Source organism: Amycolatopsis sp. NPDC104863 (assembly GCF_055582965.1).
The window spans coordinates 601462-656518 of sequence record NZ_JBVJOW010000002.1; the positions used below are offsets into that span (position 1 = coordinate 601462).

At 70.2% G+C, this 55057-nt stretch carries 59 protein-coding genes and 4 tRNA genes (2 of these 63 running past the window's edge); 24 read left to right on the forward strand and 39 right to left on the reverse strand.

What is annotated here, in order from left to right; translation table 11 throughout:
• From ACZ63J_RS12295 to rplJ, 6 genes are all read right to left on the reverse strand, one after another.
• Positions 1-308 carry the start of an MlaE family ABC transporter permease gene (locus tag ACZ63J_RS12295; RefSeq protein ID WP_003060266.1) on the reverse strand. The gene continues 529 nt to the left of window position 1, outside the view, so only the first 308 of its 837 coding nucleotides appear in the window; the start codon lies at positions 306-308; the stop codon falls past the left edge of the window.
• Positions 309-312: 4 nt separating this feature from the next.
• Complete coding sequence (locus ACZ63J_RS12300; protein ID WP_465309407.1) at positions 313-1065, reverse strand: MlaE family ABC transporter permease; 753 nt, start codon at positions 1063-1065, stop codon at positions 313-315.
• A 38-nt stretch (positions 1066-1103) separates the two neighbouring features.
• Positions 1104-2315: an ABC transporter ATP-binding protein gene (locus tag ACZ63J_RS12305; RefSeq protein ID WP_465308609.1), complete on the reverse strand. Its 1212-nt coding sequence runs from the start codon at positions 2313-2315 to the stop codon at positions 1104-1106.
• A gap of 288 nt (positions 2316-2603) precedes the next feature.
• Positions 2604-2741 carry a hypothetical protein gene (locus tag ACZ63J_RS12310; protein ID WP_465403633.1) on the reverse strand — a complete coding sequence of 46 codons (138 nt, stop codon included), beginning with the start codon at positions 2739-2741 and terminating at the stop codon, positions 2604-2606.
• Between the two features lie 108 nt (positions 2742-2849).
• A complete protein-coding gene (rplL, locus tag ACZ63J_RS12315) occupies positions 2850-3236 on the reverse strand; it encodes a 50S ribosomal protein L7/L12 (protein ID WP_465308605.1) in 387 nt (128 codons plus the stop codon).
• A gap of 48 nt (positions 3237-3284) precedes the next feature.
• Positions 3285-3839, reverse strand: a complete 555-nt coding sequence (gene rplJ, locus ACZ63J_RS12320) for a 50S ribosomal protein L10 (RefSeq protein ID WP_465308603.1) — start codon at positions 3837-3839, stop codon at positions 3285-3287.
• Between the two features lie 318 nt (positions 3840-4157).
• Here rplJ and ACZ63J_RS12325 point away from each other — a divergent pair, with 318 nt between their 5' ends.
• Positions 4158-5054 carry a hypothetical protein gene (locus ACZ63J_RS12325; protein ID WP_465403631.1) on the forward strand — a complete coding sequence of 299 codons (897 nt, stop codon included), beginning with the start codon at positions 4158-4160 and terminating at the stop codon, positions 5052-5054.
• A gap of 34 nt (positions 5055-5088) precedes the next feature.
• Here the strand turns inward: ACZ63J_RS12325 and ACZ63J_RS12330 are convergent, their stop codons facing one another.
• The 6 genes from ACZ63J_RS12330 to ACZ63J_RS12355 all read right to left on the reverse strand — a co-directional run bounded on the left by ACZ63J_RS12330 (position 5089) and on the right by ACZ63J_RS12355 (position 8679).
• A complete protein-coding gene (locus ACZ63J_RS12330) occupies positions 5089-5862 on the reverse strand; it encodes an alpha/beta fold hydrolase (RefSeq protein ID WP_465335983.1) in 774 nt (257 codons plus the stop codon).
• 70 nt (positions 5863-5932) lie between these two features.
• A complete protein-coding gene (rplA, locus tag ACZ63J_RS12335; RefSeq protein WP_284747830.1) occupies positions 5933-6652 on the reverse strand; it encodes a 50S ribosomal protein L1 in 720 nt (239 codons plus the stop codon).
• Positions 6653-6729: 77 nt separating this feature from the next.
• On the reverse strand, positions 6730-7167 hold the full coding sequence (gene rplK / locus ACZ63J_RS12340) for a 50S ribosomal protein L11 (RefSeq protein WP_043781763.1): 438 nt from the start codon (positions 7165-7167) through the stop codon (positions 6730-6732).
• Positions 7168-7241: 74 nt separating this feature from the next.
• Positions 7242-8066 (reverse strand): transcription termination/antitermination protein NusG, encoded by an 825-nt coding sequence (gene nusG, locus ACZ63J_RS12345; RefSeq protein ID WP_465403629.1) that lies wholly within the window; start codon positions 8064-8066, stop codon positions 7242-7244.
• Between the two features lie 73 nt (positions 8067-8139).
• Positions 8140-8580 carry a preprotein translocase subunit SecE gene (gene secE / locus ACZ63J_RS12350; protein ID WP_465403628.1) on the reverse strand — a complete coding sequence of 147 codons (441 nt, stop codon included), beginning with the start codon at positions 8578-8580 and terminating at the stop codon, positions 8140-8142.
• A 26-nt stretch (positions 8581-8606) separates the two neighbouring features.
• A tRNA-Trp gene (locus ACZ63J_RS12355) sits at positions 8607-8679 on the reverse strand.
• Positions 8680-8884: 205 nt separating this feature from the next.
• Here ACZ63J_RS12355 and ACZ63J_RS12360 point away from each other — a divergent pair.
• On the forward strand, positions 8885-9808 hold the full coding sequence (locus ACZ63J_RS12360) for a TIGR03619 family F420-dependent LLM class oxidoreductase (protein WP_465403626.1): 924 nt from the start codon (positions 8885-8887) through the stop codon (positions 9806-9808).
• Between the two features lie 4 nt (positions 9809-9812).
• On the opposite strand, the gene ACZ63J_RS12365 is transcribed toward ACZ63J_RS12360, so the two are convergent.
• The gene (locus ACZ63J_RS12365; protein ID WP_465308590.1) at positions 9813-10028 is read right to left on the reverse strand and encodes a hypothetical protein; all 216 of its coding nucleotides are present in this window, start codon (positions 10026-10028) and stop codon (positions 9813-9815) included.
• Between the two features lie 136 nt (positions 10029-10164).
• Here ACZ63J_RS12365 and ACZ63J_RS12370 point away from each other — a divergent pair, with 136 nt between their 5' ends.
• From ACZ63J_RS12370 to ACZ63J_RS12380, 3 genes are read left to right on the forward strand one after another with little or no spacing between them, the layout of a single operon-like run.
• Entirely contained in the window at positions 10165-10515 is a 351-nt protein-coding gene (locus ACZ63J_RS12370; protein WP_465308588.1) for a GntR family transcriptional regulator, read from the forward strand.
• Positions 10512-11468 carry a hypothetical protein gene (locus ACZ63J_RS12375; RefSeq protein ID WP_465403624.1) on the forward strand — a complete coding sequence of 319 codons (957 nt, stop codon included), beginning with the start codon at positions 10512-10514 and terminating at the stop codon, positions 11466-11468. Before ACZ63J_RS12370 ends, ACZ63J_RS12375 begins: the two co-directional genes overlap by 4 nt.
• Before the next feature lie 34 nt (positions 11469-11502).
• Positions 11503-12408 (forward strand): SGNH/GDSL hydrolase family protein, encoded by a 906-nt coding sequence (locus ACZ63J_RS12380; RefSeq protein ID WP_465403623.1) that lies wholly within the window; start codon positions 11503-11505, stop codon positions 12406-12408.
• Here ACZ63J_RS12380 and ACZ63J_RS12385 read toward each other — a convergent pair.
• The 6 genes from ACZ63J_RS12385 to ACZ63J_RS12410 all read right to left on the reverse strand — a co-directional run bounded on the left by ACZ63J_RS12385 (position 12405) and on the right by ACZ63J_RS12410 (position 16477).
• Positions 12405-12803 carry a MaoC family dehydratase gene (locus ACZ63J_RS12385; protein ID WP_465403621.1) on the reverse strand — a complete coding sequence of 133 codons (399 nt, stop codon included), beginning with the start codon at positions 12801-12803 and terminating at the stop codon, positions 12405-12407. The two genes, ACZ63J_RS12380 and ACZ63J_RS12385, sit on opposite strands and share 4 nt — an antisense overlap.
• Positions 12800-13249, reverse strand: a complete 450-nt coding sequence (locus ACZ63J_RS12390; protein ID WP_465308580.1) for a MaoC family dehydratase N-terminal domain-containing protein — start codon at positions 13247-13249, stop codon at positions 12800-12802. Before ACZ63J_RS12390 ends, ACZ63J_RS12385 begins: the two co-directional genes overlap by 4 nt.
• A gap of 81 nt (positions 13250-13330) precedes the next feature.
• On the reverse strand, positions 13331-13495 hold the full coding sequence (rpmG, locus tag ACZ63J_RS12395) for a 50S ribosomal protein L33 (RefSeq protein ID WP_005152047.1): 165 nt from the start codon (positions 13493-13495) through the stop codon (positions 13331-13333).
• 51 nt (positions 13496-13546) lie between these two features.
• A tRNA-Met gene (locus ACZ63J_RS12400) sits at positions 13547-13619 on the reverse strand.
• A gap of 50 nt (positions 13620-13669) precedes the next feature.
• Positions 13670-13742: transfer RNA gene (locus ACZ63J_RS12405), tRNA-Thr, on the reverse strand.
• An 80-nt stretch (positions 13743-13822) separates the two neighbouring features.
• Positions 13823-16477 carry a putative bifunctional diguanylate cyclase/phosphodiesterase gene (locus ACZ63J_RS12410; RefSeq protein WP_465403619.1) on the reverse strand — a complete coding sequence of 885 codons (2655 nt, stop codon included), beginning with the start codon at positions 16475-16477 and terminating at the stop codon, positions 13823-13825.
• A gap of 237 nt (positions 16478-16714) precedes the next feature.
• Between ACZ63J_RS12410 and ACZ63J_RS12415 the strand changes: the two genes are divergently transcribed.
• The 4 genes from ACZ63J_RS12415 (at position 16715) to lon (ending at position 21928) form a co-directional block, all read left to right on the forward strand.
• Positions 16715-17653, forward strand: a complete 939-nt coding sequence (locus ACZ63J_RS12415; protein ID WP_465335989.1) for a GNAT family N-acetyltransferase — start codon at positions 16715-16717, stop codon at positions 17651-17653.
• Positions 17654-17725: 72 nt separating this feature from the next.
• The gene (locus tag ACZ63J_RS12420) at positions 17726-18580 is read left to right on the forward strand and encodes an SAM-dependent methyltransferase (protein ID WP_465403617.1); all 855 of its coding nucleotides are present in this window, start codon (positions 17726-17728) and stop codon (positions 18578-18580) included.
• Complete coding sequence (locus tag ACZ63J_RS12425) at positions 18577-19425, forward strand: SAM-dependent methyltransferase (RefSeq protein ID WP_465403615.1); 849 nt, start codon at positions 18577-18579, stop codon at positions 19423-19425. Before ACZ63J_RS12420 ends, ACZ63J_RS12425 begins: the two co-directional genes overlap by 4 nt.
• Before the next feature lie 100 nt (positions 19426-19525).
• The gene (lon, locus tag ACZ63J_RS12430) at positions 19526-21928 is read left to right on the forward strand and encodes an endopeptidase La (RefSeq protein WP_465403613.1); all 2403 of its coding nucleotides are present in this window, start codon (positions 19526-19528) and stop codon (positions 21926-21928) included.
• A gap of 73 nt (positions 21929-22001) precedes the next feature.
• On the opposite strand, the gene ACZ63J_RS12435 is transcribed toward lon, so the two are convergent.
• Together ACZ63J_RS12435 and ACZ63J_RS12440 are read right to left on the reverse strand one after the other, a co-directional pair.
• Positions 22002-22793 (reverse strand): class I SAM-dependent methyltransferase, encoded by a 792-nt coding sequence (locus ACZ63J_RS12435; protein WP_465403611.1) that lies wholly within the window; start codon positions 22791-22793, stop codon positions 22002-22004.
• A gap of 322 nt (positions 22794-23115) precedes the next feature.
• A tRNA-Tyr gene (locus ACZ63J_RS12440) sits at positions 23116-23198 on the reverse strand.
• Positions 23199-23326: 128 nt separating this feature from the next.
• On the opposite strand from ACZ63J_RS12440, the gene ACZ63J_RS12445 reads away from it, so the two are divergent.
• The gene (locus ACZ63J_RS12445) at positions 23327-23818 is read left to right on the forward strand and encodes a YajQ family cyclic di-GMP-binding protein (protein ID WP_247015184.1); all 492 of its coding nucleotides are present in this window, start codon (positions 23327-23329) and stop codon (positions 23816-23818) included.
• A gap of 49 nt (positions 23819-23867) precedes the next feature.
• Here ACZ63J_RS12445 and ACZ63J_RS12450 read toward each other — a convergent pair whose 3' ends face one another.
• The 3 genes from ACZ63J_RS12450 to ACZ63J_RS12460 form a co-directional block, all read right to left on the reverse strand.
• Positions 23868-24224: a toll/interleukin-1 receptor domain-containing protein gene (locus ACZ63J_RS12450; RefSeq protein WP_465335994.1), complete on the reverse strand. Its 357-nt coding sequence runs from the start codon at positions 24222-24224 to the stop codon at positions 23868-23870.
• Positions 24221-24814, reverse strand: coding sequence for a hypothetical protein (locus tag ACZ63J_RS12455; RefSeq protein ID WP_465403609.1), 594 nt, complete (start codon positions 24812-24814; stop codon positions 24221-24223). Before ACZ63J_RS12455 ends, ACZ63J_RS12450 begins: the two co-directional genes overlap by 4 nt.
• A gap of 65 nt (positions 24815-24879) precedes the next feature.
• Entirely contained in the window at positions 24880-25545 is a 666-nt protein-coding gene (locus ACZ63J_RS12460; protein ID WP_465403607.1) for a hypothetical protein, read from the reverse strand.
• Between the two features lie 189 nt (positions 25546-25734).
• On the opposite strand from ACZ63J_RS12460, the gene ACZ63J_RS12465 reads away from it, so the two are divergent.
• Together ACZ63J_RS12465 and rfbA are read left to right on the forward strand one after the other, a co-directional pair.
• Positions 25735-26871: a sialidase family protein gene (locus ACZ63J_RS12465; protein WP_465403605.1), complete on the forward strand. Its 1137-nt coding sequence runs from the start codon at positions 25735-25737 to the stop codon at positions 26869-26871.
• A gap of 74 nt (positions 26872-26945) precedes the next feature.
• Complete coding sequence (gene rfbA, locus ACZ63J_RS12470) at positions 26946-27827, forward strand: glucose-1-phosphate thymidylyltransferase RfbA (protein ID WP_465403603.1); 882 nt, start codon at positions 26946-26948, stop codon at positions 27825-27827.
• Positions 27828-28109: 282 nt separating this feature from the next.
• On the opposite strand, the gene htpX is transcribed toward rfbA, so the two are convergent.
• Entirely contained in the window at positions 28110-28970 is an 861-nt protein-coding gene (gene htpX / locus ACZ63J_RS12475) for a zinc metalloprotease HtpX (protein ID WP_465335999.1), read from the reverse strand.
• A 136-nt stretch (positions 28971-29106) separates the two neighbouring features.
• Between htpX and ACZ63J_RS12480 the strand changes: the two genes are divergently transcribed.
• The gene (locus tag ACZ63J_RS12480; RefSeq protein WP_465403601.1) at positions 29107-30075 is read left to right on the forward strand and encodes a YncE family protein; all 969 of its coding nucleotides are present in this window, start codon (positions 29107-29109) and stop codon (positions 30073-30075) included.
• A 40-nt stretch (positions 30076-30115) separates the two neighbouring features.
• Positions 30116-30988, forward strand: coding sequence for an LLM class F420-dependent oxidoreductase (locus tag ACZ63J_RS12485; RefSeq protein ID WP_465403599.1), 873 nt, complete (start codon positions 30116-30118; stop codon positions 30986-30988).
• A gap of 52 nt (positions 30989-31040) precedes the next feature.
• On the opposite strand, the gene ACZ63J_RS12490 is transcribed toward ACZ63J_RS12485, so the two are convergent.
• From ACZ63J_RS12490 to ACZ63J_RS12505, 4 genes are all read right to left on the reverse strand, one after another.
• Positions 31041-31313 carry a hypothetical protein gene (locus ACZ63J_RS12490; RefSeq protein ID WP_465403597.1) on the reverse strand — a complete coding sequence of 91 codons (273 nt, stop codon included), beginning with the start codon at positions 31311-31313 and terminating at the stop codon, positions 31041-31043.
• 85 nt (positions 31314-31398) lie between these two features.
• Entirely contained in the window at positions 31399-31731 is a 333-nt protein-coding gene (locus ACZ63J_RS12495) for a hypothetical protein (RefSeq protein ID WP_465403595.1), read from the reverse strand.
• A gap of 32 nt (positions 31732-31763) precedes the next feature.
• Positions 31764-32132 carry a YrdB family protein gene (locus ACZ63J_RS12500; protein WP_465403593.1) on the reverse strand — a complete coding sequence of 123 codons (369 nt, stop codon included), beginning with the start codon at positions 32130-32132 and terminating at the stop codon, positions 31764-31766.
• 73 nt (positions 32133-32205) lie between these two features.
• Positions 32206-32526, reverse strand: a complete 321-nt coding sequence (locus ACZ63J_RS12505; protein ID WP_465403591.1) for a hypothetical protein — start codon at positions 32524-32526, stop codon at positions 32206-32208.
• A 236-nt stretch (positions 32527-32762) separates the two neighbouring features.
• On the opposite strand from ACZ63J_RS12505, the gene ACZ63J_RS12510 reads away from it, so the two are divergent.
• The 10 genes from ACZ63J_RS12510 to ACZ63J_RS12555 are packed head-to-tail and all read left to right on the forward strand — an operon-like array spanning position 32763 to position 42951.
• On the forward strand, positions 32763-33995 hold the full coding sequence (locus tag ACZ63J_RS12510) for a class I SAM-dependent methyltransferase (protein ID WP_465403589.1): 1233 nt from the start codon (positions 32763-32765) through the stop codon (positions 33993-33995).
• 1 nt (position 33996) lies between these two features.
• Positions 33997-34788 (forward strand): sugar phosphate nucleotidyltransferase, encoded by a 792-nt coding sequence (locus ACZ63J_RS12515; protein ID WP_465336003.1) that lies wholly within the window; start codon positions 33997-33999, stop codon positions 34786-34788.
• A complete protein-coding gene (locus tag ACZ63J_RS12520) occupies positions 34785-35432 on the forward strand; it encodes a PIG-L deacetylase family protein (protein WP_465336004.1) in 648 nt (215 codons plus the stop codon). The genes ACZ63J_RS12515 and ACZ63J_RS12520 overlap by 4 nt, the downstream gene beginning before the upstream one ends.
• A gap of 4 nt (positions 35433-35436) precedes the next feature.
• Positions 35437-36456 carry an NAD-dependent epimerase/dehydratase family protein gene (locus ACZ63J_RS12525; RefSeq protein ID WP_465439418.1) on the forward strand — a complete coding sequence of 340 codons (1020 nt, stop codon included), beginning with the start codon at positions 35437-35439 and terminating at the stop codon, positions 36454-36456.
• Complete coding sequence (locus ACZ63J_RS12530; RefSeq protein ID WP_465439420.1) at positions 36456-37736, forward strand: DUF4910 domain-containing protein; 1281 nt, start codon at positions 36456-36458, stop codon at positions 37734-37736. Before ACZ63J_RS12525 ends, ACZ63J_RS12530 begins: the two co-directional genes overlap by 1 nt.
• Positions 37737-37741: 5 nt before the next feature.
• Positions 37742-39040: a hypothetical protein gene (locus ACZ63J_RS12535; protein WP_465439422.1), complete on the forward strand. Its 1299-nt coding sequence runs from the start codon at positions 37742-37744 to the stop codon at positions 39038-39040.
• On the forward strand, positions 39037-39894 hold the full coding sequence (locus ACZ63J_RS12540; RefSeq protein ID WP_465336009.1) for a glycosyltransferase family 2 protein: 858 nt from the start codon (positions 39037-39039) through the stop codon (positions 39892-39894). The genes ACZ63J_RS12535 and ACZ63J_RS12540 overlap by 4 nt, the downstream gene beginning before the upstream one ends.
• On the forward strand, positions 39891-41081 hold the full coding sequence (locus tag ACZ63J_RS12545; RefSeq protein ID WP_465439424.1) for a polysaccharide pyruvyl transferase family protein: 1191 nt from the start codon (positions 39891-39893) through the stop codon (positions 41079-41081). Before ACZ63J_RS12540 ends, ACZ63J_RS12545 begins: the two co-directional genes overlap by 4 nt.
• The gene (gene rfbC / locus ACZ63J_RS12550; protein ID WP_465439426.1) at positions 41078-41626 is read left to right on the forward strand and encodes a dTDP-4-dehydrorhamnose 3,5-epimerase; all 549 of its coding nucleotides are present in this window, start codon (positions 41078-41080) and stop codon (positions 41624-41626) included. The genes ACZ63J_RS12545 and rfbC overlap by 4 nt, the downstream gene beginning before the upstream one ends.
• A 5-nt stretch (positions 41627-41631) precedes the next feature.
• A complete protein-coding gene (locus ACZ63J_RS12555; RefSeq protein WP_465439428.1) occupies positions 41632-42951 on the forward strand; it encodes a glutamate-1-semialdehyde 2,1-aminomutase in 1320 nt (439 codons plus the stop codon).
• Positions 42952-42963: 12 nt separating this feature from the next.
• Here the strand turns inward: ACZ63J_RS12555 and ACZ63J_RS12560 are convergent, their stop codons facing one another.
• From ACZ63J_RS12560 to ACZ63J_RS12605, 10 genes are all read right to left on the reverse strand, one after another.
• Positions 42964-44412 (reverse strand): right-handed parallel beta-helix repeat-containing protein, encoded by a 1449-nt coding sequence (locus ACZ63J_RS12560; protein WP_465403575.1) that lies wholly within the window; start codon positions 44410-44412, stop codon positions 42964-42966.
• A gap of 28 nt (positions 44413-44440) precedes the next feature.
• Positions 44441-45109: a phosphatase PAP2 family protein gene (locus ACZ63J_RS12565; protein ID WP_465403573.1), complete on the reverse strand. Its 669-nt coding sequence runs from the start codon at positions 45107-45109 to the stop codon at positions 44441-44443.
• Positions 45110-45158: 49 nt separating this feature from the next.
• Positions 45159-46148, reverse strand: a complete 990-nt coding sequence (locus tag ACZ63J_RS12570) for a GHMP family kinase ATP-binding protein (protein WP_465439430.1) — start codon at positions 46146-46148, stop codon at positions 45159-45161.
• Positions 46145-46843, reverse strand: a complete 699-nt coding sequence (locus tag ACZ63J_RS12575; RefSeq protein ID WP_465439432.1) for a nucleotidyltransferase family protein — start codon at positions 46841-46843, stop codon at positions 46145-46147. Before ACZ63J_RS12575 ends, ACZ63J_RS12570 begins: the two co-directional genes overlap by 4 nt.
• Positions 46840-47952, reverse strand: coding sequence for an NAD-dependent epimerase/dehydratase family protein (locus ACZ63J_RS12580; protein ID WP_465439433.1), 1113 nt, complete (start codon positions 47950-47952; stop codon positions 46840-46842). Before ACZ63J_RS12580 ends, ACZ63J_RS12575 begins: the two co-directional genes overlap by 4 nt.
• Complete coding sequence (locus tag ACZ63J_RS12585; RefSeq protein WP_465439435.1) at positions 47949-49094, reverse strand: glycosyltransferase family 4 protein; 1146 nt, start codon at positions 49092-49094, stop codon at positions 47949-47951. Before ACZ63J_RS12585 ends, ACZ63J_RS12580 begins: the two co-directional genes overlap by 4 nt.
• Positions 49095-49098: 4 nt before the next feature.
• A complete protein-coding gene (locus ACZ63J_RS12590) occupies positions 49099-50298 on the reverse strand; it encodes an HAD-IIIA family hydrolase (RefSeq protein WP_465336018.1) in 1200 nt (399 codons plus the stop codon).
• A gap of 100 nt (positions 50299-50398) precedes the next feature.
• Complete coding sequence (locus ACZ63J_RS12595; RefSeq protein WP_465336019.1) at positions 50399-51679, reverse strand: O-antigen ligase family protein; 1281 nt, start codon at positions 51677-51679, stop codon at positions 50399-50401.
• A complete protein-coding gene (locus ACZ63J_RS12600) occupies positions 51679-53232 on the reverse strand; it encodes a right-handed parallel beta-helix repeat-containing protein (RefSeq protein ID WP_465439437.1) in 1554 nt (517 codons plus the stop codon). Before ACZ63J_RS12600 ends, ACZ63J_RS12595 begins: the two co-directional genes overlap by 1 nt.
• Positions 53229-55057, reverse strand: partial view of a heparinase II/III family protein gene (locus ACZ63J_RS12605; RefSeq protein WP_465439439.1) — the 3' portion only. The gene runs 115 nt beyond the window's last position; 1829 of the gene's 1944 nt are visible here — the last part of the coding sequence; its start codon lies off the right edge, out of view; the stop codon is at positions 53229-53231. Before ACZ63J_RS12605 ends, ACZ63J_RS12600 begins: the two co-directional genes overlap by 4 nt.

The window sequence follows — 55057 nt, forward strand, 5'->3', positions numbered from 1 at the left end:
GCCGTCAGGAAGCCGGTGAAGGCCGACGTCCCGATCGAGTTCAGCGCGGAGTAGCCCTGGAGGCCGACGAGGACACCGGTGAACAGCGTCAGGCCGACCATCACGCCGACCGTGCCGCCGATGACCGCGAGCGAACCGGACCCGAAGCTCACCTCGGCCAGCAGCCGGAGGACTTCCTTCGTGTAGCGGCGCAGCGTCCGCGGTGTCCACAGCAACGCCCGGCCGTAGAACGACATCTGGTCGCCGAGCGTGTCCAGCGTCTGGAGCGGTCGGTTGGCGACGCGTTTCGCGCCCTGGAGGAACGTCATGGCGCTAGTCCAGCTTTCCGGGCACGATCTGCAGGTAGATCAGGGTGATCACGAAGTTCACCACGAAGAGCATGAGGAACGTGATGACCACCGACTGGTTCACCGCGTCCCCGACACCCTTCGGGCCGCCGGAGGGGTTGAGCCCCCGGTAGGACGCGACGACGGCGGCGATGAACCCGAAGATCAGCGCCTTGAGCTCGCCGACCCAGAGGTCGGGCAGCTGCGCGAGGGCGGAGAAGCTCGCCAGGTACGCGCCCGGCGTCCCGCCCTGCAGCACGACGTTGAAGAAGTAGCCGCCCAGCACGCCGATGACGCTGACCATGCCGTTGAGCAGCAGCGCGACCAGCATCATCGCGAGCGTGCGCGGCACGATCAGCCGCTGCACCGCGGAGACGCCGAGCACCTCCATCGCGGCGATCTCTTCGCGGATGGTCCGGGCGCCGATATCGGCGCAGACGGCAGAGCCGCCCGCGCCCGCCACCAGCAGCGCGGTGACCAGCGGGCTGGCCTGCTGCACGGTGGCGAGCACGGAGCCCGCGCCGGTGTAGGACTGCGCGCCCAGCTGGCGGGCGAGCGACCCGAACTGCAGGGAGATGACCGCGCCGAAGGGGATGGCCACCAGTGCCGTCGGCAGGATCGTCACGCTCGCGATGAACCAGGCCTGCTGGATGAACTCCCGCAGCTGGAACGGGCGCTGGAAGATGCCACGAACGATGTCGAGGCCGAGGGCGAACAGGTTCCCGGTTTCGCGCAGCATGCCGATTCCGGGGATCTTCGCCTGTGAAGCGGGAGAACTCACCTGCCACCTGGCCCGTTGTTCGGCGGCGGTGGCATCCGGTGCGAGCCACCGGGTCTCGGCGGCTGGCCGCCGCCCGGGATGCGGGCCACCTGGTCGGCGGGCAGCTGACCGTGGTGCTGGTTCGGGACGCCGTCACCGGGCCGGGCGCCGGCCGGGACCTGCTGCTGTTGCTGCAGCTGCTGCTGGGCCTGGGCGACCTGCCGCGGGCTGACGCCGTAGTGACGCTGCTCCTCGGGGCTCAGCGAAGCGATGATGCCCTGCTGGGCGGCGTCCGGCAGCCGGTGCATGATCTCCATGACGCGGTCCTTGCGGCGCACGGCGCCCATCCGCTGCGGCACCCCCGGCGTCGTCTGCATCTGCGGCGGCACACCGGAGACGTCCTCGACGCCACCGGCGTGGTGCCCGGCGTCGAACATCGCCTGCTCGGCGGCCATCTGGGCGCTGTCCTTCTCCTCGGACATGCCGATCGGGCCCTGCATCTTGCCGTTGAGGAACTGCTTGACGACCGGCTCCTCGCTGGTCAGCAGCACCTCGCGCGGGCCGAACATGACCAGTTCCTTGCGGAAGAGCATGCCCAGGTTGTCCGGCACGGTCCGGGCCAGGTTGATGTTGTGCGTGACGATCAGGAACGTCGCGTCGATCTGCGCGTTGACGTCCAGGAACAGCTGCGAGATGTAGGTGGTGCGGACCGGGTCGAGGCCGGAGTCCGGCTCGTCGACGAGGATGATCTCGGGGTCCAGCACCAGGGCGCGGGCGAGGCCGGCGCGCTTGCGCATACCGCCGGAGATCTCGCCCGGAAGCTTCTTGTCGGCGCCGGCGAGGCCGGTCATCTCGAGCTTCTCCTGGACGATCCGGCGGATCTCCGTCTCGGACTTCTTCGTGTGCTCCCGCAGCGGGAACGCGACGTTGTCGTAGAGGTTCATCGAGCCGAACAGCGCGCCGTCCTGGAAGAGGACGCCGAAGAGCTTCCGGATCTCGTAGAGCTTGTGCTCGGAGCAGGTGACGATGTCGACACCGTTGATCACGCAGCGGCCGCGGTCGGGCTTGAGCAGCCCGATCATCGACTTGAGGAAGACCGACTTGCCGGTTCCGGACGGACCGAGCATCGCTGACACCTCGCCCGGGGGCAGCGTCAACGTGACGTCCCGCCAGATGGCCTGCTTACCGAAGGACTTGGTCAGGCCTTCGATGACCACCTCGGCACCCATCGCACCTCCAGGAGCTGTTCCGCGTCATTGCGCCCGCTGCCACACCCACGCCACCCACGTCGATGACGGGTGTGGGCCGCCGGGCCCCGTGAACCCGCGTCAACCAGGTGCAACGAGCTGAGTGCGAACAGGTTACTCACCAGTTTTCTTTTCTGGCCAGCCTCGCGCCCATCGTCACCCCGCCGTGATCGGCAACTGGCAGCAACCTAGTCCACGAAAAGCGCCGTCGCAGACCGGCGGAGCCCCGAACCCACGATTTAGGGACCCGGGGCTATTCGGACACCGCTCCTAGGGGATCACCGCGAAGGCCGCGAAGACCAGCAAGAACACCACGGGTGCGAGGACGGCGGCCGCGGAGAGCGTGAGGAGGGGCTGGCGCGCGGACAGCTGCTGCGCGAGGAGGTCGAGGTGCTCGGGGTCGGTCATGGTCGTCAAGTCGCTCCGGGGAGCTTCCGCGCAACACGGAAGGGGCGGGCATCCGAGTGGATGCCCGCCCCTTCGCGAGGTGGTGCGTAGGCGCTTGCGCGCCCGGGATCACTTGATGGTGACCTTGGCGCCCGCAGCCTCGAGCTTCTCCTTGGCGGCCTCGGCGGCCTCCTTGTCGACCTTCTCCAGGAGGGCCTTGGGAGCGGCCTCGACCAGCTCCTTGGCCTCCTTCAGGCCCAGGCCCGAGACGACCTCGCGGACGACCTTGATGACCTGGATCTTCTTGTCGCCGGCGCCCTCGAGGACGACGTCGAACTCGTCCTGCTCCTCGGCGGCGGCCGGGGCAGCGGCACCCGGGGCGGCGGCCACGACGGCGGCCGGGGCGGCGGCGGTGACGTCGAAGGTGTCCTCGAACTCCTTCACGAACTCGGACAGCTCGAGGAGGGTGAGCTCCTTGAAGGCGTCGATCAGCTCGGCGGTGCTCAGCTTCGCCATGATGGCTTCCTCTCAGAAATACGAACTAGACGTTCGGGGTGGGGTGGTTCAGCTCTCGGCGGGTGCTTCGGCTGCTTCGGTACCGGTGGCGTTGCGCTGCTTCTCCTCCAGCGCGGCAGCCAGGCGGGCGACCTGGGACGCCGGCGCCTGGAACAGCGCGGCGGCCTGGGACAGCTTCGCCTTGAACGCGCCCGCCGCCTTGGCGAGCAGGACCTCACGGCTGTCGAGATCGGCGATCTTGTTGATCTCGTCCACGGACAGCGTCTTGCCGTCCATGTAGCCGCCCTTGATCACAAGCGCGTTGTTGTCCTTCGCGAAGTCGCGAAGCGCCTTGGCGGCGTCGACCGCTTCACCCTCGACGAAGGCGATGGCGGTGGCGCCGACGAACAGGTCCTCGAGCCCCGTGACGCCCGCGTCTTCGGCGGCACGCTTGACGAGGGTGTTCTTCGCGACCCGGTACTTGGCACTGGTGCCGAGAGCGCGGCGCAGCTGGGACAGCTGGGACACGGAGAGGCCGGTGTACTGGGTAACGACGGTGGCCGAGCTGGTGCGGAAGCTCTCCGCGATCTCGGCGACGGCCGCCACCTTGTCGGGCTTCGCCATGGTCGCCTCCTCTCTTGGCTAGTGTTTCCACTGGCCCGAAGAGCCCCCCGAAACGACAAAACGCCCTCGCGCAAGCAGGCGCGGGGCGTAGTACGGCACACATCGGTGCCGAGCCTCGTTCCTCCTGCGCGGGCCGCCCGACGGATGCGGGACCTTCGTTCCTCGTGCTCAGGGGAGCGCTCGGAAAACCAGCGGTCTTCGGTAGAACCGTCCTTAACTATACAAGGGTTGTTTGCGGAGTCTTCCGCAGGGGTGCCCTGACCTGCGTTTAGGGCGGCTGGGGGTTCCTTCCCGCGCGACGGCGGGCATCATGGTCACGTGGCGGAGCAGCGTGATGACGGAAAGCCGGGCTCGGACATCGAACCGGCGGGCTCCGGCACGCCCGCGTCTACGCCGCCGGTGGATCCAGCGGAGCTGGCGCAGTTCAGGCAGTTCCAGCAGTTCCAGGACTACCTGAAGTTCACCCAGGCCCAGCAGGGCAACCAGCCGGCGCCGCCGCCGGACGCCGGGCTCGTCCAGACCCAGCACCCCGTGCCGCAGCAAGGAGCGGGCCAGCCGCCGGCGATTCCGCCGGGTTACGAGCTGGTCCCGGCGGGTCGACGCGGTCGCAGCGGGCCGCCTCGGTGGGTGAAGTGGCTGGGTAAGAAGGTCATCGCCTGGGCGTTGGCGATCATCATCCTGGGTGTGGCGGGAACCTGGCTGTACAACCACTTCTTCCCCAACGACGCCGGGAAGACGTCGGCCCAGCTGGCCCAGGAAGGCGGCGGCAAGTACCACACGAACCACGTGTTCTCGTCGAACCCGTACGAGGCGGTGCGGTTCGTGTACCACAACGTCGCCCAAGGCCGGGTCGACGACGCGTGCGGCCGCTTCCTGAACGAGGGGCAGCGCGACATCCAGACCCAGTTCGCCCAGGACATCGCGCAGACCTTCCGGCAGAACACCGCCCAGACCGACTGCAAGAAGGCGATCGAGTTCCTCGCCACCCAGGTGACGAACAAGAACGACTACGCCGAATCCCTGCCGTCGAGCGTCTCGGAGCCCTTGCCGGGTGACACGGTGACGATCGATTCCTGCAACTTCCCCGTGAGCGGCGGCCCGGCACTGGGTGTCTTCACGGTGTCGAAGGTCGAGAAGGGCCAATGGCTCATCACCGGCCACGCCATCGGCCCGGCGAAGTGCAGCGGGATCCCCACCGCGACGCCGACCAGCTGACCCAGTCGCGGACCAGCGGGCGGCCTCAGACCGCTCAGCGGGGGTGCGGCGCCGACAGGAACGCGACCAGTGACTCCGAGAACGCCGGCGACATCACCGCCGTCATGTGGTCGCCCGGGATTCTCACCAGCCTGGCTCCCGCGATCGCCGCCGCCAGTCTCTCCGGTTCGGCGGCCAGCAAGTCCTGATCTCCCGCCAACACCAGCGTCGGAACTCCGATCGACGACAGATCCAGGTGCCCCTCCCGCGAAGCCAACGCCACCGCCGCCAGCGCCTGACGATCGCCGCCGGTGGCGTCCGCCAGCAGGCGGAACGGAACACCCGACGGTGGGACCGTCGACGGGTCCTCGGCCAGCAGCGCCGAAGCGATGTCCGCCGGCTTCACGACCCTCAGGTCCACGCCGCCGAAGTCGACGATGCCCGAGCCCACTCCTCCCGTTGCCAGGCAGCGGATGCGCTTGTCCGCCGCCGTTGCGGCCAGGGCGATGATCGCTCCCATCGAGTAGCCGACCAGGGAGACCTCGTCCAGGGCCAGCTCGTCCAGCAGGGCCGAGATGTCGCGGGCCATGCTGTCTTCGGTGTAGCGGGACTCGTCGTGGGGCTTCTCCGAACGGCCGTGGCCGCGCGCGTCCAGGGAGATCACCGTCAGGCCCGCTGCACGGAGGGCCGCCACGACGCCCGTCGAGATCCAGTTCGCGTTCGTGTCGGCCGCGAAGCCGTGTTGCAGCAGCACCGGGCGGTGGGCGCCGTCGCCCTCCCACACGGTGTAGTTCAACCGGAGGCCGTCGAACGACGCGAAAGTCGGCATGCCGTCCATCAGACACGAAAAAAGGGCGCCCCCGCAGCAAGCGGGGGCGCCCTTTCCGGTGATGTCCGACTCAGACGTTCGCGTCCTCGGAAAGGAGGTTGCGGGTCCGCAGCGGGTCGACCGGGATGCCCGGGCCCATCGTCGTGGTGAAGGTGACCTTCTTCAGGTACCGGCCCTTCGCCGACGACGGCTTGGCGCGGAGGATCTCGTCCAGCGCGGCCGCGTAGTTCTCGACCAGCTTCTCCGTGTCGAAGGAAGCCTTGCCGATCACCAGGTGCAGGTTGGCCTGCTTGTCGACGCGGAAGTTGATCTTACCGCCCTTGATGTCCTTCACGGCCTTCTCGACCGCGGGGGTCACCGTGCCGGTCTTCGGGTTCGGCATCAGGCCACGCGGGCCGAGGATGCGGGCGATGCGGCCCACCTTGGCCATCTGGTCCGGCGTCGCGATCGCGGCGTCGAAGTCGAGCCAGCCACCCTGGATGCGCTCGATCAGCTCGTCGGTGCCGACCGCGTCCGCGCCGGCGGCCTCGGCCTCGGCGGCCTTGTCGCCGACGGCGAAGACGATGACGCGGGCGGTCTTACCGGTGCCGTGCGGCAGGTTCACGGTGCCGCGGACCATCTGGTCGGCCTTGCGCGGGTCCACACCGAGACGCATCGCGACCTCGACGGTCGCGTCCATCTTGGTCTTGGAGGTCTCCTTCGCCAGCTTCGCGGCATCGAGGGGCGCGTACAGCCGCGCCTTGTCGATGAGCTCCGCAGCCTGGCGGTATGCCTTGCTGTGCTTGGTCATGCTTCTGTCCTTAACTTCTCAAAAACGGATCAGTGTGGTGACGAGCCGCACCCGGCTCTCCCACGTACTGCGGTGGATCAGGCGTCGACGACCGTGATGCCCATCGAACGAGCAGTGCCGGCGATGATCTTCGCCGCCTGGTCGATGTCGTGCGCGTTGAGGTCGGTCTCCTTGGTCTTGGCGATCTCGCGGACCTGGTCCCAGGTGACCTTGGCGACCTTGGTCTTGTGCGGCTCGCCGGAGCCCTTCTCGACGCCCGCGGCCTTGAGGAGCAGCTTGGCGGCCGGCGGCGTCTTCAGCTTGAAGTCGAACGACCGGTCTTCGTACACGGAGATCTCGACCGGGACGACGTCCCCGCGCTGCGACTCGGTCGCGGCGTTGTAGGCCTTGCAGAACTCCATGATGTTGACGCCGTGCTGACCCAGGGCCGGGCCGACCGGCGGAGCGGGGTTGGCCGCGCCCGCCTTGATCTGCAGCTTGATGATCGCCGCAAGCTTCTTCTTCTTGGGTGGCATTTCTTTTCCTGTCCTGTACTACGTTCCCCGCGTACCTGCCGTGGACGTGGGGACTGCGGCCGACCGAGCGGCCGTCAGATCTTGGAGACCTGGGTGAACGACAGCTCGACCGGGGTCTCCCGGCCGAAGATCGACACCAGGACCTTCAGCTTCTGCCCGTCGACGTTGACCTCGGAGATCGTCGCCGGCAGCGTGGCGAACGGGCCGTCCATGACCGTGACCGACTCGCCGATCTCGAAGTCGACCTCGACGGCCGGGCCGCCGAGCGGCGCCGCGGTCGTCGTGGACTCGCCCTTGCCGGCCTTCGCCGGGGCTTCCTTCTCGACCTGCGGGGCGAGGAACTTCAGCACCTCGTCCACGGTCAGCGGCGACGGCCGCGAGGTGGCGCCGACGAACCCGGTGACACCCGGCGTGTTGCGCACCGCGCTCCACGAGGCGTCGTTCAGGTCCATCCGGACCAGGATGTAGCCGGGCAGCACCTTGCGCTGCACCTGCTTGCGCTGGCCGTTCTTGATCTCGGTGACCTCTTCGGTCGGGACCTCGATCTGGAAGATGTAGTCCTCGACGTCCAGGGTCGTGGTCCGGGTCTCGAGGTTGGTCTTCACCTTGTTCTCGTACCCGGCGTAGGAGTGCACGACGTACCACTCGCCGGGCGCGGCCATCAGCTCGGCGCGCAGGGTGGCGACCGGGTCGTCGTCCGCCGCGGCGGGCTCGGCCTCTTCGGCCGCGGCCTCTTCCGGAGCGGCCTCGGCGTCGGCAGGGGCGGTTTCGTCGACCTCGTCGGACACCTCGACGGGCTCGAGGTGCGCGGATTCCTCGTCACCGAGTGCCGCGTGCACCTGCTCGTCGGAAAGCTCGGTCAGGTCGTGACCGGCTGATGTGCCGTTGTCGGAGGTCACGTTCCGTCCTCTCAGTTGATCATTGCCGGGGTCAGGCCGGGACCTGAGCCCCATCGGCGCGCGCCGAGGCGCGTCAGCCGAAAACGTGGCCGATGCCCCACTTGAACAGGAGATCCAGACCACTCACCAGGGCCACCATGAACACCACGAAGACCAGCACGACCGCGGTGTAGGTGACCATCTGCTTGCGGTTCGGCCAGATGACCTTGCGCAGCTCGGCCCACACTTCGCGGACGAAGCGCACCAGCCGTGCGAACACGGAGGCCTTCTTCGGCTTCTGGTCCCGCTTGGGAGTCGGAGCGCCCTTCGCGTCGGGGGCGGCCTTCTCCCCCGACTTCCCGGCCGGTCGGGACTTGTCGTCCGCACGTGCCGCGGACTTGCCCGCCGGACGAGCGGTCGCACGGCGTTCACGCCGGGCGGCGGCTGTGACGGGACGGGACGGGCTCTCGGGCTTCTGCCCGTTGCCGTCCTGCTCCTGCTCGCCGCCGCTGGCGTCGCTGTCGCTCACGACCACTCCTCCGCTCCACCAGTTCCGTTACGCAGGGGTGACAGGACTTGAACCTGCAACCTGCGGTTTTGGAGACCGCTGCTCTGCCAATTGAGCTACACCCCTGTGGAGTCCCGATCACTCGAGGCCCCGTGGACGCCTTCCAGCATCCCCACCATCCAGGCGGGGATGACCGTAGTGCGTTCCAAGTCCCGAAGTCTACGGCAAGCCTCACGAGAGCCCGCAACCGCGCCCCCCGATCGACCGCCGAAGCCCGGTCGGCCTGCGGAAAACCTCCCGCCGACCCCTTGATCATGCCAGGATGTCCGCCATGACGAGCACCCCGGAGTCCCGCTCACCGGTGAGCGGGACGCGGCTCGGCCTGGCGCTCCCCCAGTACGGCGCCCTCGCCGACCCCGCCGCCGTCGCGCGCTTCGCGACCGCCGCGGAGGACCTCGGCTTCGGCTCGCTGTGGGTCGGCGACCGGATCCTGACGCCCCGGGAGCCGTCCGACCTGTACCCGGGCGGCGGGACGCCGGCGGAGCCGTACCCGAAGGAGTTCGAAACCTTCGCGGACCCGTTCACGACGCTGGCCACCGCCGCCGCCGTGACGCGGACCGCGCGCCTCGGGATGAGCGCGCTGACCGGGCCCGTCTATTCCCCGGTCCTGCTGGCCAGGGCCCTGACCTCGCTCGACCTCGCCAGCGGCGGCCGGCTGGACGTCGGGTTCGGGCTCGGCTGGCTGCGCGAGGAGTACTTCGCGACCGGGGTGCCGTGGGCGGGCCGCGGCAAGCGGCTCGAAGACGTGCTCGACGCGCTGGAAGCGCTCTGGACCGGCGACCCGGCGGCGCACGACGGCCCGCAGTGGCGGATCGCGCCGTCGACGGTCGGCCTGCGCCCGGCGCAGCGGCCGCGGCCACCGGTGCTGCTCGGCGGGTTCTCGCCGCCGGCGCTGGCGCGGGTCGGGCGCCGCGCGGACGGCTGGCTCGCCGGCTGGATGCCGAAGCAGTACCTCGACGGCCTCTGGTCGGTCGCGCTCGAAGCGGCCGAGAAGGCCGGACGCGACCCCGGCGCGCTGCGGCGGGTACTGCGGATCAACCCGCGCGCGGGCACCGGGGTCGCTTCGGTCGCGGACGTCCCGGCGTGCCTGGACGTCGCCCGCGAAGCGGGCATCACGGAGGTGCTGGTCGACCTGCACTACGTCGCGAAGGACGTCGACCACGCACTGGAGCTGGCGGCCGAACTGGCCGCCTGAGCGGTCAGGACTCGCTGTCGGCGAGGGTGGCCAGCGCCTGCGCCTTGGCCGCGTACTTCCAGTTCGCGAGGTCGCGGACCGTCTTGATCTTCAGCTCCGCGAGCAGTTCGTCGTGCTTCGGCGTGAGCCCCTCGAGCGCGGACGGCGGGGCGTCCAGCAGCTCCTTGATCGACTTGTCTTCGTAAGCCTTGTCGACGAGCTTGTTCAGGTTCAGGCCCACAGCTTTTTCCTGCCTTTCTCGGTTCGACTTCTTCCGGCGGGCCCCACCCTCGCCGTGATCCCCGCCGCACGCAACCATCGATCCCTCGTTCAGGTTCACCCAGCCAAAGCCGGTTAGTTCTAGTACAGTTAGAATTATGTTGGTCCGGATCGACCCGAGCTCGACCGTCCCGCTCTTCGAACAGGTGGCGGCGTCGCTGCGCCGCGCCCTGGCGGACGGCAGCCCGGCCCCGGGCGAGCAGCTGCCACCCGCCCGCGAGCTGGCGACGGCGCTGGAGATCAACGTCCACACCGTGCTGCGCGCGTATGCCGTGCTCCGCGACGAAGGCCTCATCGACCTGCGGCGACGCCGGGGCGCCGTCGTGATCGGCGGGGCGTCGGCGCGGGCCCGGCTGGCCGAGCTGGCCGCCGAACTGGCCGGCGAGGCCAAGCGCGCGGGTGTCGGGTTCGAGGAGCTCACCGGGATCCTGAAGGAGAAGTACTCATGACCAAGCTGATCCGGGTCCTGACCGCGACGGCCGTGCTGCCGGGCGCGGTGCTGGTCACCACCGGGCTCCTCGCGGGCGCCTGGGCCGGCCGGCTGCCCGACCCCGTCGCGACGCACTGGAACGACGGGCCGGACGGCTCGACCCCGGCCGGGGTGTTCGTCACCGTGTGCCTGGCCCTCGGCGCGGTCGCGACGGTGGTCCTCGCGACGACGGCCGTGGCCGCCCTGCGCCGTGGCCGGCCGGTGCCGCGAGTCACCGTCGGGGTCGGCGCCGGGTTCGCCGTGCTGGCGCCGGCCACCCTGCTTTCGGTGCTCGTGCCCAACCTCGACGTGCCGGACTGGCACGCGGCGCGCAGTGGCGCCGTAGTCGTGCTGTTCCTGGCCGGCGCGGCCGTGCTCGGGGTCGTGGCGGCGTTCGTCGGCGGCCTGCCCGCCCCGCCCGTCGAAGCCAGCCCGGACCGCCCGAGCGTCGGGCTCCGGCCGGGCCAGCGCGCCTACTGGTCGAGCCGGGCGGTCAACCCGGCGATGCTCTGGACGCTGCTGCTGGTCCCCGTCGCGATCGGCCTGCTGCCCGCCGGGCTCTCCTGGCCGATGGCCGTCTGGATCGCGCTGGTCGGCACTCTCGTGACGGCGACGACCTACCGGCTGAAGGCGACTGTGGACGCCAAGGGCGTGACGATCCGCTTCGGCCTCCTCGGCGTCCCGTGGCGGCACATCGGGCTCGGCAGCATCCGCGAAGCCACGACGCGCGACCTGTCGACGTTCGGCGACACCGGGCTCGGCCTGCGCTTCAACCCGGTGACCGGCACGACGGCCTACAAGGTGCGTGGCGGCCCGGCCATGGCGCTGGCGCTGGAAAGCGGCCGGACGGTGCTGGTCAGCGTGGACGACCCGGAGGGCGGCGCGGGCCTGGTGAACGACCTGCTCGCCCAGCGCGTCACCCGGATTGACTAGGTCGGCGCGGGTGCGGGCCCGGTAGAACGAAGGAGTGGCGAAGAAGAGCGCGGGCGGCGGCTGTCTCGTCCTGGTGCTCGTGCTCGGCCTGCTGGCCTTCGGGTACTACAAGTGGCAGCACGGCTCTTCGTCGGCGCCGCCCGACGGCGCGGACACCGGAGGCGGCTCCGGGCGCTACGTGGCGCTCGGGGACTCCTACACGTCGGCGCCGCGCACCGGGCGCCAGGCCGGGACACCCGCCGGCTGCGACCGCTCGGACGACAACTACCCGCACCTCGTCTCCGCGAAGCTGAAGCCCGCCGAGTTCGCCGACGTCAGCTGCAGCGGCGCGACGACGGCGAACCTGACCGCCGCGCAGAAGACCGGCAACGGCACGAACCCGCCCCAGCTCGACGCCGTCACCGCCAAGACCACGCTGGTGACGCTCGGCATCGGCGGCAACGACGTCGGCTTCCTGCAGCTGGCGTCGTCGTGCGCGACGACCCAGCCGGCGTCGTCGCCGTGCAAGGACCGGCTGACCGCCGGCGGGCACGACCAGCTGGCCGAGCGGATCGACGCCGCCGCGCCGAAGGTCGGCGCCGTGCTGGACCGGATCCACACGAAGGCGCCGAAGGCCAAGGTGGTCGTCGTCGGCTACCCGACCGTGCTGCCCGACGGCGACGGCTGCTGGCCGTCGCTGCCCGTCGGCGCCGGCGACGTCGCGTACTTCCGCGAGGCGCTCGGCAAGCTGAACAAGATGCTCGAGGACCAGGCCGACGGCCACCGCGCGGGGTACGCCGACACGGCGACGCCCGGCAAGGGCCACGACGTCTGCTCGGCGTCCGGCACGCGCTGGGTGGAGGGCCTGCTGCCCGCCTCGCCCGCCGCGCCGTTGCACCCCAACGCGCGCGGCGAGCAGGGCATGGCGGACGCCGTCCTGGCCCTCCTGAAGCTGCCTTAGGCGCGGACGAGGGCCTGCGGCTTGCCCAGCACCGTCTTGCCGTCGTGCTTCACGACGAGGTCGAGGCGGACGATGCCGTCGTCCTGGATCGCGCCGACCTTGCCGGTGATCTCGACCAGCGCGCCCTCGGGCGTGTTCGGCACGACGACCGGGCGGGTGAAGCGGGCGCTGAAGTCGACCAGCCGGCCGGGGTCGCCGAGCCAGTCGGTGACGACGCGGCCGGCCACGGCCATCGTGAGCATGCCGTGCGCGATGACGTCGGGCAGGCCGACACCCTTCGCGAACGCCTCGTTCCAGTGGATCGGGTTGAAGTCCAGCGCCGCGCCGGCGTAGCGCACCAGCTGGTCGCGGGTGATCCGGACCTCGAGGGTGCCCAGCTCGTCTCCGACGTTCACGCGTCCTCCCCCCGCACCACGAGCTGCGCGCGCGTGGTGGCGATGTGCGCGCCGTCGGCGTCGGTGATCTCGGCGCGCAGGTTGATGAAGTCGTTGCCGGCCCGGGCCATGATCCGGTCGATGTGCGTGGTCAGCAGCAGCCGGTCGCCGGCGTGCGCCGGGCGCGTGTAGCTGAACTGCTGGTCGCCGTGCACCATCCGCGAGTAGTCGAGGCCGAGCTCGGGGTCGGTGACGATCGCGTTGATCGCGGCGAGGTTGATGATCGTGATGAACGTCGGGGGCGCGATGACGTCCGGGTGGCCGGCCGCCTTGGCCGCCTCCGGGTCGCGGAAGACGGGGTTCCCGTCGCCGATGGCGTCGGCGAACTCCCGGATCTTCTCCCGGCTCACTTCGTAACTGGTCTGCGGCGGGTACACCCGCCCGGTGAACGACTCGTCCAAGGGCACGTCGAGGAGGCTACCAACAGCAAAGAGCCGCCCCGGTGGTCCAGGGCGGCTCTTCGAAGCTGGTGCGAACGCGCTACGCGGTCAGCGAGTTTCCTTGTGCGTCCGGTGCGTACCGCAGTTCGGGCAGAACTTCTTCATCTCCAGGCGATCCGGGTTGTTGCGCCGGTTCTTCTTGGTGATGTAGTTGCGGTGCTTGCACTCTTCGCACGCCAGCGTGATCTTGGGTCGCACGTCGGTGGCAGCCACAGCGTTTCCTTCTCTCTCAGGTCCCGGGGGCCAGCCCCAGTCGTTACCGCGTAGCGGTGGCCGGACTTGAACCGGCGACACAGCGATTATGAGCCGCTTGCTCTGCCAACTGAGCTACACCGCCCTTACATGACCCAAGCCGCGACACGCGAACGTGGCGCGGCTGAGGTCGCGAGCCCCTTTACGGAATCGAACCGTAGACCTTCTCCTTACCATGGAGACGCTCTGCCGACTGAGCTAAAGGGGCCTGGCCTCTCGCGAGGACTTGGAAAGATTACCAAGCCCCGTCACCCGGCCGTGCAACCGGGGTCGACAAACGGCAAAACCTCAGGTCAGCAAGGTAAGCACGGTCTCGGAGTGGCGACCCGGCGAGCGCGCGGTCCGAGCCTGCAGCCACGCCTCGAGGCGGTCCTCCGGCAGCGGGCGCGAGATGAGGTAGCCCTGGGCGACGTCACAGCCCATCGCCTCGAGCTGGTCGCGCGCGACGTCCTCCTCGACGCCTTCCGCGACCACCGTCAGGCCGAGCGAGTGGCCCAGCTCGACGATCGACCGGACCACCGCGAGGTCGCCGAGGTCGGTGCCCATGCCGAGGACGAAGCTCTTGTCGATCTTGACCTGGTCGACCGGCAGCTGCCGCAGGTAGGCCAGCGACGAGTAGCCGGTGCCGAAGTCGTCGACGGCGAGCGTGATGCCCAGCGAGTGCAGCTCGCGCAGGATCGGCAGCGCCTTCTGCGGGTCGGACATCACGCCGGACTCGGTGAGCTCGAACGTCAGCAGCTCGGGCGGGATGCCGACGCGGTCCAGCTCGCGCGCGACCTTGTTCGGGAAGTCCTCGTCGGCGAGGTTGCGCACCGAGAGGTTGACCGCCACCGAGATCCGCAGGCCCTCGTCGAGCCACTTGCGGCAGCGCTTCAGCGCCTCGCCGAGCACGAACGACGTCAGCACGCCGATCAGGCCGGCCGCCTCGATGGCCGGGACGAACTCGTCCGGGCCGAGCCGGCCGAACTCCGGGTGCACCCAGCGGACCAGCGCCTCGACGCCCTGGACCTGACGGTTCGGCAGGGTGATCTTCGGCTGGTAGTGGACGCTGACCTGGCCGTCTTCGAGGGACTGCCGGAACTGCGTGACCATCTGGAAGCGCCGCAGGAAGATCTGGCCCATGCTCGGCACGTACCCGCGGACCTCTTCGCCGCCCTTCGTGGCGCGGACCGCGACGTCGGCGCGCTGCAGCAGGCCTTCGATGTCGACGACGTCGCCGGGTTCGTCCGCGGACGTCGTCGCGTAGCCGATCATCGCGTTGGCCTCGACCGAAAGCCGGTCGACCGGGTACGGCGCCGAAAGCTCTTCGCGCAGCCGTTCCGCCGCGCGGTGGGCGTCCTCGGGCGGGCAGCCGACCAGCAGCGCCGCGAAGGACGCGCCTTCGAGGCGGGCGAGCGGGACGTCGGGGCCGAGCGCGTCGCGGATGCGGCGGCCGGCGGCGATCACCATCCGGTCGGCCCAGGCGTAGCCCAGCGCGTCGGACACCGTCGAGAAGACGTCGAGGTCGATCCGCAGCACCACGGCGTTGGCGAAGTCCCGCAACGGCTCCTTCGCCACCTGCCGGAACCCCAGCCGGTTGAGGTGCCCGGTGAGCGGGTCGTGGTAGGCGTCGTGGCGCAGGGTCGCGAGCAGCCGCCGGTTGTCGAGCGACGTCGCGAGGTGGCTGGCCATCGTGCCGAGCAGCTGGACGTCGTACTTGCCGAAACCGCGCCAGCGGGACAGCCGGTCGTGCGCCTCGACGACGCCGAGGAGCTGGTTCCCGCTGCGCAGCGGGACGACGAGCGCCTCCTGCGCGCCGCGGTCGAGGAGCGCCGTGCGGACGTCGGGGTTGGCTTCGGTGATCCGGAAGTGCCGGACGTGCGCGCCGGGCAGCCGCAGCAGCGGGTCGTCGGCGGCGGGGTCGGCCGGCGGCAGGTCGTCGCCCGCGACGACGACCCGCATCGGGTCCTTGGCTTCGAGCCGCAGCCGGAGCACGACCCGGCCCGCGGCGAGCTGGTCCTTGATGCGCTCGGCGATCGTCGCCCACTCCCGGACGTCGACGCCGCCGACGAGCTCCTCCGCGCGGCTGGCCGGGCGCGCCGCGGCCTGCTGCCCGGAGCGGGCCACCATCAGGCTGACGTCGGAGAGCGCCTCCATGTCCCGCTGCTCGCGCAGCAGGTCGGAGTAGGCCCAGTAGAGCGCGGTGAGGCCGAGGAACACGGCGAGCACCAGCGGCCACGCCTTGGGCGTGTTGGAGATGACGAGGTAGCCGGAGAGGCCGACCGAGGCGTTGACGAACCCGACGACCAGGATCCGCGCGGTGAGCCGGACGGCGGTGCTGACCCGCATCCGGCGGCGCAGCACGCGGACCGCGGCCAGCGCGAGCAACGTGCTCACCAGCGGCGCGGTCAGGGTGCCGACGAGCGCGGCGACCCACGGGATCTCGGCGCCCGCCCCGGCGCCGACGGCGACCTTCACCAGCCCGGCGACCGCGAAGGCGCCGGTGATCTCGAGCAGGAACGCGCCCGCGTTGTAGAGGACGCGGCCGGAGACCTTCCGCGCGAGCAGCGTCCCGATGCCGGCGACCAGGTGCGCGGCCAGCACGACTTCGAACGGCGCGACGAAGAACCCGATGACGAGCGGGATCTCGGTGAAGGAGATGGTCCACGAGATGCCGCTGCGGACGTCGACGTTGATGCCGAGCTGTTCGGCGAGCAGGAAGGCGACCGCGAGGACCGGGCCGATCCACAGCAGCTTGCTGTCCCAGTGGAACGGCAGCCACGAGCCGACCGCGAACGCGGCGACGAGCCCCAGGCTCAGGACGGCGAAGGTGTAGACGCGGAACCGGCGCTCGTCGGTGCGCGCCTCGGCGGACGCGGCGGGCTGGGGAGGTGCCTCGGAAGCGGCTCCCGGCCCGGGCTGCGCCTGTGCGACGGCGTCGCCGTGGGCGTTGGTGTCCGGCATCCGACCTTCCCTCCCGGCTTGTCCACCGGTGCTGATCCGTGACTTCGGGTGTGGACAAGGGCCATACCGTACCCCGTAGGGCGTACCCGTGTCCCTTTCGAGACAGTAGGAGATCACCCCAGGGTTAACAATGCCTCGAAGGCGCTGACCTGCGTGGACCAAGGGGTGAAACATCGGGTGTCCGACCTTGACGGCGTTCTGTGCGCACGACAGTCCCGGTAGCGATTGAATGTGCCCATGCACAGCGACGTGATTGCCACCGAACACGCGGCCCGGCTCGCGGCGGTGGATCCCTTGCTCCCCGGTTCTTCTCCCTTCGAGGCGGCCGAAAACGCCGTGGTGCTGGAAGTCGCCACCGGTGATTCGGCCGCGTCCGGCCTCGCCTCGCGCATCCAGGTCGACCAGGGCGCGCCCAACGCCCCCTGGCGCGCGCTGACCGAGCACCGGCTCGACCTCCAGCTCGCCGGCTCCCAGCCGGCGGCCGTGCTCGACGCCCTGCTCACCCGATGGGATGAACATCTGCGCGCGGTCGCCGAGCACGGCGACACCGAGACCGCGGCGGTCGTGCCGCGCGCCAGCCGCGACGCCGCCGGCGCGCGCGAAATGCTGCACCACGGCTTCGCGCCGCTGCGCGTGATCGCCGTCCGCCCGGCCGAGCGGCTGGTCCCGGCGGGCGAGCGCGGCACGCCCGGCGTCAAGATCCGCCGGGCCGGGCCGGACGACCTCGAAACCGCCGTCGCGCTCGGCATGGAGCTGCACTCCTACGACGCCCAGTACGGCACGGTGAACTGGCGTGAGGGGGTCGAGGACATCCTGGCCAAGGACCTCGCCGAGCAGCTGAACCGGCCGGAGCCCGCGGTCTGGATCGCGGAGCTGTACGGCCGCCCGCTCGGCATGGTGAACGTCCAGCACCCCGGCGAGACCGGCTGGATCAGCGACCGCGTGGCCGCGACCCGCGTCGGTTACCTGTCCTCGCTGGCCGTCGCGGAGGCCGCGCGGTCCTCCGGCGTCGGCACCGCGCTGGCCGCCCACGCCCACCAGGTGCTGGACGAGGAGGGCGCCGACGTCGTCCTCCTGCACCACGCGGCGGCGAACCCGCTTTCGACGCCGTTCTGGTACGCGCAGGGCTACCGCCCGCTCTGGACGTACTGGCAGCGTCGACCAGCCGTTCGGTGAACGACTGGCGGATCCCCGCGGACGCCGGCTCTTTGTAGGCTGGCCACCAGGATGAGGGAGTGGGGAGCCGAAGTGACCGATCAGCGGGATTCCGCGCCCAGAGCGCCCGAAGGCGTCGACACGGAGAAGCCGTCGGCGGCCCGGATCTACGACTGGTACCTCGGCGGTACCCAGAACTGGGCCGTGGACCGCGAGTTCGGCCGGCGCATGGAGCAGCAGTGGCCGCTCGTGCGCCCCGGGTCGAAGCAGAACCGCGAGTTCATGAACCGCGCGGTGCGGGCGGCGCTGCGGGCCAGGATCCGGCAGTTCGTCGACCTCGGCTCCGGGGTCCCGACGGCCGGCAACGTGCACGAGGTCGTCGAGGCGGAGCTGCCCGACGAGCACGACGCGACGGTCGTCTACGTCGACTACGAGCCGGTCGCCGTCGCGCACGCGACGCTGATCCTCGAAGAGGAGGCGGCGACCGACTGGGCCGGCATCGTCCAGGCGGACATGCGGGACGCGAAAGCCGTGCTGCGCGCCGCGGAGACGAAGCGGCTGATCGACTTCTCGAAGCCGGTCTGCCTGATCATGGCGGCGGTGCTGCACTTCGTCGGGCCGGACGACGACCCGCACGGCCTGCTGGCGGACTACCGCGACGCGCTCGCGCCGGGCAGCTGGCTGGCGCTTTCGCAGATGAGCGAGGGTGACGGGAGCGGCGAGTACCTGACGGGGCTGCGCTGGTTCGTCGAGCAGTACCGGAAGACGAGCAACCCGGTGTGGCTGCGCGACCGCGAGGAGATCGAGCCGCTGTTCGGCGACTGGCCGCTGCTCGAGCCGGGCATCGTGCACCTGCCGGACTGGCGGCCCGACCGGAAGCTGAACGCGCTCGAGGCGGAAGCGCGGCCGTACGCGTGGTGCGGCATCGCGGAGAAGCCCGGCGGATGAGCGAAACCGCGCCGATCGCCCCCGCCGGGGTGGACACCGACAAGCCGTCCGCGGCCCGGGTCTACGACTGGTACCTGGGCGGGAACCACCACTGGGCGGTGGACCGCGAGTTCGGCCGCCGCGTCGAGAAGGTGTGGCCGCTGATCCGGCCGATCTCCCGGCAGAACCGGGCGTTCATGAACCGCGTCGTCGCGGCCGCGATGGACGCCGGGGTCCGCCAGTTCGTCGACCTCGGCTCCGGGGTGCCGACGGCGGGGAACGTGCACGAGATCGTCCGCGACCTGCTGCCGCCCGGCGAGCAGGCTTCGGTCGTCTACGTCGACTACGAGCCGGTGGCGGCCGCGCATTCGCGGCTGATCCTGGAGCGCGAGGGCGCGTCGGACTGGGCGGGGCTCGTCGAGCGGGACATCCGGCGGCCGAAGGAGATCTTCGCCGACCCGACAACGTCGTCATTGATCGACTGGTCACGGCCGGTGTGCCTGCTGATGATCACGGTGATGCACTTCGTCGGCCCGTCCGACGACCCCGCGGGGCTGATGGCGGAGTACCGCGCGAAGCTCGCGCCGGGCAGCTGGCTGGCGCTGACGCACGGCACCTGCCGCGACGACGCGCCGCCGGACCGCGCGGCCGAGGTGCACCGGTTCATCGACGCCTACCGCGACACGTCGAACCCGGCGTGGCTGCGCTCGGCCGACGAGCTGCTGCCCTGGTTCGGCGGCTGGCCGCTGCTGCCGCCGGGGATGACATCGTTGCCGGACTGGCGTCCCGACGAGCCTCCGACGGTCCTGGATTTCGAAACCCGGCCGTTCGCGTGGTGTGCCGTCGCACGCCGCCCGGCCCGCTGACCTGCGCTTTCCCTGATCGCTGTGGGCGAACGCACCATCGGAAACAAACACGCCCATCGGAGAGTTGAGCTAGGCAGACTCAACTACCCGAGGAGTGCACATGACCGACACCCGCCTCCTGCCCGTGCTCCCGCTCGATGACGACGTCGTGCTGCCGGGCATGGTCGTCCCGCTCGACCTCACCGACACCGAGACGCGGGCCGCGGTGGAGTCCGCCCAGGCCAACACCCCGAGCCAGGCCAGCTTCCCCGGCATCCGGTCGACCGGCGCCACCAAGGCCGAGGTCCTGATCGTGCCGCGCGTCCACGGTGAGTACGCCGAGTACGGCACCGTCGCCACGGTCGAGCGCATCGGGCGCGTGCCCGGTGGCAAGGCCGCCGTGCTGCTGCGCGGCACGACCCGCGCGCTCGTCGGCCGGATGGCCGACGGACCCGGCGCCGCCCGCTGGGTGCACGCCGAGGACGCCCCCGAAACCACCGACGACCGCACCGCGCCGCTCGCGGCCGAGTACAAGGCCGTCGTCATCTCGATCCTGCAGCAGCGCGGCGGCTGGCAGCTGATGGACGCCGTCCAGCAGGTCGAAGACCCGTCCGCGGTCGCCGACCTGTCCGGCAACGCGCCGTACCTCGACACCGACCAGAAGGTCGAGCTGCTCACCACGCTGGACGTCACCGCGCGCCTGGAGAAGGCGCTCGAGTGGAGCAAGGAACACCTGGCCGAGCTGGAAGTCACCGAGACGATCCGCAAGGACGTCTCCGAGGGCATGGAGAAGCAGCAGAAGGAGTTCCTGCTGCGCCGCCAGCTCGAGGCGATCCGCAAGGAGCTGGGCGAGCTCGACGGCTCCACCGACGACACGGACTACCGCGCCCGCGTCGAAGGCGCCGAGCTGCCCGACGCCGTGAAGAAGGCCGCGCTGGCCGAGGTGGACAAGCTGGACCGGACGTCCGAGCAGTCCCCCGAGGGCGGCTGGATCCGCACCTGGCTGGACACCGTCCTGGAGCTGCCCTGGAACGAGCGCACCGAGGACGTCTACGACATCGCCGCGGCGCGGGCGGTGCTCGACGCCGACCACGCGGGCCTCGACGACGTCAAGGAACGCATCATCGAGTACTTGGCCGTGCGCAAGCGCCGTGCCGAATCGGGTCTCGGCCCAGTCGGTGGCCGGCGTTCGGGCGCGGTGCTCGCCCTCGCGGGCCCTCCCGGGGTCGGCAAGACGTCGCTGGGTGAGTCCGTCGCGAAGGCCATGGGCCGCAAGTTCGTCCGGGTCGCCCTGGGCGGCATCCGCGACGAGGCGGAGATCCGCGGCCACCGCCGCACCTACGTCGGCGCGCTGCCCGGCCGGATCGTCCGCGCCATCAAGGAAGCCGGCTCGATGAACCCGGTCGTGCTGCTCGACGAGATCGACAAGGTCGGCGCCGACTACCGCGGCGACCCGACGGCGGCGCTGCTCGAAGTGCTGGACCCGGAGCAGAACCACACGTTCCGCGACCACTACCTCGAGGTCGAGCTGGACCTGTCCGACGTCGTGTTCCTGGCGACGGCCAACGCGCTCGAGACCATCCCCGGCCCGCTGCTGGACCGCATGGAGCTCGTCACGCTGGACGGCTACACCGAGCACGAGAAGGTCACCATCGCCCGCGACCACCTGCTCCCCCGGGAGCTGGAGCGCGCCGGGCTGGGCACGGCCGACGTCTCGTTGACGGACGCCGCGTTCAGCCGGATCGCCGCCGAGTACACCCGCGAGGCGGGCGTGCGCGACGCGAACCGCACGATCGCGAAGGTGCTGCGGAAGATCGCGACCAAGGTGGCGCTGGACGAGGTGGCCCTGCCGCTCACGGTGGATTCCCCGGACCTGGAGAGGTACCTGGGCCGCCCGCGGCACCTGCCGGAGTCGTCGCTGCCCGCGTCGACCCAGCGGACCGCGACCCCGGGTGTGGCGACGGGCCTGGCGGTGACCGGCGCCGGCGGTGACGTCCTCTACATCGAGGCGTCGCTGGCGGACAAGGAGTCCGGCGCGTCCGGGCTGCAGCTGACCGGTCAGCTCGGTGACGTCATGAAGGAGTCCGTCCAGATCGCGCTGTCCTACCTGCGCTCGCACGGCGCGGAGCTGGAGCTGCCGGTGGGCGACCTGCGCGAGCGGGGCATCCACGTGCACGTCCCGGCGGGCGCGGTCCCGAAGGACGGGCCGTCGGCGGGCGTCACGATGACGACGGCGCTGGCGTCGCTGCTCTCGGGCCGTGTGGTCCGGGCGGACGTCGCGATGACCGGTGAGGTGTCCCTGACCGGACGCGTCCTGCCGATCGGCGGTGTCAAGCAGAAGCTGCTGGCGGCCCACCGGGCCGGGATGAAGACGGTGATCATCCCGCAGCGCAACGAGCCGGACCTCGACGACGTCCCGGCCGAGGTGCTGTCCCAGCTGGACGTCCACGCGGTGGCCAACGTCCGCGAGGTCCTCGACCTCGCCCTGACCCCGGCTTCGACGCCGGTTTCCCAGGCGGCGTAACCCCGAACGCCGCCGCCCCCGGACGGCCGGTTTCCCCACCCCCAGGGAAACCGGCCGTTCTTCCGTTCCGGGGTCAGAGCCGCCGCGCGGCGACGAGGTACCCGGTGCCGAGGCGGCCCGCGGCGCCGCGGGCCACGGTGGACTCCGGCCGCGCGCGCCACCGGCGGTCCCAGCGCCGGACGACGCGGTCGAGCGGCGGCACCAGCGCGGTGACGTCGTAGAACAGCGTGTCCTCCGGTTGCAGGCCCGCCTGCCACAGTTCGTGGTGCAGCCGCCGGGTCGGCAGCGCCTGGATTCCGGTGCGGCGCGCGCCGTGTTTTTGCGGGACTCTCAGCGCGTGCTCGAGGCCGCCGAGAACGCGGCGCGCGGGCCAGTACAGGCCCCATTCGAACAGGCGGTAGGGGCTGCGCGGGTTGAGCATCGTGACGACCACGAGCCCACCGGGCCGCACCACCCGCGCGATTTCCGTCAACGCCGCGCCGATGTCGACGTACTCGAGCACGCCCATCGCGAGCGCGATGTCGAAAACGCCGTCGGGGAACGGCATTTCTTCGATGTCCCCGACGGCAAAACCGGCCGCTTCCCGCACGCGCCGTCGTCCGGCGTCGACCATCGCGGCGGACCGGTCGCACCCCGTGACGGCGAAGTCCCCGGGCCGGTCGTCGACCAGGTGCCGCACCATCATCCCCGGCCCGCAGCCGACGTCGAGGAGCTTCCCGCCGGCGCACCGCCGAAGCACCTGGTCGACGGCGTGCATGCGGGAGTGGTGATATCGGGCGGTGGGCCCCCATCCGGAGTAGGAATCGGCGTAGTCGGCGACGAGCTGGGCGTCGGCGTACTGGACCTGCACGAGCTGTTCACGCATCGGACGTTCGAGTGTGCCGGGAACGGGCATGTTCGCCTCCATCGATCGGACCTCTGCCACCCAGCTGGGTCGAGCGGGCCGAGAAGGCTGTTACGGATTCCCGGTCGATTTCGAAATTAGGGCCGTACCTACGAATGAATCTTCCGCCGTTTCGCCGCAAAATTGCCGCCGAATCGCGGCTTTAATCGACACGAGGCATTTATTGGACAATTCGAACATCTGGTTGTACAGCGGGGAAACCACCGGCAAACATTCGTGTCCTGTATACAAGGAAACGGCCCCGCGACCGGAGTAACGGTCGCGGGGCCGTGCCCACTGTGGGTGGCGGGTGAGGGATTCGAACCCCCGTAGGCGTAAGCCAACTGGTTTACAGCCAGTCCCCTTTGGCCACTCGGGTAACCCGCCCAGGCCGGTCGTACCGGCCGGAGAGAAGCTTACCCAACGCCTCTCGGCGGGGGTCAACCGGGATGCCCGTCCCGTGGTGGGGGCTAGGCTGGGTGCCCCTGACAAGCGAGTACGAGGTGTGAGGACACGTGGCGGATCCCTCTTTCGACGTCGTGAGCAAGGTCGACCGCCAGGAGGTGGACAACGCGCTGAACCAGGCGAGCAAGGAGCTGGGCACGCGGTTCGACTTCCGCGGCACGGGCACGACGATCAACTGGTCGGGCGAGGAGGCGATCGCGATCGAGTCCGAGACCGAGGAGCGCGCCCTGGCCGCGGTCGAGGTTTTCAAGGAGAAGCTGATCAAGCGCAGCATCTCCCTGAAGGCGTTCGAAGCGGACGAGCCGGCCCTCTCGGGCAAGATCTACAAGATCGGCGGCAAGATCCTGCAGGGCATCGCCTCGGACAAGGCGAAGCAGATCGCCAAGTTCATCCGCGACGAGGGGCCGAAGGGTGTGCAGGCCCAGATCCAGGGTGACCAGCTGCGGGTGTCGGGCAAGAAGAAAGACCAGCTGCAGGACGTGATCGCCTTGCTGAAGGGCAAGGACTTCGAGATCGCCCTGCAGTTCACCAACTACCGGTGACACCCTGCGGGCACCCGGCCCCGGGTGCCCGCAGGCGTGACGCGCGTCATCACCACGGGCGCCGGGCGGCGCCTCCCTCCAGGGCGAACGCCTCGAACGGCCACGAGGCCGTCCCCTCGGCCACGAGCGCGCCGGTGGGCAGGAGTGCGAACTTCGGGACCTCACGCACGGTCGCCACGTGGAACTCCCACGCCGTCCAGGCCGTCTTGCGGTAGTTCTCGCTCACCACCGCGACGAAGGCCGAGGCGGTCAGCAACCGGCTGCGGACCGACTCGAGCCTGGTGAGTCCCGACTTCGCCCAGTCGAGATCGTCGACGTAGACGTCGGCAAACCCGAGCCGGTCACGCAGCCGGCCCAGCGCTTCCAGCGTGTTGTCCGCCCGCGAGTAGCTGACGAAGACACTCATCCGGTACCGGCATTCGCGACGTCGAGCAGGTTGAGCGAGTAGGCCGCCAGTGCCACGCCCACCAGGACGATCAGCAGCAGGTAATAGATCATCGACGGGTTGAACGCCGCCGTCCGCCAGTTCACCGCCGCCACCTCTTGTGTGTGCTGGTAGCCACCGGCGCAGCGTGAGCCGCGCCGGAGCCAGATCTCTTTCATCAACAGCCGGAGCCGGCGCTGATAGTAGAAGCTGAACGCGTCCGCGATCCAGAAAGCGACGATGATCAGGAACGCGGCCACGAAGACGGCCGGGTTCAGCTTCTTGTCACTGAACGTCGCCACCAGCACACCCGCCGGTACCAGAACCGTGGCGCACAGCTTCTTCAGCTCGAAACACGAGTCCGCAGCCTTCAACGTCGCGGCGTGAAGCTGGTCCAGCTGCTCCTTGTCCAGGGAATCCGCTGACGGTTCGCCGGAAACGGATCGCTCCGCCGGCGGGGTTTCGCCGAGGCTCGGGCTCCCTGGTGATGTTTTCCGGAACTCCCGCGCGACCCAGGCCGACAAACCCAGCACCGCGATCACGGTCGTCGCCCGTCCGGCCCGGTTTGCCACCCCGACAGTTTGCCGCAAGCCACCGGCGCGGAAATGGACAATTCCGGTCCAAAAAACCCCACGGATCAGGACGGTGTCAGCGTCCAGCTCGCTTCATAACCATCCACCCGCACAAAAGCCGGCCCCCGGAGATCGCGCTCCACCTGCACGTCTCCGATCTGGTTCAACAGCAGATCCCGCTTCTCCGGCGACATCATCCACAGCGCGATGTTCCCCCGCGTCTTCGCCGTCAGCTGCACGCGGCTCACCCCCATCGGCAGACGAAGCACCGCATCACCCTTGCCCGTCGACGCAGCTCCAGCGGCCGCAGTAGGCAAGCTCCGCTGGTCCGCGATCGTCGCCGTCCAAGGGGCGTTCGCGTGGATCGTCACCCTCTTCACCGGCTGGTCCGGGTACGTGTTCAGCCACGTCGTCCCCTTGTACGCGCCGATCGCGTTGACCAGGCCGTGCTCGCCGCCGTCGGTGTCGATGATCACGTTGCTCGTGCACTTCGGGCAGTCGAACGTGAAGAACCCCAGCTGGTCCGCCGGCCACGTCGTCGCGAACTCGCCGCTCCCCTTGCCCGTGTGCGTCTCCGTCGGCACTTCGCGCGGCGCCGGGGGCGCGGTCGACGACGGCGTCGGGACCGCCGCGCCGGAAGCGGCGACGATCTCGCCGTAGCCGCCGATGCCGGACGCGCACCCGGACGTCAGCACCACAGCCGCCAGGACGCAGGACAACCGAACTCTCATCGTTCCCCCTCAAGACCCTCAGGTGATCTTTCGACGCACTTTGCCCGAGCGTTACCGTCGCCGAGGGTGATGGATCACCCATTCGCGGTCGGCAAACCCCTCGAACGCGCGAATGCGCCGTGTGACTGTCCACGGTGGACCCCGCACGCGTGTTGTAATCGCGCGGTCACCGCGTGGAGAGGGTCAAGGATGCGCCGCTTGCTCGTCTTCGTGCTGCCAGTCATCCTCGCCGCGACGCTCCTGACACCCGCGAGCGCCGCCGAGCGCCAGCAGCTCGTGCCGGGCTACGGCTCCTACGCGCGTTTGATCCGGCTCGAGCACTCCATCATCGGGCGCGGCCGCATCATCGCGACGCTGACCAGCGAAGACGCCGGCGGCAAGTTCACGCCGGTGATGGAGAGCACCGACGAGGGCGAGTCGTTCCACAAGATCGGCGAGATCCACGACCCCGACGGCCGGTACGGCATGTGCTGCGGCACCGTCTACGAGCTGCCGCAGCGGGTCGGGAAGCTCCGGGCCGGCACGCTGCTGTGGGCCGCGTCCTACCGGCAGGACGCCGGGGCGCAGCGGCGCGTCGGGATCCGGGTCTGGGCCAGCAAGGACGGCGGCCGCTCGTGGATGTTCCTGTCCGAGGCCGCGCGGTCGCACAACATCGACGGCATCTGGGAGCCCGAGTTCACCGTCGACGCCGGCGGCACGCTCTGGCTGCACTACGCCGACGAGACGCAGGCGCCGAAGTACGCGCAGGTGCTCAACCGCGTCGCCTCGACCGATGGCGTGACCTGGGGCACCAAGCAGCTCACCCTGGCCATCCCGCCGGACCGCGTCCGGCCGGGGATGCCGATCATCCGGCGGCTGCCCGACGGCCGGTACTACTTCGCCTACGAGATCTGCAACTTCCGCGACCGCTACTGCGACCCGTACTTCAAGATCTCGCCCGACGGCGCCAACTGGGGCAGCCCGACCGACCCCGGCACCCGCGTCAACACCGCGAACGGCAACTACTTCCAGCACGCCCAGACGATCACGCTGTTCCCGGGCGGCCCGAACGGCGTCCGGATCGTCATGGTCGGGCAGATCTACACCGACGCCAAGGGCGCCCCGCAGCCCGGCAACGGCCAGGTGCTGCTGGCCAACGACAACTTCGGCAGCGGCAACTGGTACGAGCTGCCCGCCCCCGTGCACATCACCGGCATCTACAACAACTTCTGCCCCAACTACTCCTCGACGCTCCTGCCGGTCGACGACGGCAAGAACGTCCTGGAGGTCGCCACCGAGTACAACCTCGGCTGCAAGGCCTACTTCGGCAAGGGGCCGGCCTTCTAGCGCTTCCCGATCGAGCCTTCCAGACTCCCCCGTAGGGTGGGTCCCGGCCGAGAACCGACCAAGGGAGGCAGCTCATGAAGGGCATCGTGCTGGCCGGAGGCAGCGGGACGCGCCTGCACCCGATCACCCAGGCGGTGTCGAAGCAGCTGCTGCCGGTGTACGACAAGCCGATGGTCTACTACCCGATCTCGGTGCTGATGCTGGCCGGGATCCGGGAGATCCTGATCATCTCCACCCCTGCCGACCTGCCGAACTTCCGCAAGCTGCTGGGCAACGGCGACCAGTTCGGCCTCTCGTTCACCTACGCCGAGCAGCCGAGCCCGAACGGCCTGGCCGAGGCCTTCGTGATCGGCGCGGACTTCATCGGCGACGACGACGTCGCGCTGGTGCTCGGCGACAACATCTTCTACGGCCAGGGCTTCTCGACCCGTCTCCAGGACGCGGTGCGCGATCTCGACGGCTGTGTCCTGTTCGGCTACCCGGTGAAGGACCCCGAGCGCTACGGCGTCGGCGAGGTCGGCGCCGACGGCAAGCTGATCTCGATCGAGGAGAAGCCCGAGAAGCCGCGCTCGAACAAGGCGATCACCGGGCTGTACTTCTACGACAACGAGGTGGTCGAGATCGCGCGCTCGCTGAAGCCCTCGGCACGCGGCGAGCTGGAGATCACCGACGTCAACCTCGCGTACGTGCACAAGGACCGCGCGACGCTGGTGGAGCTCAGCCGCGGCTTCGCCTGGCTGGACACCGGCACGCACGACTCGCTGCTGGAGGCCGGGCAGTTCGTGCAGGTGCTGGAGCACCGGACGGGTGTCCGCATCGCGTGCCTCGAGGAGATCGCGCTGCGGATGGGCTTCATCGACGCCGACGAGTGCTACGCGCTGGGCGTGAAGCTGGCGAAGTCCGGTTACGGCGATTACGTGAAGGCTGTCGCTGTGGCGGCGGGGGCTTCGGCGTAGCGGCGGAGCTGCCGAACACCCGCGGGAATGCTCGGCTCGAGCGGGCAACAGCGCCAAGGGGCGCCGCCGGAACTGCTCGGTCACCATCGGAACCCGCGCGCAAGCCCGCGCCGCTGCGGCCGCCAGCGGTCTGCTGCGCGGCCGACGCCACCCTGGGCAGGCCACAGAGCCGACTGTCCGCCGCCGGAGCCAATGACCCGCGGGAGCCGCGGCGCGGCCAAGCTGAGCGGCAGCCGCATTCCGGCAGGTCCAAGCCACTTTCCGGCGAACCCGCGCCCCGGCTTACAGGCCGCCTGGGGCGCGGCGAGCCATCTCCTCGAGGCGCGCGATGCGATCGGCGATCGGCGGGTGGGTCGAGAACAGCTTGCTCAGCCCCTCCCCCGGCCGGAACGGGTTGGCGATCATCAAATGGGACTGTGACACCAGCTGTGGCTCGGCCACCAACGGTCGCGCCCGCGTGCCGGCCTCCAGCTTTCGCAGCGCCGACGCCAGGCCCAGCGGATCTCCGGTCAGCTCCGCGCCGGACGCGTCCGCCTGGTACTCGCGGGACCGGCTCACGCCCATCCGGATGACCGCCGCCGCGATCGGGCCGATGAAGATCAACAGCAGGCTGACCAGGGGGTTTCCGTCGCGGTTGTTGCCGCCGAAGAACAGGGCGATGTTCGCCAGCACGCTGATCACGCTGGCGAGCGCGCCCGCGACGCACGAGATCAGGATGTCGCGGTTGTACACGTGGGACAGCTCGTGGCCGAGCACCGCGCGCAGCTCGCGCTCGTCCAGCAGGTCGAGGATGCCGGTCGTGCAGCAGACCGCCGCGTGGCGGGGGCTGCGGCCGGTCGCGAACGCGTTCGGTGCGCTCGTCGGGCTCAGGTACAGCTGGGGCATCGGCTGGCGCGCGACGTGGGCGAGCTCGCGCACGATCCGGTACATCGTGGGCTGCTCGACCTCGGACACCGGCCGGGCGTGCATCGCGCGCAGCGCCAGCTTCTCCGAGTTGAAGTAGGCGAACGCGTTCATCCCGAGGGCGACGAGCAGGCCGATGACCAGGGCGCCACGGCCGAACAGCCCGCTGATCGCGACGATGATCGCCGACAGCAGGCCGAGCAGCAACGCCGTCTTCAACCCGTTCTGGTGCCCGTGCACGCGCGCTCGCCTCCGTCCGCTCTGTTCCCCGGGGTTACCCAAGGGAAACAACGCGATCGGGGGACGCGAAGTTCCTTCACGTGATCGTCCGGCGGGTTACGCTCGGACGGCGAGTTGATCACGAGCGGAGGCGCCGATGCGAGGTCGCCAGATACGCCGGCGGACCCTGTTCGCCCTGGTCACGGCGGGTGCCGGCGCCCTGGCCCTGCCCGGGTCCGCGTGGGCGGAGGACGTCCGCTCGGTCGAGGTCGGCGGGGCCCCCACCGGGGTCGCGGTGAATCCGGTCACCGGGCTCGCGTACGTCGCGGATCCCGACTCCGGGACGGTCTCGGTGGTCGACCCGCAGAGCGCGTCGGTCGTCGCCGAGGTGCACGTCGGCGGGGCGCCGGCCGACGTCGCCGTCGACCCGAAGGCCGGCCGGATCTACGTCGCGAACCCGCCGGCGGGCACCGTCGTGGTGCTGGACGGGCGGACCCACGACCTGGTGAGCGTCATCGGCGCGGGCGCCGGCGCGTCCGCGCTGGCCGTGGACGAGCAGGCCAACCGCGTCTACGCGGCCAGCGGCGGCACCGGCACGCTCGCCGTGCTCGACGGCGTGAGCTGCACGCTCGCGGCGCTCGTCCCGGGCCCGAAGCCGAGCCTCGGGGGGATCGCGGTCGACCCCGGCCGCAAGCTCGCCTACTGCGCCAGCACCGGCACGGACTCGGTCGAGGTGTTCTCGATCGACAGCGGGAAGTTCGTCGGGAGCGTGAAGGTCGGCGCGCGGCCGACCGCCGTCGCGGTGCACGCCGCGAGCGGCACGGTGTACGTGGCCAACTCCGGCATCCACCACATGTCCATTGTGGACGCCGCGACGCGCACCGAGCGCAAGACCGTGTTGCTGCGCAGCGAATCCTCCGCGCTGGCCGTGCACCAGGGCACGAACACGGTGTACACCAACGGCGGGCAGAACGGCCTGAGCCGGATCGACGGAACGGGCGGCACGCTCACCGGCGAGCTGTCGCTGGGCGTCAACCCCGGCGACGTCGCGGTCGACCAGCGGACGCGCACGGTGTTCGTCACCGATCCCTTGCACGGCAGGGTTTCCGTGATCCGCGATTTTTGACCCGGCAGCTGGCGTAACTCCAGGTATACGGTCGGAGACTATGAAACTCGGACTGCAGATCCCCGACTTCACCTGGCCGAACGGGGCGTCCGCGCTGGGCGCCGACCTCGCCTCCGTCGTCCGCACCGCCGACCAGGCGGGCTTCGACTCCATCGCCGTCATGGACCACTTCTTCCAGATCGCCGGGGTCGGTCCCGTCGAGAACGACATGCTCGAGGCGTACACCGCCCTGGGCTTCATCGCGGCGCACACCGAACGCGCCAAGCTGCTGACCGTCGTCACCGGTGTGCTCTACCGGCACCCGGGCGTGCTGGCCAAGGCGATCACGACGCTGGACGTGCTCTCCGGCGGCCGCGCGATCCTCGGCATCGGCGCGGGCTGGAACGAGGAGGAGTCCCGCGGGCTCGGCTTCCCGTTCCCGCCGGTCGCCGAGCGGTTCGAGCTGCTGGAGGAGAACCTCCAGTACGTGCTGCAGATGTGGGCCGACGGCGACGGGCCGTTCAAGAGCAAGCACTTCGACGCATCCCGCCTGCTCAACGTGCCGCAGGCGCTGTCGAAGCCCCGCCCGCCGATCATGATCGGCGGCGGCGGCGAGAAGAAGACGCTGCGGCTGGTCGCGAAGTACGCCGACCAGTGCAACCTCTTCAACAGCCCGGAGCTGGAGCACAAGCTCGACGTCCTGAAGCGGCACTGCGACACCGAGGGCCGCGACTACGACACGATCACGAAGACGGTCTACCACGTCCTCGACATCGGCGAAGACGGCTCGAAGACGGGCCCGCTGCTCGCGGAACTGGAGCGTCTGAACGGGCTCGGCATCGACGTAGCCCTGGGCGCGGTCCCGCACGTGCACAAGACCGCGGTGCTGGAGAAGTTCGGCACTGATGTGATTCCGGCGGCCGAAAAGATCTAGGCGAAGGCTGCCTCGCGGAACCACGTCCGCGAGGCAGCCCTCAGCCGGCTGATCACTCGAGATCGAGCCGGTATTGCAGGTCATACGTGGCGAACAGCGAATAGTGACCGGCTTTCGCCAAGGCGGCATAAACCTTTTTCAAGACGACCTGAGCAGCATCGGCATCTCTGCTGAGACTCCGGAAGCGAAGCATGAACGGATGACTGCCGAACGGCATGTCGTCATCGTCTTCGTAACCGTGGCCGACGAACAATTCCACCGCGATGTCGTCACGCACACCGGCGTATGCCTCGTCCTCGTAACCCGGCTCCCGCGGCAACGGCACCCCGGTCAGGGTGGAGACTCGTCCACGACGGACTGCGTGGACCGGGCTCCCCAAGGCCGCAGGAAGATCTGGACGTGGGTGGCCATCAGCTGGACATCTCCTGATCACTCCGGTCATGGGCCGACAGCGGTCCAGCCGTCGATGACGATTTCCGCGCCCTGCCCGCCGGCGCACGCCTGGCACGTTCGAAGGCTTGACCGCCTTCACGTCGTGCCCCTCGGCGGCCGGCGATCTTCTGCTCCGCCTGGTTGATGGTGTCCGCCTGCTCGATGCCCGGCTCCGGGGTGTTGTCGATCGCCATGGCGGTGGCACCACCCGCGACCGCACCGAGGACTTCGGCTCCTTCCGGCGTCACCACCGCGCCGGCCGAGATCTCGGCGACCGGTCCGGCCAGCAGGCCGATGACATCGATGCCCATTTGAGCAAGTCGCGATCGGCAAGATGCCGGCGTCAGCCGTCCTTGGCGACGCGGCGGGTGAGCGCCGCGACGCCGATGCCGACCACGGCCAGCACGACTCCTGTCACCACCCAGCCCACCAGGGCCAGGACCACCCCGGTCACCGCGAACAGGGCGAACTCCACCAGGAAGCGGGCCGGCTCCCCCAGCCGCCGGCGGGCCCTCGGCGCGATGAACAGGCCCCAGATCGCCGCCGCCGCGACCGGTAGCAGGACCGCGTCGACGATCGCCAGTGCCACGCCGGCGCCGAGCTGGGTGCCGGCCAGGGTGAGGCCGCCCAGGAGGGCCAGCTCCGTCAGGAAGCGGATCGTCAGCACCACACCCGCGACCCCGCTCAGCCGGGGACCCGTCTCCGAACTCATCCGGCCAGCCTAGGACCCGTCAGGCCGTGACCACGGGCCGACTCCGCGCTCGGCGAACACCGGACCTGGCGGGTCAGGCGGAAACAGCGATGGCCTTGTCGCGGAGTTCGGCCAGCACCGCCAGCGCGCCGGCTCGGTCCGGCATTTCCGGCGGCAGCCGCTTCTCCGCATCCGGGAGGACTTCCTCACGCAGGAGGAGCAACATCTCCGCTCGCGCGGCTGTCCCGAAGTCGTCGAGGTTGATCATCTTGATGTTGTTTTCGACGATCTCACGCAGGAGTTCGCCCGCTTCGGGGTCTTTCACGTGCTCCACCAGGAACTCGCTCGCCCAGTGGAACGCCCAGGACGCGACCGCCCAGTGCGTGTCCTTCGACAGGGAGATGTCGCCCGCCATGCCCCTCCTCGGTGACCGAACGCCTCCAGGTCGTGACCCGGCCGGCCCAGGACCCGCGTCCACAGTGGACGTTACGGGTACACTCACGCACGCCGGGTGATTTTCACCACAGTTAGGCCATTCAGGTTGCGGTTCCGAATCGGTCCACCAGGCCGCCACGCGTCGCTGTAACGACGGTCCGCCCCTGCTCGACGTGTTTAACGCATATCGCGACCGCGAGCCAAGGAGCCTGGTAGATGACCACATGTCGACTCTGCGGTTCGACAAACACGGCCAGTGTCGTGGACCTCGGCGCGACTCCCCCGTGTGAGCGATTCCTGACCGCCGAGCAGCTCGACGAGCCGGAAGCCACCTTCCCGCTGCACCTCATCGTGTGCACCGAGTGCTGGCTGGCGCAGATCCCGCCGCTGATCGACCCGGATGACACCTTCACCGAGTACGCGTACTTCTCCTCCTTCTCGACGTCGTGGGTGGAGCACGCGAAGCGGTTCGTCGACGGTTCCGTCGAGCGGCTGGGCCTGGACGAGAAGTCCTTCGTCGTCGAGGTCGCCAGCAACGACGGTTACCTGCTCAAGCACGTCGTCGGGCACGGGATCCGGTGTCTGGGTGTCGAACCTTCGGTGAACGTCGGGCAGGCGGCGCGGGACGCCGGCGTGCCCACCCTCACGGCCTTCCTCTCCGAGGAGACCGGCAACCAGGTGCGCGACGAGCACGGCCCGGCCGACCTCGTCGCCGCCAACAACGTCTACGCGCACATCCCCGACGTCCTCGGCTTCACCAAGGGCCTGCGCGCCCTGGTCGCGGACGACGGCTGGGTCTCCATCGAGGTCCAGCACCTGCTCACGCTGATCGAGAAGAACCAGTACGACACGATCTACCACGAGCACTTCCAGTACTACACGGTCGAATCCGCCCGCCGCGCGCTGGCGACCGGCGGCCTGACCGTGGTCGACGTCGAACTCGTGCCGACGCACGGTGGGTCGATCCGGCTGTGGGCGCGTCCCGACGGGGTCGCGGGCGAGCCCAGCGAGCGGATGACCGACGTCCTGGAGCGCGAAAAGGCCGCCGGGCTGCACGAGCTGTCCGGGTACACCGAGTTCGCCGAGCGCGTCACCCGCGTGCGGCTGGACCTGCTGAAGTTCCTCATCGAGGCGCGCAACGACGGGAAGACCGTCGTCGGTTACGGCGCCCCGGGCAAGGGCAACACCCTGCTGAACCACTGCGGCATCCGGACGGACCTGCTGCAGTACACGGTCGATCGCAACCCGTACAAGCACGGGCGGTTCACCCCGGGCACGCGCATTCCCGTGCTGCCCCCGGAGCGGATCGAAGCCGACCGGCCCGACTACGTGCTCGTCCTCCCGTGGAACCTCCGGGAGGAACTGACCGAACAGCTGTCGTTCGTGGGTGCCTGGGGCGGAAAGCTCGTGTTCCCCATTCCCCGCCTGGAAATCGTCGAGGTGCAGTGAAGTGAAGGTCGTCCTCTTCTGCGGTGGTTACGGGATGCGGATGCGCAACGGCGCGGCCGACGACGTCCCGAAGCCGATGGCGATGGTCGGTCCGAGACCGCTCATCTGGCACGTCATGCGGTACTACGCGCATTTCGGCCACACCGAGTTCATCCTGTGCCTCGGCTACGGCGCGGCGCACATCAAGAACTTCTTCCTGAACTACCAGGAAACCATTTCCAACGACTTCATCCTCCGCGACGGCAAGGCGGAGCTGCTGTCGACCGACATCGCGGACTGGACGATCACCTTCGTGCAGACCGGGATCGAGTCGCCGATCGGTGAGCGCCTGCGCCGCGTGCGCGACTACCTCGACGGCGACGAGATGTTCCTCGCGAACTACGCCGACGTCCTTTCCGACGCGCCGTTGCCGGACATGATCGAGCGCTTCAAGAACACTGACGCCGGCGCGTCGATGATGGTCGTGCCGCCGCAGTCGTCGTTCCACTGCGTGGAAATGGACGAAGGCGGCATGGTCGGCGCGATCACCGCGGTCAGCGAAATGCCGCTGTGGGAAAACGGTGGATACTTCGTGCTGCGGCAGGAAGTGTTCGACCACATCCCGGAGAACGGCGACCTGGTCGCCGACGGCTGCGGTGAGCTGGCCAAGCGCGGCCGCCTCCTCGCCTACCCGTACCGCGGGTTCTGGAAGCCGACCGACACCGTCAAGGAACGCGCCGCGCTCGACGACGCGTACACGCACGGCAAGAAGCCCTGGGCGCTCTGGGAGCGGCCCGTCGCGAGCACCGCGTGATCGGGCTCCGGCCGGGACGGCTCGGCGGGGTCGTCGCCCTCGGCGCGCACTGCGACGACGTCGCGATCGGTGCCGGCGGCACCCTGCTGACGCTCTGCGCCGCGCGTCCCGGGCTCAAGGTCGACGCGCTGGTCCTCTCCGGCGGCGGCACGCACCGCGAGGACGAGGAGCGGGCCGCGCTCGCGGCGTTCTGCCCGGGCGCGCAGCTCGACGTCACGGTGCTGAAGCTGCCGGACGGCCGGTTCCCGGCGCACTGGGAAGAGGCCAAGAACGCCCTGGAGGAGCTGCGGCGGCGGACCGAGCCGGATCTCATCCTGGCGCCGCGCACCGACGACGCCCACCAGGACCACCGCGGGCTGGCCAAGCTGGTGCCGACCGCGTTCCGCGACCACCTCGCGCTCGGCTACGAGATCGTCAAGTGGGACGGCGACCTCGGCGCGCCGTCGGTCTACCAGCCCCTGGACGAAGACGTCGCCGAGGAGAAGGTCCGGCTGCTGCAGACGCACTACGCGTCCCAGCGGCACCGGCCCTGGTACGACCGCGAGGCGTTCCTCGGGCTGGCCCGGATCCGCGGGATCGAAGCCGCCGCGAAGTACGCCGAAGCGTTTTTCGTCAAGAAACTCACTCTCGACCTGAAGGGCTGATCCGATGCGGGTGTTGCTGACGGGGCATAAGGGCTACCTGGGGACGGTGATGGCCCCGGTGCTCGCCGCCGCCGGTCACGAGGTCGTCGGCCTGGACTCCGGGCTGTTCGAAGAGTGCCTGCTCGGACCCGTCCCGGCCGACCCGGCCGGGCACGTCGTCGACCTGCGCGACGTCGAAGCGAAGCACGTCGAGGGCTTCGACGCCGTGATCCACCTGGCCGCGCTGTCGAACGACCCGCTCGGCTCGCTCGCGCCGGAGCTGACCTACGACATCAACCACCACGCGTCGGTGAAGCTCGCGAAGCTGGCCAAGGACGCCGGCGTGCAGCGGTACCTCTACGCGTCGACCTGCTCGGTCTACGGCGCCGGCGGCGACCTCCTGGTCGACGAGGACGCCCCGCTGAAGCCGGTGACGCCGTACGCCGAGTCGAAGGTGCGCGTCGAGGCCGACGTCCACGAGCTCGCCGACGACGACTTCACCCCGGTCTACATGCGCAACGCGACCGCGTTCGGCTACTCGCCCCGGCTGCGCGGCGACATCGTGCTGAACAACCTGACCGCGCACGCGCACCTGTCCGGCGAGGTGCTGGTGCTCTCCGACGGCACGCCATGGCGGCCGCTCGTGCACGCCCAGGACATCGCCCGCGCGTTCACCGCGGCCCTGACGGCGCCGAAGGAGGCCGTGCACAACAAGGCCTTCAACATCGGCACCGAGGACAACAACGTCACCGTCGCCGAGATCGCCCAGGAGGTCGTCGAGGCCGTGCCGGGCTCGACGCTGAACATCACCGGCGAGGCCGGCGCCGACCCGCGCTCCTACCGCGTCGACTTCTCGCGCTTCCGCGCCGCCATCCCGGGCTTCGCCTGCGAGTGGTCGGTCAAGGACGGCGCCGTCGAGCTCATCGAGGCCTACCGCCGGTTCGGGCTCACCAAGGAGTCGTTCCAGCAGCTGTTCACCCGGCTCGCCTGGCTGAAGAGCGAGGGCGAAGCCGGCCGCGTCGACGACACCCTGCGGCGGCGTTAGTGGCGGGCACGCGGCTGCGGACCGGGGCGGAACTGCACGCCCTGGTCGAACGGCTGTACCCGATCTGCCGCAGCATCACCGGTGACGGCGTGCGGCAGACCCTGGACATCGCGGGCGAGCACATCGCTCTCGAGCGGCACGAGGTCCCGACCGGCACCCAGGTGCTGGACTGGACCATCCCGCAGGAGTGGAACATCCGCGACGCCTACGTCGCGGCGCCTTCGGGTGAGCGGGTAATCGACTTCCGGGAGTCGAACCTGCACGTCGTCGGGTACAGCGTCCCGGTGCGCGAGCGGATGCCGCTGAGCGAGCTGCGGGCGCACCTGCACACGCTGCCGGACCAGCCGTCGTGGGTGCCCTACCGGACCAGCTACTACGCCCCGGCCTGGGGCTTCTGCCTCGCGCAGGAGAAGCTCGACGCGCTGCCCGACGGCGACTACGACGTCGTCATCGACTCGACCCTGGCCGACGGCTCGCTGACCTACGGCGAGCACGTCGTCCCGGGTCGCGTGTCCGACGAGGTCATCGTGTCGTGCCACGTCTGCCACCCGTCGCTGGCCAACGACAACCTCGCCGGCATCGCCGTCGCGATCTCGCTGGCCCAGCAGCTGGCCGAGACGCAGCCGCACTACACCTACCGGTTCCTGTTCATGCCGGGCACGATCGGCTCGATCACCTGGCTCGCGCGCAACGCCGAGCGCATCGAGCGGGTCAAGCACGGGCTCGTGCTGGCGTGCGCGGGTGACACGGGACCGTTGACCTACAAGAAGTCTCGCCGCGATGACGCCGAGATCGACCGCGTCGTGCAGCACGTGCTGAAGACGCGCGAACACCGCGTCATCGACTTTTCGCCGTACGGCTACGACGAGCGCCAGTTCTGCTCGCCGGGCTTCAACCTCGGGGTCGGGTCGCTGACGCGGACGCCGTACGCGGGCTACCCCGAGTACCACACCTCCGCCGACAACCCGGCCTTCGTTTCGCCGTCGGCCATGGAGGACACGCTCGGCGCCCTGACGGACGCGTTCGGCGTCCTGGACCGCAACCGCCGGTACGTCAACCTCAGCCCGTACGGCGAGCCGCAGCTCGGCAAGCGCGGGCTGTACGACTCGCTCGGCGGCCGCAGCGACGCCAAGCAGGCCCAGATGGCGATGCTGTGGGTGCTCAACCTCTCCGACGGCGAGCACAGCCTGCTGGACATCGCCGAGCGCGCCGGCCTGCCCTTCGACATCGTCGACGTCGCGGCGCGTGCCCTGCACGACGCCGGTCTGGTCAAGGAGTGAGCGGGATGACGACCGGTCAGCACCGCGCCGTCCGCCCGTCCCGCGGTCTCAAGGCGATGGCGGGGCGGCTCTCCTGGGGCCTGGGCGACCAGGCCGTCTCCAGCCTGACCAACTTCGCCATCGGCATCTTCGTCGCGCGCGAGCTGGGTGTGACGGCGTTCGGCCTGTTCAGCCTCGCCTGGGTGACCTACGGCGTCCTGATCAACATCTCCCGCGGCCTGGCGACGGACCCGCTGATCGTGCGGTTCAGCGGGGTCGAGACCGGGCTCTGGCGCGCGGCCGTGGCCCGGGCGTCGGCGACCGGCCTGGTCATCGGCGTCGCCGCGGGGATCCTCAGTGTGCTCTTCGGCATCGCGGTCGGCGGCCAGCTCGGCTCCGCGTTCGTCGCCCTCGGGATCATCCTGCCGTTCCTGCTGCTGCAGGACACCTGGCGGTTCGCGTTCTTCGCCGCGGGCGAAGGCCAGAAGGCGTTCCTGAACGACGTCGTCTGGGCCGTCGCGATGATCCCCACGATGCTGCTGGCGAGCATGTACGCCAACGTCGTCACGTTCCTGCTCGCGTGGGGCGGCGGCGCGGCGGTGGCCGCGGGGTACGGCTACGTGCAGACGCGGCTGCGGCCGAGCCTCGCCGGCGTCCGCACCTGGCTGCGGGACCACCGCGACCTCGGCACCCGCTACCTCGTCGAAAACGTGAGCAACAGCAGCGGCTCGCAGATCCGGATGTACGGCCTCGGCGCGATCGCCGGGGTCGCGGCCGTCGGCACGGTCCGCGGCGGTGAGCTGCTGCTCGGGCCGTTCGTCGCCGTCCTCATGGGACTCGCCTTCGTCGCGGTGCCCGAAGCCGCGCGGGTGGTGAAGCGGAACGTCCACAAGCTCATGAAGTTCTGCTTCGTCCTCGGCGGGGCGCAGGCCTTCGCCGCGCTGCTGTGGGGCGTCACGCTGCTGCTGGTGCTCAACGACCGGCTCGGCGAGTTCGTCCTCGGCGACGTCTGGCACACCGCGCGGCTGCTGATCCTCCCGGCCACGTTCTCGGTGTTCAACGCCAGTTTCATCGGCGGCGCGGCGACCGGCCTGCGCGCGCTGGGCGCGGCCCGCCGCAGCATGCGCTGCCAGCTGATCGCCTCGGTGCTCTACGTGGCGGGCGGCCTCGGCGGCGCCGTGGTCGGCGGCGCGGTCGGGTCGGGCTGGGGTGTCGCCTCGGCCACGTTCACCGCCGCCTTCATCTGGTGGACCCAGCTCCACCTCGCGGTACGCGCACACACCCGGACCCCTTCGGAAACCCCTCAGGAAACGAGGACACCATGACCGGCGCACCACGGCTGACCATCGGACTTCCGGTCTACAACGGGGAGAACTACCTCGCCGAGGCGCTGGAAGCCCTGCTCGCGCAGACCTACACCGACTACGAACTGGTCATCTCGGACAACGCGTCGGCGGACGGCACCCGGGAGATCTGCGAGAAGTACGCCGCGAAGGACGACCGGATCCGCTATATCCGGCAGCCGCGTAACATCGGCGCGGCGCCCAACCACGACTTCCTGGTCCGCGCGGCCCGCGGTGAGCTCTTCAAGTGGGCCGCCCACGACGACCTGTTCGCCCCCGGGTTGATCGAGGCGTGCGTCCGGACGCTCGACGAGCACCCGGAAGCCGTCCTCGCCCACTCGTACATGGCGATCGTCGACGAGCGCGGCGAGATCCTCGAGAACTACGACTACCAGCTCGCGACCGACTCGCCCGACCCGGCGGTCCGGTTCCGCGACCTGATGTTCCGCGAAGGCGGCGACGACTTCTACGGCGTCATCCGGACCGCGGTGCTGCGCCGGATCCCGCCGCACGACAGCTACCACAACGCCGGCCGCAAGTTCGTCGGCGAGCTCGCCCTGCACGGCCCGTTCATCCAGGTGCCCGAGGTCATGTTCTTCCGCCGGGAGCACCCCGGCCGCGGCGACAACCTCGGCACGGTCCAGCGGGTGTGCACCAACCTCGACCCGCGGCGGGCGGGCCAGTCGAAGGCCCGGCTCTTCGGCGAGTACCTCGCCGGGTACGTCTCCGCGATCCGGGACGCGCCGCTGACGGCGACCGAGCGCCGGCACTGCTACGGCGTCATGGCCGAATGGCTCGGCGGCAAGCCGCTGCGGAAGATCGGGCTGATGGCGTGACGCGGATCGGCTTCTTCGGCATCCTCGGCTCGGGCAACCTCGGCAACGACGGCTCCCTCGAGGCGGTCCTCGCCTACGTGCGCCGCCGGTACCCCGACGTCCGGCTCGACTTCCTCGCCATGGGCCCGGAAGAGCTCACCGCGCGCTACGGCGCGCCGGCGACGCACCTGCAGTGGTACGAACCGCACGCCGGGGACGCGACCGGGGTGCGGGCCGCGGCGCTCAAGGTGCTCGGCAAGCTCCTCGACCCGGTCCGCACCTGGCGCTGGGTCCGCAAGCAGGACGTCGTCATCGTGCCCGGCATGGGCGTGCTCGAAGCGACGCTGCCGATCCGGCCGTGGGCGCTGCCGTACTCCCTGCTGTGGCTGGGGATCACCGCGCGGCTGACCGGCGCCAAGGTCGCGCTCGTCAGCGTCGGCGCGGACTACGTGCGCAAGCGCGGGACCCGGTGGGTCGTCTCGCGCGCGGCCCGCCTGGCGCACTACCGGTCGTTCCGCGACGAGCACTCCCGGGCGGCGCTCGGCCGGATGGGTGTGGACGTCCGCGACGACCACGTCTTCCCCGACCTCGCCTTCGCGCTGCCCGCGCCTACACCGCAGCCTTCGACCGGCGCGGTCGGCGTCGGGCTGATGGAGTTCCACGGCGGCAACGACGACCGCGCTCGCGCCGAGCAGATCAACGCGTCCTACCTCGACGCCGTGAAGCGCTTCGTGCGGCTGATGGTGGACGAGGGCCGCCCGGTCCGGCTGTTCATCGGCGACGTCGCCGACCTCGACGTGCCCGGCGAGGTCATCGCGGACGCCGTCGCGCACCGGCCGGACGCCGACGTCACCACCCAGCCGCTGAAGTCGCTGGGCGACCTGATGGCGCAGATGGCGGCGACCGACACGATCGTGGCCACGCGGTACCACAACGTCCTGTGCGCGCTGAAGTCCGCAAAACCGACCGTTTCGTTCGGGTACGCGCGCAAGAGCGACGTGCTGATGGCGTCGATGGGTGTCGAGGAGTTCTGCATTTCGGCGCGCGAGCCCGACTTCGACCGGCTGGTGGCGCTTTTCCGCCGGCTGGAGGAAAACCGCGCCGAAGTCACCGGAACCATCGAACGGCGGGCCGAAGAGATGGCTGCCCGCGTCGAAGACCAGTTCACCGAGCTTTCGAAGCTCGTCATCGACGGAGGTGCGGCGTGAAGGCCATTCCGGTCCCCGAGATCGACGGGGTGTACCTCTTCGAGCCGACGCCGTTCCCCGACCAGCGCGGGTTCTTCAGCCGGACGTTCGACCGCGACGTCGTCGCCGCGGTGGGCATCAACCCGGACGGCTTCGTCCAGGACAGCCTTTCCCGGTCCCGCAAGGGAGTCGTCCGCGGGATGCACCTGCGCGGCGGCGCCGGCGAGGCCAAGCTGGTGCGGTGCTCGCACGGCGCGGTCTTCGACGTCGTGGTGGACCTCCGCCCGGATTCGCCGACGTACCGCAATGTGAAGACGTTCGAACTCTCCGGTGACACGCAGGTTTCGGTGTACATCCCGGCGGGCTGCGCGCACGGGTTCCAGTCACTCACCGATCCCTCGGACGTTTCGTACCGTATCGACCGGGCCCACGATCCCGCCGAAGACATCACAATTTCGTACAAAGACCCTGAATTGGACATTTCGTGGCCACTGGCGGTCACAATGGTCAGTGACCGGGATGAGCGCGCGCCGTCTCTCGGAGAGGCGTTGAAACCAACGAGGTGATCCCCATGGGAACGAACCTGCCCCGCTCCGCGGCGGCGAACGAGCGGCTGCACCGGGTCGTCCCCGGCGGTGCGCACACCTACGCCAAGGGCTCGGACCAGTATCCCGAAGGGATGGCTCCGGTCATCTCCCACGGCCGCGGCGGCCACGTCTGGGACGTCGACGGCAACGAGTACATCGAGTACGGCTCCGGACTGCGAGCGGTCAGCCTGGGCCACGCGCACCCGCGGGTGGTCGCGGCCGTCCGCGACGAGCTGGAGAAGGGCAGCAACTTCATCCGGCCGTCGATCATCGAGGCCGAGGCCGCCGAGCGGTTCCTCGAGAACGTGCCGACGGCCGACATGGTGAAGTTCACCAAGAACGGCTCGGACGCCACGACGGCGGCGGTCCGCCTGGCCCGCGCCGCGACCGGCCGCAAGCTCGTCGCGAAGTGCGCCGACCACGCGTTCTTCTCGACCGACGACTGGTTCATCGGCACCACGCCGATGAACGCGGGCATCCCGGACGAGACGACGGACGCGACCCTGTCGTTCCCGTACGGCGACCTCCCGGCGACGGAGGAGCTGCTGCGCCGGCACGAAGGCGAGATCGCGTGCCTGATCCTGGAGCCGGCGACGGTCGTCGGCCCCCCGCCGGGTTACCTGCGCGGCCTGCGCGAGCTCGCGACACGCCACGGCGTGGTCCTGATCTTCGACGAGATGATCACCGGCTTCCGCTGGTCCGCCCACGGCGCGCAGGGTCTGTACGGCGTGACGCCGGACCTCTCGACGTTCGGCAAGGCCCTCGGCAACGGCTTCGCGGTCTCGGCCCTCGCGGGCAAGCGCGAGCTGATGGAGCTGGGCGGCCTGCGCGCCGGCGACCGCGAGCGGGTCTTCCTGCTCTCGACCACGCACGGCGCGGAGACGCACTCGCTGGCCGCGGCCATGGCGGTGATGGACGTGTACCGCGACGAGGACGTCATCGCCCGCCTGCACGCACTGGGCGACCGGCTGGCCGCCGGCGTCCGCGAGGTGGCGGCGGGCATCGGCGTCGAGGAGCACGTGGTCGTGCGCGGGCGGGCGAGCAACCTGGTCTTCGGGACGCTGGACGAAGAGGGGAAGCCGTCACAGCCGTACCGGACGTTGTTCCTGCGGGAGCTGGTGTCCGGCGGGGTGCTGGGTCCGTCCTTTGTGGTCAGCGCGGGTCTCACCGACGCGGACATCGACAAGACGATCGATGTGGTCGCGCAGGCCTGCACGGTGTACCGGAAGGCGCTGGACGCCGGGGATCCCACGCCGTGGATGGGCGGGCGGCCGGTGCGGCCGGTGTTCCGCCGGTTCGCCTGAGCCCAAGCGGGGTCACCCGGCGAAGGTGCTCCCCGCGTCCTGGCCGTACGACGGCCCGGTCCACACTCCGGCCGGGACCGTCGTCGCCATGTCGCCCGCCATGAACTGCCACGGACCCTCGTACTTGTTGTCGTGCCAGCGGTTGCCCGCCGTGTGGAGCATGTCGCGCTGGATCACGTCGCCCTGGTACGGGGACCACGTGGGCACCGTTCCCACGTTCGCGAACAACGCCATCCGGCCGCACGGCCGGGACGCACACGCCGCCGGATCAAAACTGAACACGTTGTCGTGGATGTCCAGTTCGGACGTCCACCAGCGACAGTCCCGGTACAACGGCGCCGAGCTGATCGCCGGCGCCGCGCAGCGCGAGGTGTTCGACGGCCCCACGATCCGGGTGCAGTCCGACGTCGTCGACGCCGGGGAGTTGCAGAAGCGGTCCGCGTTGGCCCAGGCGACGATGCCGTCCCAGTTGTCCTCCAGGCGGTTGCCCGTCACTTCGATCTTCGCGACGCGGGCGGCCACCCGGGCGTCGCCGCCCGCTTCGGACAGGTAGATCGCGCCCACCGGGAACGGGTCGCCGCGCTCCGCCGCGCGGCGGCCCGCCACCCGGCCGTTGCCGCGCAGGTCGTTGCCGCGGATCGTCGCGTTGTACGAGATCTCGTAGAAGATCCCCACGTCGTCGTTGTTCTCGATGACGTTGTCCTCGATGAGGAAGTCGTTGTCGTTCGTGTCCGCCCAGAGGCCGGGGCCGCGGTTGTCGTGGATCCAGTTGCCGCGGACGTCGGCGCCGTCGACGGCCCAGAACTTCGCCGCGCCCGTGCAGCCGCAGCCCGGGACCTTCGACTCCCAGTCGGCCGTGTTGTTCCCGGTGAACTCGTTGCCCTCGACCACCAGCCGCCGGATCCCGTTGCCGGCCTGGTAGGCGTTGAGGCCGTACTGGCCGTTGTCGCGCAGGCAGTTCCCGCGGATCGTGTTCTCCGCGCCGGCCATCAGCGCCGCGCCGTCGTTGCGGACCAGCGTGGTGTGCTCGACCAGCCAGCCGTTGCCGGAGTCGTGGTTCACCACACCTTCGTCGCGCGGCGCGGCGAACCCGGTGATCGTCAGGTACCGGATGGTGACGCCGGTGGCGCGGCCGGTGAAGGCGTACCGGTTGTCGTGGTTGCCGTCCAGGATCGCGCCCGGCGCGCCGACGAAGGTCGCGCCGTCGGCCGGGGACAGCTGGGAGAACTCGCCCGGGGCCAGGGTGTGCACGCCGGGGGCGAACCAGTAGGTCGCGCCCGGGGTCTCGAGGTCGCTGCCGTTCAGGCGCCCGGCCGGGACGACGACCGCGCCCGCGGGCGGGGTGTCCGGGCCGAGGAGCTCCTTGCTGTCGCACACCGCGGCGCGCGCCGGGTCGGCGTTCGCGGCCGGCGCCGGGACGACGACCGCGAGCAGGAACACCAGAACCGCCAACGACTTCACGTCGGCAACGATAAGGCCGGAACCGGTTTCAGCGGCGGGCTTTCACCCTATCGATGACGGCGTCCACAGTGGCCGCCGTCGCCGTCACCAGTGCCACGGCGACGCAGAAACCCCCGAAGGTGTCGGAAAGGTAGTGCACCCGGTCGGACACCTGCGACCACGACATCGCCGCCGCGCAGACGAGCCCGAGCGCCAGCACCACGGCCGTCCCGGCGAGCCGCCCGAGCTCGTTGCGGGTGGTGAGGAACAGCCCGACGACCAGGCCGAGGGAGGTCAGGAACGCCGTGTGCCCGCTGGGGTAGGACAGGTTGTCGCCGTTGATGTACCGGCCCGCGATCGGCTTCGCCAACGTCGTGACGGCCCCGGTGACCACCGGACCGGCGATCACGAGCACGGCGAGCCGGGTCTGGCCGGCCGCGCGGAACAAAAACGCGAGCAGGACGGCGAGCGGACCCGCCACCACGGGATCACCGGCCGTGCCGATCACCCAGGCCACGCCGTAGGCGAACGGCGGCTCGATGCTCCCCCGCAGCGACCGGTAGACGGACTCGTCCAGGTCGGTGCCGAGGGTGTGGCCGTGGAACAGGAACCCCAGCACCAAGGCCACCACCGCGGCGACGACCGCGACGGCGAACAGCGGCACCCGCACCGGCCCGGGCAGGGCGGGCGCGGCGTCGGGCAACCCCACGCGCGTCACCGAAGGATCCACCGAGCCACATTTCGATCATAGGCGCGCACGCGGCCGGTCAGCTCCAAATGTCCTGGTGCACGTTGAAGATCACGCGCGAGCCCTGCCGCTCGAGCTGGATCGGCAGCTCCTTCATCCCCGGCAGCCCGTTCCGGACCGCCTGCTGGTGCTCCAGCGGGCAGGTGACGAGCAGGAAGCCACCGCCGCCGGCCCCGGTCACCTTGGCCCCGGACGCGCCCGCCGCGAGCGCCGCTTCCACGGCCTCGTCGATCTGCGGGTTCGACACCCCCGACGCCAGCGCGCGCTTGGCGTCCCAGCTCTTGCGCAGCGCGTTGCCCAGCGCGCTCACGTCGAGCGCGCGCAGGCCGTCGGCCGCCTCGCCGGCGAGGTCGCGCAGCTGCTTGAGCTGCGGCAGCCGGTCGCCGACGTTCGCCGTCTGCTCGCCGAGGATGTTGTTCGCGCTGCGGGTGACGCCGGTGTAGAAGAGCATCAGCTCGTCCTGCAGCGCCCGCCACTGCGGCCGCGGCAGCTCGATCCGCTTCACCACGGTGTCGTCGCCGGGGCCGAAGTTCAGGTCGCACAGGCCGCCGTAGGCCGCCGCGTACTGGTCCTGCTTGCCGATGGGCTTGCCGCAGCGGTCGATCTCGATGGTGCACGCCCGGTCCGCGAGCTCCTCCGCCGTCACCTGACGGCCCTGGTAGGCGAACAGCGCGTGCAGCAGCCCGACCGTGACCGAGGACGACGACCCCAGCCCGGACCCGGACGACGGGATGTCCGCGAGCGTGGTGATCTCGACGCCGCCGCGCACGCCGGTCATGTGCATGGCCTCGCGGACGAGCTCGTGCTCGAGGTCCTCGACCCGCGAGACGATTTCCTTCTTCGAGTAGTTCACGTAGATGTCGTCGTCGAAGCGCTGCTTCACGACGACGTAGATGTACTTGTCGATGGCCGCGTTGAGCACACGGCCGCCGTGTTCCCGGTAGTACACCGGCAGGTCCGTGCCGCCTCCGACGAGGCCGATGCGCAGCGGGGTGCGGGTGATGATCATCCTGCTCGCCTCTCCCAGTGGTCCCGCGCGCTCGCGAGCGCTTCGGGCGTGCCGATGTCGAGGAAGTACGCGTCGCCGATCGAGACCGTCCGCGCCCGGCCGACCAGCTGCGGCAGCAGGTGGAAGCCGATGTCGCGCGGCGCCGGTCCGATCAGGTCGAGGACCTCCGGGGTGAACGCGTACATCCCGGCGTTCGCCAGGTCGCCCGGCGGGTTCTCCGGCTTCTCGTGGAACGCGGTGACCACACCCTCGTCGTCCACGGTCACGATGCCGCACCGCGACGGCTCCGCCGCGTGGAACAGCGACAGCGTCGCGAGGGCGCCGCCGGCGGTGTGCGCGTCGATCAGGACGCGGACGTCGAAGTCGGTCAGGTTGTCGGCGTTGAGGGCGAGGAAGCTGTCCTCGTTCTCGACGAACTTCCGGTTGGCCGCCAGGGTTCCGGCGCTGCCGAGCAGCTCCGGCTCCTCCACCAGGTGCACCGCGGGCCCGCCGCGGCGCCCGGCGAGGTGCGCGCGGACCAGCGGCGCGAGGTGGTGCAGGTTGACCAGCACCTCGTCGACACCGGCGCCCTCGAGCGCGTCCAGCCAGATGTCGAGCATCGGCCGGCCGCCGACCGGCACCAGGCACTTCGGCACGCGGTCGGTCAGCGGCCGCAGCCGGCTGCCGAGGCCGGCGGCGAGCAGGAAGGCCTTCACGCGCCGGCCTTCCGGACGACGCCTAGCGAGCGCATCTTCGCGTTGGCCTGGGTGAGGATCTCGTCGAGGCCGGGCATGTCCCGCAGCCACGCGGCGTACTCGGCGACGGACTCCGCCGGCGAGCGCTGCGGCTTCCAGCCGAGCTCCTTGAGCGCGTCGATGTCGGAGAGGATGTGCCGCGTGTCGCCGAAGCGGTACTCACCGCTGATCACGCCGGCCTCCGCCGAGCCGTAGTGCCGCTGCACGACGTCGGAGAACTGCTGCGTCGTGTACGCCTCGCCGCCGCCGACGTTGAACACGCGGCCCGCGGCGCGCGGGTCGGTCAGCACCAGGACGTTCGCGTCGACGACGTCGTGGATGTTGACGTAGTCGCGGATCGCCTGGCCGTCTTCGTAGAGCGTCGGCGCGCTGCCGAGGAGGTAGTGCAGGTTGAAGATGCGGCAGGCGCCCGAATACGCGTTGTAGACCGACTGCCGTGGGCCCTGGACGATGCTGTACCGCAGGGCGACGGTCGGGATCCCGTACCGCCGGCCGAGGTTCACCGCGACGACTTCTTCGCCGTGCTTGGACATCCCGTAGGCGTTCTGCGGGTTCGAGACGCGCTCCGGCGTCGCCAGCATGGTGAGCGGGCCGTCGCACTCCCGGCAGCGGACGTCCCACTGCGCGGCCTTCAGGCGGCTTTCCGGGCGCATGTCGGGGGTCTGCTCACCGTGCTCGGGACACCGGTAGAGCCCCTCGCCCATCGCGGCCTGCGACGAGGCCACGACCACGCGGGAGATGTCGAGCCGCTCGGCGACGATGATCTCGTAGATCATCGCCGTCGACGTCACGTTGACGTCGGTGAACTTCGCGAAGTCCGGCAGGTAGTCCTGGTAGGCGGCGAAGTGGTAGACGGCGTCGGTCCGGCGCAGCAGGTTGCGCACCAGGTCGCGGTCGCGGACGTCGCCCTCGAAGAAGTCGACGCCGGGGGTCAGGTGGTTCGGCCTGCCGTCGCGGTGGACGGGCGAGACGAGCGCGTCCAGCACCGTGACCTCGTGGCCGAGCTCGACGAGCCGGTCGCACGTGTGCGACCCGATGAAGCCGGCGCCGCCGGTGACCAGGACTCTCATCGGCTGCTCCGGAGGGCGTGCACTTCGCGGTAGACGGCCAGCGTTTTCTCCGCGGTGGCCGCCCAGGTGAACTCGCCGGCCCGCTCCGGGCCGGCCTTGCGCAGGCGCTCGTTCTCCGGCCCGCAGGCCTTGACGATGGCGTCGGCGATCGAGTCGGGGTCCTTCGGGTCGGCCAGCAGCGCGGCGCCGCCTGCGGTCTCCGGCATCGCGGTGACGTCGGACGTCACCACCGGGCAGACCGCGGCCATCGCCTCGAGGATCGGCAGGCCGAACGTCTCGTTGTGCGACGGGTACACGAACACGTCCGCGGCCCGGTAGAAGTGCACGGTCTCGGTCAGCGGCACCCCGCCGACCCACAGCACGTCGTCGCCGATCCCGAGGCCGGCCGCGAGCGCCTTGAGCTCACCGACGTACTCGGTGTCGCGCCCGGGCCCGACCACGACCAGCTGCCGGTCGCCCAGCTCGGCCTTCGCCGCGGCGAACGCGCGGATGAGGCCTTCGCAGTTCTTGTACGGCCACAGCGACGACACGAACAGCACGAACGGCTTCCGCACCCCGAACTGCCGCGAGACGTGCTGGAACGCCTCTTCCCGGTCACCCGGGTTGAAGAGCTCGTGGTCCACCGCTTCCGGGATCAGCCGGATCTTCGCCGGGTCGATGTCCAGGTATTCCTGGGCCTCGGCGACGAGGCTGTTCGAGTTCAGGATGACCGCGTCCGCCTTCTGCACGGTGCGCGGATAGCTGAACTGCCGGTACAGCCGCGCGCCGCGGGAGATGGCGTCGGGCGTCGTGTAGGCGTGCAACGTCTTGATGTGCGCGACCAGCCCGGGCGCCGACCGCACGATCGGCGCCATCAGCGTGTTCAGCACGTCGATGCGCCCGAGCGGCAGCCGGACCGGCGAGAGCAGGTGCTCCGAGAGCGTGCGGAGGTTCCGCTTCTCGTTGGACCACGGGAAGGTGATGTAGCGCACGTTCGGGCCGTAACCCTGGTGCGTCGGCTTCGACTTCGGGCTCACCAGCAGGTGGAACGACTCGTGCTCCTCGAGCCGCTGGGCCATCTCGGGGATGACCCGGGTCCAGAACCAGTGCGCGCCCGACGGGTTGCCGGGGTCGTCGGTCAGCAGGTTGATGGCGACGCGCATGTGCTCAGAACGTCTGGGTGACAACGGCATCGGGGGTCATCCTCGCTTGTCGGACGTACTGGGCCAGCAGGTGCATGCAGCCTTGGTGGACGTCTTCGATCACGCCGTAGTTGACGGAGTCGACGTGCACCGAAACCGTCGCCTTGGTCCGCGCCGGTCCCCCTTCGAAGCCGGTGAGCGCGATCGTCGCCACATCGTGGGCCGCGGCCCAGTCGAGGGCGCGCACGATGTTCGGCGACCGGCCGGAGGACGAGATCACGATGAGGACGTCACCGGCGCGGGCCTGGGACTCGAGCTGGTACTCGAAGACCTGCTCGTACCCGAGGTCGTTGGCGATCGCGCTGAACAGCTCGACGTTGGTCGAGAGGCTGTGCACCCGCGTGGTGAGGTCGGTCCCGTTGCGGACACCCTTCAGGTGGTCGCACTGGAGGTGGTTGGCGATCGACGCCGACCCGCCGTTGCCGCAGGCGAAGATCGTCGCGTCCCGGTCGTGGGCCGCGGTCAGGATCTTGGCCGCGCGGCTGATCTGCTCCAGGTCGACCGTGCCGAACGCGCGGGTGATCTCGTTGACGTAGGCGCCGCCGAAGGAGTCCGCCCGGTGGAACCGCGCGGCCGGGAACTTCGGCACGCCGGCCACCGCGGTGTGGCCATCCGGCGCCGTCAGGTCTTCCGAGCCGAGGATCACCCGGACGGCGGCGGCCAGGTCCGGGTAGGTCTCGACGCCGTGCACGGCCGAGCTGGGCGGGCCGACGTGCAGCGCGCGGGCGCCCACGGACTCGGCGAGCCCGACGTCCGACGGGCTGTCGCCGACCACCCAGGAGGCGCTCAGGTCGAGGTCGAGCGCCTGCGCGGCGGCGAGCGCCATGCCGGGGCCCGGCTTGCGGTCGGCGCTGGGGCGCGCGAAGGCCGGCACGATGCCGTCGGTGTGGTACGGGCAGAACAGCCACAGGTCGATGTGCGCGCCGTGCCGGGCGAGCTCCGCGATCATGTACTTGTGGACCTGCTCCACGTCTTCGATCCCGTAGTACCCCCGGGCGACCCCGGCCTGGTTGGTGACCACGGCCACCGGCAGGCCGGCGCGGTTGAGGGCCGCGATGGCTTCGATCGCGCCGTCGATGAACTCGACCCGGTCGACCGATCCGACGTAACCGCTGTCGACGATGATCGTGCCGTCGCGGTCGAGCAGCACCCCTGGTCGGCTCACGGTTCGCCCGCCTTTCGCGGAATGGGGGAATGGGCCGGGCCGGCCCCGCGCCGGAGGAATTCACGGTGCGTCAATGAGGTCGTCCGGGCCGGGGGCATCGTTACGTCGCCCGGCTCAGGTGGTCGGACGCGGGTGAGAACACGGCTTCGCGGTCCGGCAACGGCGTCACGAGCAGCCAGGAAGCGAGCGCCAGGTGCAGCAGATACGGCGACGCGTCCCCGAGCCCGGCTTCGGTGTAGGAAGCGAGCAGGCAGTAACTGATGAGGAACAGCGCGCACGCCCGGGCCGGTGACGGCGCGCGGGAAATGGCGGAGACGACGAGCGTCAGCAGGAAAAGGGCGACGATGACCACGCCCATGTAGCCCTGTTCGTGGTAAACGGCGAGCCAGCTGTTGTCGATCGGCAAGCCGTCGAAGGACTTGTTGGACAATCCCGTGCCGAAAACCTGCTCGAACCAGGTCCGCGGCATGTCCAGCAGCCGGCCCCACACCTTCGCGCGGCCGGTGAGGTTGGCGAAGTTCTCCTGGTCCTGCCCGCGCAGCAGCCAGGCCTGGATGAACGCGCCGAGCAGCACGACCGCGGCCGCGCCCACCGCGATCGACCAGGCCAGCACCTTCCGGGCGCGGGCGTTGGTGAGCAGCATCGACAGGCCGGCCACCGTCAGGCCGACCACCAGGCCGGCGGTCGCGGTCCGGGTGTGGGTCAGCACGAGCATCACCGCGGCCGGGGCCGAGATGAGCGCGACGCTCCGCCCGGTGGTCAGCTTGTTCAGCCAGAGCAGCACGCTCAGCCCGATCGTGATCGCCGCGTACTGCCCGACCTGGGTCGCGGTCAGCGGCCACACGACGCCGGTGAGCCGTCCCTCGTTCAGCTCGGACAGCGCCAGCCCGGGCGCGACGACCAGGCCGATCCCGACCGAGACCAGCAACGCGGTGAGCACCCGCACGTGGTGCTTGACGTAGTGCAGCGCGTTGTCCATCCACGGGCTGATCAGCCAGAACGTGCCGATGAAGAGGGTGAACCGGGCGCACCGGAACAGCCCACCCCAGCCGGAGGTCAGCTGCGCGCTGCTGGCGAAGCTGCCGACGAGCATCAGGCTGAGCAGCAGCAGGTAGGCGCTCGGCCGGAACCTGAACCGCGGGTTGACCGCCAGCGCGAGCACGAACGCGAAGCCGACCGACGACATGGTGAGCATCTGCAGCACCGAGCGCGGGATCGGCAGCAGGGATGCGCCGAGCGAGCCCAGCGTGTTGAAGACCAGCAGGGCCCACACCACGCAGATGACCTTGGTCGCCTGCGCGGTGCGCGGGACGTCCTGGGACTGCTCGACTCTCTTTTCGGGGGTCCGGGGCGAAGCCCCGGATGTCACAGCACGGGTCATCAGCTGCCGCCTCCCGCGTTGAACGAGCTGCCCTGGTCCTGCTGGTAGGGCACGCCCTGCCAGCGGCCGGGGTCGCTGAGCTTGCTGGCTTCCTCGGTCACGAACGTCCACGGACCGGAGTAGCGGTTGTCGTGCCAGTGGTTGTTCTGGTTGAAGGAGATCGCCTGCTCGACGGCTTCGGCCTTGTACGGCGACCACTCGGGCACCGTGCCGTAGTTCGACAGCAAGCCCATCCGGGCGCACATCTCGCGGCAGTCGATCGCCGCCGGGTCGACGGAGAAGCTGTTGTCGTGGATGTCGACGTTCTGCGTCCGCCACCGGCAGTCGCTTCGCAGCGGCTCGCTCGCGATGCCCGGCGGCGCGCACTTCGCGACGTCGGGAACGAGCAAGGTGCACACGCCCGTGGAGGAGTTCGCCGGGCTGTTGCAGAACCGGTCCGCGTTCTCCCAGAGCGTGATGCCCGACCAGTTGTTCACCAGGGTGTTGCCCGAAATTTCCAGCTTCGCCGTGCGTGCCTTGACGCGCGGTTCCCCGCCGGATTCGGAAACGTAGATCGCGGCCACCGGGAAACTGTCGTCCTCCTGGACGTACTTGCGCCCGGCGACGAGGTTGTTCCCCTTGATGAGGTTGTTCCGGATGACCGCGTTGTAGCTGGTTTCGTAGAAGATCGCGGTGTCGTCGTTGTTCTCGATGACGTTGTTCTCGATGACGAAGTCGTTGTTGTTCGTGTCCGCCCAGATCCCCGGCCCGCGGTTGTCGTGGATCCAGTTCCCGCGGATGTCGGCGCCGTTGACCGCCCAGAGCTTCATCGCGCCGCTGCAGCCGCACCCCTCGGGGTACTTCTTCTCGACGTCTTCGGCGTTGTTGCCGACGAACTCGTTGCCCTCGATCACCAGCCCGGCGAGCCCGCCGAGGTCGTCGCAGCAGCCGTTGAGGCCGTACTGGCCGTTGTTGCGCAGGCAGTTGCCCTTCAGCACCTCGCGGGTGCCGCCCATCACGGCCGCGCCCGCGTTGTCGACGAGGTTGTTGGCCTCGATCGTCCACTCGGCGCCGGAGTCGTGGTTCACCGCGCCTTCGTTGTCCGGCGGTTTGAACCGGGTGACCGTCAGGTGTTCGATCGTCACCTTGGCCGCCTTGCCCGAGAAGGCGTAGCGGTTCACCTGCTTGCCGTCGACGATCGCGCCGGGCGCGCCGATGTAGTGGTCACCCTCCTTGGGTGCCACCTGGTCGTATTCGCCGTCGCCGAGGGTGTGCGTGCCCGGGGCGAGCCAGAACGTGGTCCCGGGCGGGTTGGCCGAGGTCTTGGTGAGCAGGTCGCCGTGCACCGCGGGATCGACGGTGACCGCGCCGGCCGGCGCGGTGGCGGGCCCCGCCGGCAGGTGGCCGCAGACCGCGGCGGCCTTCGGGGTGGTGTCGGGCGGGGGCTCGGCGGTGCAGGCGCCCAGCGTCAGCAGGAGCGCCCCGAAGAGCCCTCCCCAAGACGTAGCTTTCACGTGAAAGCTACGTCCCCAGGTCGGAGCTTTCACGTGAAAGCTACGCCGCTCGGCCGTCATGAGTCGAAACCGAGGAGCGTGGTCAGGCTCTCGCCGGACACCACGGTGCTCGCGCCGACGAGCGTGGTGGCGGGTTCGCGCCGGCCGAAGCCGGGTGAGTACCAGCCGAGCGGGGGTTCGGTCTCGCCGCGGTGCGCGGTCCACCGGGCCGACGCGGGCAGGGTGACCGACGCCGTGCGCCGCTCGCCGTCGTGCGCCCAGGACAGCCGGGCCCGGCTGCCGTCGAGCACGACCCGGACGTCCGGTCCGAAGTGGAACGCGAGGCGGAAGTCCGTGCCGTCGCCGCCGAGCACCTCGTCGACGATCTTCAGCGCGTCACCGTCGAGCTCCACCGTGCGGCGGTGGGCCGCCGGGGCGTACCCGTCGTGGGCAGCCGACCAGCTGGACGGCCCCTCCGCCGGCGTCTGGACGGCCAGCACCTTCGTGACGGCGTGCCGCGTCCACAGGAACGGCCCGCCGGACACCGACTGGTCGCGCCCGCCCAGCTCGAGCGTGTTGTGGCCGAGCGTCGACCGGAAGTACGACCGCCACTGCGGCTCACCGTGGTAGCAGAAGGTGCCCGGGTCGGCGAGGATGTCGACGCCGTCGTGGCGGACCTCGACCGAAAGCGCGTCGGCGTGGGCGTGTGCGGCGATCGAGAGGAAGCCGTGCGGGCCGCCGTCGCAGCGGGCCCAGACCTTTCCGGACCGCAGGATCGTCATGCCCGCGTCCCGCAGCTGGGCCGGCCGCCGGTCGGGCCGGACGCCGGTGGCTCGCGGGCTCCGCAGCGCCAGCGACGCCAGCAGCGGCGTGCGGACGTCGTCCCCGGGGACCGCCGGCCACCAGTCGCGGCGGCCGAAGAGCGCCTCGCCGGTCGCCAGCAGCGACGCCCACCGGTCGGTCTCCTCGCCGTCGACGACCAGGCCGAAGCCGTCGTCGGCGTCACCCTGGCGCGGCGGCCGGAACCGGTTGTCCACAATGGACGCCAGCGCGTCGGTCATCCGGAGCAGGACGGCCCAGGTGCTTTCCGGCGCCGGGGTGCCCGCGACGTCGGCCTCGACCGCCGCCGCGAGCCCGAGCTCCAGCACCAGGCCGTGGTACTCGGACGCGAGCTCGGCGTTGAGCCCGGACGGGAAGGTGTTGCGGCCCAGCTGGACGTCGAGCGACCGCATGGCCTCGGTCCGCCAGCGCGGCGACTCCGGGAACCAGCCGAACGCGCACGCCGCGGCCAGCAGCCCGGCGTCCTCGGCGATCACGTGGTTGTTCGCCGACGAGCCGTGGCTGCGCAGGGTCGCGAGCCAGTTCTGGTGGTGCCACAGCTGGAGCTGGAAGTCCGGGTTCTCGTCGAACAGGCCGACGACACCCGCCCAGCCGTCGAGCAGGCGCCGGGTCCAGACCCACGACAGCAGCCGGATGCCCAGCTCGATGCCGCTCACCCAGTGCGGCCCCCGCAGCGGCGGGTTCGCCGCCCACCAGGACCGCAGGTGCTCGGCGGCGCGCTCGGCGTAGGCCTCGGACCCGGTCAGCGCGTACGCCGCGGCCAGCACGGTGAGGTGCTGGTGACGCGACGGCTCCCAGATCTGCTTGATGTCCCCGACCGTGTCCTCCGACCGGTACGGGACGTCGAAGGCGTACCCGTCGCCAGGTGCGCGGCGGCCCGTCTTCGGGTCGAGGAACCAGTCCGGCGCGACCATGTCCTCGCGAACGACGCCGAAGTACTCGGCGCGGCCGGCCATCAGCTCGTCGGCGGTGACCAGCAGCCGCTTGACGGCCTCACCGGACACCCGGCCGAGCACGCCCGCCGGCAGCGTGGAGGTGAACCGCGGGTGCGACGGCCAGTCGGGCG

What these genes read in the sequence shown, in the direction of transcription:
- ACZ63J_RS12300 (WP_465309407.1), bottom strand. Translation starts at nt 1,065, where the DNA reads ATGCTGCGCGAAACCGGGAACCTGTTCGCCCTCGGCCTCGACATCGTT.
- ACZ63J_RS12305 (WP_465308609.1), bottom strand. Translation starts at nt 2,315, where the DNA reads ATGGGTGCCGAGGTGGTCATCGAAGGCCTGACCAAGTCCTTCGGTAAG.
- ACZ63J_RS12310 (WP_465403633.1), bottom strand. Translation starts at nt 2,741, where the DNA reads ATGACCGACCCCGAGCACCTCGACCTCCTCGCGCAGCAGCTGTCCGCG.
- rplL (WP_465308605.1), bottom strand. Translation starts at nt 3,236, where the DNA reads ATGGCGAAGCTGAGCACCGCCGAGCTGATCGACGCCTTCAAGGAGCTC.
- rplJ (WP_465308603.1), bottom strand. Translation starts at nt 3,839, where the DNA reads ATGGCGAAGCCCGACAAGGTGGCGGCCGTCGCCGAGATCGCGGAGAGC.
- ACZ63J_RS12330 (WP_465335983.1), bottom strand. Translation starts at nt 5,862, where the DNA reads ATGCCGACTTTCGCGTCGTTCGACGGCCTCCGGTTGAACTACACCGTG.
- rplA (WP_284747830.1), bottom strand. Translation starts at nt 6,652, where the DNA reads ATGACCAAGCACAGCAAGGCATACCGCCAGGCTGCGGAGCTCATCGAC.
- rplK (WP_043781763.1), bottom strand. Translation starts at nt 7,167, where the DNA reads ATGCCACCCAAGAAGAAGAAGCTTGCGGCGATCATCAAGCTGCAGATC.
- ACZ63J_RS12360 (WP_465403626.1), top strand. Translation starts at nt 8,885, where the DNA reads ATGACGAGCACCCCGGAGTCCCGCTCACCGGTGAGCGGGACGCGGCTC.
- ACZ63J_RS12370 (WP_465308588.1), top strand. Translation starts at nt 10,165, where the DNA reads ATGTTGGTCCGGATCGACCCGAGCTCGACCGTCCCGCTCTTCGAACAG.
- ACZ63J_RS12375 (WP_465403624.1), top strand. Translation starts at nt 10,512, where the DNA reads ATGACCAAGCTGATCCGGGTCCTGACCGCGACGGCCGTGCTGCCGGGC.
- ACZ63J_RS12410 (WP_465403619.1), bottom strand. Translation starts at nt 16,477, where the DNA reads ATGCCGGACACCAACGCCCACGGCGACGCCGTCGCACAGGCGCAGCCC.
- ACZ63J_RS12415 (WP_465335989.1), top strand. Translation starts at nt 16,715, where the DNA reads ATGCACAGCGACGTGATTGCCACCGAACACGCGGCCCGGCTCGCGGCG.
- ACZ63J_RS12425 (WP_465403615.1), top strand. Translation starts at nt 18,577, where the DNA reads ATGAGCGAAACCGCGCCGATCGCCCCCGCCGGGGTGGACACCGACAAG.
- lon (WP_465403613.1), top strand. Translation starts at nt 19,526, where the DNA reads ATGACCGACACCCGCCTCCTGCCCGTGCTCCCGCTCGATGACGACGTC.
- ACZ63J_RS12435 (WP_465403611.1), bottom strand. Translation starts at nt 22,793, where the DNA reads ATGCGTGAACAGCTCGTGCAGGTCCAGTACGCCGACGCCCAGCTCGTC.
- ACZ63J_RS12450 (WP_465335994.1), bottom strand. Translation starts at nt 24,224, where the DNA reads ATGAGTGTCTTCGTCAGCTACTCGCGGGCGGACAACACGCTGGAAGCG.
- ACZ63J_RS12460 (WP_465403607.1), bottom strand. Translation starts at nt 25,545, where the DNA reads ATGAGAGTTCGGTTGTCCTGCGTCCTGGCGGCTGTGGTGCTGACGTCC.
- ACZ63J_RS12465 (WP_465403605.1), top strand. Translation starts at nt 25,735, where the DNA reads ATGCGCCGCTTGCTCGTCTTCGTGCTGCCAGTCATCCTCGCCGCGACG.
- rfbA (WP_465403603.1), top strand. Translation starts at nt 26,946, where the DNA reads ATGAAGGGCATCGTGCTGGCCGGAGGCAGCGGGACGCGCCTGCACCCG.
- ACZ63J_RS12480 (WP_465403601.1), top strand. Translation starts at nt 29,107, where the DNA reads ATGCGAGGTCGCCAGATACGCCGGCGGACCCTGTTCGCCCTGGTCACG.
- ACZ63J_RS12485 (WP_465403599.1), top strand. Translation starts at nt 30,116, where the DNA reads ATGAAACTCGGACTGCAGATCCCCGACTTCACCTGGCCGAACGGGGCG.
- ACZ63J_RS12495 (WP_465403595.1), bottom strand. Translation starts at nt 31,731, where the DNA reads ATGGGCATCGATGTCATCGGCCTGCTGGCCGGACCGGTCGCCGAGATC.
- ACZ63J_RS12500 (WP_465403593.1), bottom strand. Translation starts at nt 32,132, where the DNA reads ATGAGTTCGGAGACGGGTCCCCGGCTGAGCGGGGTCGCGGGTGTGGTG.
- ACZ63J_RS12505 (WP_465403591.1), bottom strand. Translation starts at nt 32,526, where the DNA reads ATGGCGGGCGACATCTCCCTGTCGAAGGACACGCACTGGGCGGTCGCG.
- ACZ63J_RS12510 (WP_465403589.1), top strand. Translation starts at nt 32,763, where the DNA reads ATGACCACATGTCGACTCTGCGGTTCGACAAACACGGCCAGTGTCGTG.
- ACZ63J_RS12525 (WP_465439418.1), top strand. Translation starts at nt 35,437, where the DNA reads ATGCGGGTGTTGCTGACGGGGCATAAGGGCTACCTGGGGACGGTGATG.
- ACZ63J_RS12535 (WP_465439422.1), top strand. Translation starts at nt 37,742, where the DNA reads ATGACGACCGGTCAGCACCGCGCCGTCCGCCCGTCCCGCGGTCTCAAG.
- ACZ63J_RS12540 (WP_465336009.1), top strand. Translation starts at nt 39,037, where the DNA reads ATGACCGGCGCACCACGGCTGACCATCGGACTTCCGGTCTACAACGGG.
- ACZ63J_RS12555 (WP_465439428.1), top strand. Translation starts at nt 41,632, where the DNA reads ATGGGAACGAACCTGCCCCGCTCCGCGGCGGCGAACGAGCGGCTGCAC.
- ACZ63J_RS12570 (WP_465439430.1), bottom strand. Translation starts at nt 46,148, where the DNA reads ATGATCATCACCCGCACCCCGCTGCGCATCGGCCTCGTCGGAGGCGGC.
- ACZ63J_RS12580 (WP_465439433.1), bottom strand. Translation starts at nt 47,952, where the DNA reads ATGAGAGTCCTGGTCACCGGCGGCGCCGGCTTCATCGGGTCGCACACG.
- ACZ63J_RS12585 (WP_465439435.1), bottom strand. Translation starts at nt 49,094, where the DNA reads ATGCGCGTCGCCATCAACCTGCTGACCGACGACCCCGGCAACCCGTCG.
- ACZ63J_RS12595 (WP_465336019.1), bottom strand. Translation starts at nt 51,679, where the DNA reads ATGACCCGTGCTGTGACATCCGGGGCTTCGCCCCGGACCCCCGAAAAG.
- ACZ63J_RS12600 (WP_465439437.1), bottom strand. Translation starts at nt 53,232, where the DNA reads ATGACGGCCGAGCGGCGTAGCTTTCACGTGAAAGCTCCGACCTGGGGA.